The 55592-nt window shown below is 73.8% G+C and carries 54 protein-coding genes and 5 tRNA genes (2 of these 59 running past the window's edge); 24 read left to right on the top strand and 35 right to left on the bottom strand.

The genetic code is table 11. The annotated features are described in order from the left end of the window. A protein-coding gene (gene htpG, locus M2302_RS04985) for a molecular chaperone HtpG (RefSeq protein ID WP_280836788.1) crosses the window boundary here: on the bottom strand, positions 1-1840 show its 5' portion. 47 nt of this gene lie to the left of the window's left edge; 1840 of the gene's 1887 nt are visible here — the first part of the coding sequence; its start codon is at positions 1838-1840; the stop codon falls past the left edge of the window. 79 nt (positions 1841-1919) lie between these two features. Continuing rightward, complete coding sequence (locus M2302_RS04980; RefSeq protein ID WP_280836787.1) at positions 1920-2591, bottom strand: class I SAM-dependent methyltransferase; 672 nt, start codon at positions 2589-2591, stop codon at positions 1920-1922. Positions 2592-2728: 137 nt separating this feature from the next. Between M2302_RS04980 and smpB the strand changes: the two genes are divergently transcribed. From smpB to M2302_RS04955, 5 genes are all read left to right on the top strand, one after another. Continuing rightward, positions 2729-3211 carry an SsrA-binding protein SmpB gene (smpB, locus tag M2302_RS04975; protein WP_210775228.1) on the top strand — a complete coding sequence of 161 codons (483 nt, stop codon included), beginning with the start codon at positions 2729-2731 and terminating at the stop codon, positions 3209-3211. 77 nt (positions 3212-3288) lie between these two features. After that, the gene (locus tag M2302_RS04970) at positions 3289-3864 is read left to right on the top strand and encodes a helix-turn-helix domain-containing protein (protein WP_280836786.1); all 576 of its coding nucleotides are present in this window, start codon (positions 3289-3291) and stop codon (positions 3862-3864) included. Then, entirely contained in the window at positions 3861-5132 is a 1272-nt protein-coding gene (locus M2302_RS04965; protein ID WP_280836785.1) for an MFS transporter, read from the top strand. The genes M2302_RS04970 and M2302_RS04965 overlap by 4 nt, the downstream gene beginning before the upstream one ends. 175 nt (positions 5133-5307) lie before the next feature. Beyond that, entirely contained in the window at positions 5308-6135 is an 828-nt protein-coding gene (locus tag M2302_RS04960) for an MEDS domain-containing protein (RefSeq protein WP_280836784.1), read from the top strand. Then, positions 6132-7088: a sensor histidine kinase gene (locus M2302_RS04955; protein ID WP_280836783.1), complete on the top strand. Its 957-nt coding sequence runs from the start codon at positions 6132-6134 to the stop codon at positions 7086-7088. The genes M2302_RS04960 and M2302_RS04955 overlap by 4 nt, the downstream gene beginning before the upstream one ends. A gap of 48 nt (positions 7089-7136) precedes the next feature. Here M2302_RS04955 and M2302_RS04950 read toward each other — a convergent pair whose 3' ends face one another. Continuing rightward, positions 7137-7553 (bottom strand): type II toxin-antitoxin system Phd/YefM family antitoxin, encoded by a 417-nt coding sequence (locus M2302_RS04950; protein WP_280836782.1) that lies wholly within the window; start codon positions 7551-7553, stop codon positions 7137-7139. A gap of 114 nt (positions 7554-7667) precedes the next feature. Beyond that, positions 7668-9413 carry a M28 family peptidase gene (locus tag M2302_RS04945; protein ID WP_280836781.1) on the bottom strand — a complete coding sequence of 582 codons (1746 nt, stop codon included), beginning with the start codon at positions 9411-9413 and terminating at the stop codon, positions 7668-7670. A gap of 298 nt (positions 9414-9711) precedes the next feature. Here M2302_RS04945 and M2302_RS04940 point away from each other — a divergent pair, with 298 nt between their 5' ends. The 4 genes from M2302_RS04940 to M2302_RS04925 are packed head-to-tail and all read left to right on the top strand — an operon-like array spanning position 9712 to position 14142. Further along, positions 9712-10236, top strand: coding sequence for a PadR family transcriptional regulator (locus M2302_RS04940; RefSeq protein WP_280836780.1), 525 nt, complete (start codon positions 9712-9714; stop codon positions 10234-10236). Further along, on the top strand, positions 10233-10916 hold the full coding sequence (locus tag M2302_RS04935) for an ABC transporter ATP-binding protein (RefSeq protein ID WP_154936592.1): 684 nt from the start codon (positions 10233-10235) through the stop codon (positions 10914-10916). The genes M2302_RS04940 and M2302_RS04935 overlap by 4 nt, the downstream gene beginning before the upstream one ends. After that, on the top strand, positions 10913-13201 hold the full coding sequence (locus tag M2302_RS04930) for an ABC transporter permease (RefSeq protein ID WP_280836779.1): 2289 nt from the start codon (positions 10913-10915) through the stop codon (positions 13199-13201). Before M2302_RS04935 ends, M2302_RS04930 begins: the two co-directional genes overlap by 4 nt. Before the next feature lie 56 nt (positions 13202-13257). Next, entirely contained in the window at positions 13258-14142 is an 885-nt protein-coding gene (locus M2302_RS04925; protein ID WP_280836778.1) for an ABC transporter substrate-binding protein, read from the top strand. 26 nt (positions 14143-14168) lie between these two features. Here the strand turns inward: M2302_RS04925 and M2302_RS04920 are convergent, their stop codons facing one another. After that, entirely contained in the window at positions 14169-15143 is a 975-nt protein-coding gene (locus M2302_RS04920) for a helix-turn-helix domain-containing protein (RefSeq protein WP_280836777.1), read from the bottom strand. A gap of 88 nt (positions 15144-15231) precedes the next feature. On the opposite strand from M2302_RS04920, the gene M2302_RS04915 reads away from it, so the two are divergent. From M2302_RS04915 to M2302_RS04895, 5 genes are all read left to right on the top strand, one after another. Next, positions 15232-16536 (top strand): MFS transporter, encoded by a 1305-nt coding sequence (locus M2302_RS04915; RefSeq protein ID WP_280836776.1) that lies wholly within the window; start codon positions 15232-15234, stop codon positions 16534-16536. A gap of 113 nt (positions 16537-16649) precedes the next feature. Next, positions 16650-17258 (top strand): hypothetical protein, encoded by a 609-nt coding sequence (locus tag M2302_RS04910; protein WP_280836775.1) that lies wholly within the window; start codon positions 16650-16652, stop codon positions 17256-17258. A 99-nt stretch (positions 17259-17357) separates the two neighbouring features. Next, positions 17358-18038 (top strand): response regulator transcription factor, encoded by a 681-nt coding sequence (locus M2302_RS04905; protein WP_210775238.1) that lies wholly within the window; start codon positions 17358-17360, stop codon positions 18036-18038. Between the two features lie 15 nt (positions 18039-18053). After that, positions 18054-19457 (top strand): sensor histidine kinase, encoded by a 1404-nt coding sequence (locus tag M2302_RS04900; RefSeq protein WP_280836774.1) that lies wholly within the window; start codon positions 18054-18056, stop codon positions 19455-19457. Then, positions 19454-20365 carry a Gmad2 immunoglobulin-like domain-containing protein gene (locus M2302_RS04895; protein ID WP_280836773.1) on the top strand — a complete coding sequence of 304 codons (912 nt, stop codon included), beginning with the start codon at positions 19454-19456 and terminating at the stop codon, positions 20363-20365. The genes M2302_RS04900 and M2302_RS04895 overlap by 4 nt, the downstream gene beginning before the upstream one ends. 331 nt (positions 20366-20696) lie before the next feature. Here the strand turns inward: M2302_RS04895 and M2302_RS04890 are convergent, their stop codons facing one another. The 7 genes from M2302_RS04890 to M2302_RS04860 form a co-directional block, all read right to left on the bottom strand. Further along, entirely contained in the window at positions 20697-21491 is a 795-nt protein-coding gene (locus M2302_RS04890) for a group I intron-associated PD-(D/E)XK endonuclease (protein WP_280836772.1), read from the bottom strand. A gap of 59 nt (positions 21492-21550) precedes the next feature. Further along, positions 21551-21622, bottom strand: a tRNA-Gln gene (locus tag M2302_RS04885). A gap of 34 nt (positions 21623-21656) precedes the next feature. Continuing rightward, positions 21657-21729 (bottom strand) — tRNA-Arg (locus M2302_RS04880). Positions 21730-21766: 37 nt separating this feature from the next. After that, positions 21767-22966 carry an RtcB family protein gene (locus tag M2302_RS04875; protein WP_280836771.1) on the bottom strand — a complete coding sequence of 400 codons (1200 nt, stop codon included), beginning with the start codon at positions 22964-22966 and terminating at the stop codon, positions 21767-21769. A 142-nt stretch (positions 22967-23108) separates the two neighbouring features. After that, positions 23109-23180 (bottom strand) — tRNA-Gly (locus M2302_RS04870). 14 nt (positions 23181-23194) lie between these two features. Then, positions 23195-23267, bottom strand: a tRNA-Glu gene (locus M2302_RS04865). A 130-nt stretch (positions 23268-23397) separates the two neighbouring features. Beyond that, positions 23398-23470 (bottom strand) — tRNA-Trp (locus M2302_RS04860). 356 nt (positions 23471-23826) lie between these two features. Between M2302_RS04860 and M2302_RS04855 the strand changes: the two genes are divergently transcribed. After that, complete coding sequence (locus tag M2302_RS04855) at positions 23827-24456, top strand: DUF6058 family natural product biosynthesis protein (protein WP_280836770.1); 630 nt, start codon at positions 23827-23829, stop codon at positions 24454-24456. Here the strand turns inward: M2302_RS04855 and M2302_RS04850 are convergent. Further along, complete coding sequence (locus M2302_RS04850; protein ID WP_280836769.1) at positions 24445-25140, bottom strand: NAD(P)H-binding protein; 696 nt, start codon at positions 25138-25140, stop codon at positions 24445-24447. The two genes, M2302_RS04855 and M2302_RS04850, sit on opposite strands and share 12 nt — an antisense overlap. 87 nt (positions 25141-25227) lie before the next feature. Between M2302_RS04850 and M2302_RS04845 the strand changes: the two genes are divergently transcribed. Further along, positions 25228-25875, top strand: coding sequence for a TetR/AcrR family transcriptional regulator (locus M2302_RS04845; RefSeq protein ID WP_280836768.1), 648 nt, complete (start codon positions 25228-25230; stop codon positions 25873-25875). Here M2302_RS04845 and M2302_RS04840 read toward each other — a convergent pair. Together M2302_RS04840 and M2302_RS04835 are read right to left on the bottom strand one after the other, a co-directional pair. Beyond that, the gene (locus tag M2302_RS04840) at positions 25841-26017 is read right to left on the bottom strand and encodes a hypothetical protein (protein ID WP_280836767.1); all 177 of its coding nucleotides are present in this window, start codon (positions 26015-26017) and stop codon (positions 25841-25843) included. The two genes, M2302_RS04845 and M2302_RS04840, sit on opposite strands and share 35 nt — an antisense overlap. Before the next feature lie 6 nt (positions 26018-26023). Continuing rightward, entirely contained in the window at positions 26024-26437 is a 414-nt protein-coding gene (locus M2302_RS04835) for a VOC family protein (RefSeq protein ID WP_154936580.1), read from the bottom strand. A gap of 91 nt (positions 26438-26528) precedes the next feature. Between M2302_RS04835 and M2302_RS04830 the strand changes: the two genes are divergently transcribed. The 3 genes from M2302_RS04830 to M2302_RS04820 all read left to right on the top strand — a co-directional run bounded on the left by M2302_RS04830 (position 26529) and on the right by M2302_RS04820 (position 29740). After that, on the top strand, positions 26529-27644 hold the full coding sequence (locus tag M2302_RS04830) for a WYL domain-containing protein (RefSeq protein WP_280836766.1): 1116 nt from the start codon (positions 26529-26531) through the stop codon (positions 27642-27644). A 9-nt stretch (positions 27645-27653) separates the two neighbouring features. Further along, a complete protein-coding gene (locus M2302_RS04825; protein ID WP_280836765.1) occupies positions 27654-28838 on the top strand; it encodes a spore photoproduct lyase family protein in 1185 nt (394 codons plus the stop codon). 80 nt (positions 28839-28918) lie between these two features. Then, positions 28919-29740 (top strand): alpha/beta hydrolase family protein, encoded by an 822-nt coding sequence (locus tag M2302_RS04820; RefSeq protein ID WP_280836764.1) that lies wholly within the window; start codon positions 28919-28921, stop codon positions 29738-29740. Between the two features lie 40 nt (positions 29741-29780). On the opposite strand, the gene M2302_RS04815 is transcribed toward M2302_RS04820, so the two are convergent. From M2302_RS04815 to M2302_RS04790, 6 genes are all read right to left on the bottom strand, one after another. Beyond that, a complete protein-coding gene (locus tag M2302_RS04815) occupies positions 29781-30281 on the bottom strand; it encodes a DinB family protein (protein WP_247659226.1) in 501 nt (166 codons plus the stop codon). Between the two features lie 136 nt (positions 30282-30417). After that, entirely contained in the window at positions 30418-31209 is a 792-nt protein-coding gene (locus tag M2302_RS04810; protein WP_280836826.1) for a M15 family metallopeptidase, read from the bottom strand. A 107-nt stretch (positions 31210-31316) separates the two neighbouring features. Next, entirely contained in the window at positions 31317-32576 is a 1260-nt protein-coding gene (locus M2302_RS04805; RefSeq protein ID WP_280836763.1) for a serine hydrolase, read from the bottom strand. 105 nt (positions 32577-32681) lie between these two features. Beyond that, the gene (locus M2302_RS04800; RefSeq protein WP_280836762.1) at positions 32682-33470 is read right to left on the bottom strand and encodes a peptidylprolyl isomerase; all 789 of its coding nucleotides are present in this window, start codon (positions 33468-33470) and stop codon (positions 32682-32684) included. A gap of 74 nt (positions 33471-33544) precedes the next feature. Continuing rightward, positions 33545-34780, bottom strand: a complete 1236-nt coding sequence (locus M2302_RS04795; protein WP_280836761.1) for a serine hydrolase — start codon at positions 34778-34780, stop codon at positions 33545-33547. 43 nt (positions 34781-34823) lie between these two features. Next, positions 34824-35558: a MerR family transcriptional regulator gene (locus tag M2302_RS04790; protein WP_280836760.1), complete on the bottom strand. Its 735-nt coding sequence runs from the start codon at positions 35556-35558 to the stop codon at positions 34824-34826. Positions 35559-35674: 116 nt separating this feature from the next. Between M2302_RS04790 and M2302_RS04785 the strand changes: the two genes are divergently transcribed. Further along, on the top strand, positions 35675-37945 hold the full coding sequence (locus tag M2302_RS04785; RefSeq protein ID WP_280836825.1) for an excinuclease ABC subunit UvrA: 2271 nt from the start codon (positions 35675-35677) through the stop codon (positions 37943-37945). Between the two features lie 18 nt (positions 37946-37963). On the opposite strand, the gene M2302_RS04780 is transcribed toward M2302_RS04785, so the two are convergent. The 4 genes from M2302_RS04780 to M2302_RS04765 all read right to left on the bottom strand — a co-directional run bounded on the left by M2302_RS04780 (position 37964) and on the right by M2302_RS04765 (position 40668). Next, positions 37964-38197: a hypothetical protein gene (locus M2302_RS04780; protein WP_280836759.1), complete on the bottom strand. Its 234-nt coding sequence runs from the start codon at positions 38195-38197 to the stop codon at positions 37964-37966. Positions 38198-38384: 187 nt separating this feature from the next. Next, the gene (locus M2302_RS04775) at positions 38385-38792 is read right to left on the bottom strand and encodes a protein-tyrosine phosphatase family protein (RefSeq protein ID WP_179805169.1); all 408 of its coding nucleotides are present in this window, start codon (positions 38790-38792) and stop codon (positions 38385-38387) included. Between the two features lie 498 nt (positions 38793-39290). Continuing rightward, positions 39291-39881 (bottom strand): hypothetical protein, encoded by a 591-nt coding sequence (locus M2302_RS04770; RefSeq protein ID WP_280836758.1) that lies wholly within the window; start codon positions 39879-39881, stop codon positions 39291-39293. Between the two features lie 478 nt (positions 39882-40359). After that, entirely contained in the window at positions 40360-40668 is a 309-nt protein-coding gene (locus M2302_RS04765) for a MazG-like family protein (protein WP_088961804.1), read from the bottom strand. Between the two features lie 116 nt (positions 40669-40784). On the opposite strand from M2302_RS04765, the gene gdhA reads away from it, so the two are divergent. Next, the gene (gdhA, locus tag M2302_RS04760) at positions 40785-42122 is read left to right on the top strand and encodes an NADP-specific glutamate dehydrogenase (protein ID WP_280836756.1); all 1338 of its coding nucleotides are present in this window, start codon (positions 40785-40787) and stop codon (positions 42120-42122) included. A gap of 168 nt (positions 42123-42290) precedes the next feature. Next, positions 42291-43661: a hypothetical protein gene (locus M2302_RS04755; RefSeq protein ID WP_280836755.1), complete on the top strand. Its 1371-nt coding sequence runs from the start codon at positions 42291-42293 to the stop codon at positions 43659-43661. Between the two features lie 68 nt (positions 43662-43729). On the opposite strand, the gene M2302_RS04750 is transcribed toward M2302_RS04755, so the two are convergent. Both M2302_RS04750 and M2302_RS04745 read right to left on the bottom strand, forming a co-directional pair. Continuing rightward, complete coding sequence (locus tag M2302_RS04750; protein ID WP_280836754.1) at positions 43730-44323, bottom strand: hypothetical protein; 594 nt, start codon at positions 44321-44323, stop codon at positions 43730-43732. 462 nt (positions 44324-44785) lie between these two features. After that, a complete protein-coding gene (locus M2302_RS04745; protein WP_348529403.1) occupies positions 44786-45772 on the bottom strand; it encodes a DUF817 domain-containing protein in 987 nt (328 codons plus the stop codon). A gap of 136 nt (positions 45773-45908) precedes the next feature. On the opposite strand from M2302_RS04745, the gene M2302_RS04740 reads away from it, so the two are divergent. Beyond that, positions 45909-46703, top strand: coding sequence for a GNAT family N-acetyltransferase (locus M2302_RS04740; RefSeq protein ID WP_280836753.1), 795 nt, complete (start codon positions 45909-45911; stop codon positions 46701-46703). A 110-nt stretch (positions 46704-46813) separates the two neighbouring features. Here the strand turns inward: M2302_RS04740 and M2302_RS04735 are convergent, their stop codons facing one another. From M2302_RS04735 to M2302_RS04720, 4 genes are all read right to left on the bottom strand, one after another. Next, positions 46814-47524 (bottom strand): hypothetical protein, encoded by a 711-nt coding sequence (locus tag M2302_RS04735; protein ID WP_280836752.1) that lies wholly within the window; start codon positions 47522-47524, stop codon positions 46814-46816. Between the two features lie 12 nt (positions 47525-47536). After that, on the bottom strand, positions 47537-49234 hold the full coding sequence (locus M2302_RS04730; RefSeq protein ID WP_280836751.1) for a DUF4012 domain-containing protein: 1698 nt from the start codon (positions 49232-49234) through the stop codon (positions 47537-47539). Positions 49235-49451: 217 nt separating this feature from the next. After that, entirely contained in the window at positions 49452-50678 is a 1227-nt protein-coding gene (locus tag M2302_RS04725; protein ID WP_280836824.1) for a glycosyltransferase family 4 protein, read from the bottom strand. A 190-nt stretch (positions 50679-50868) separates the two neighbouring features. Then, positions 50869-52329, bottom strand: a complete 1461-nt coding sequence (locus M2302_RS04720; RefSeq protein ID WP_280836750.1) for a polysaccharide biosynthesis tyrosine autokinase — start codon at positions 52327-52329, stop codon at positions 50869-50871. 377 nt (positions 52330-52706) lie between these two features. Between M2302_RS04720 and M2302_RS04715 the strand changes: the two genes are divergently transcribed. Continuing rightward, entirely contained in the window at positions 52707-54371 is a 1665-nt protein-coding gene (locus M2302_RS04715) for a polysaccharide biosynthesis protein (protein ID WP_280836749.1), read from the top strand. Positions 54372-54438: 67 nt separating this feature from the next. Here M2302_RS04715 and M2302_RS04710 read toward each other — a convergent pair whose 3' ends face one another. The 4 genes in view from M2302_RS04710 to M2302_RS04695 are tightly spaced (at most 38 nt apart) and all read right to left on the bottom strand, a layout consistent with a single transcriptional unit that may run on beyond the window. Beyond that, on the bottom strand, positions 54439-54639 hold the full coding sequence (locus tag M2302_RS04710; RefSeq protein WP_154936558.1) for a hypothetical protein: 201 nt from the start codon (positions 54637-54639) through the stop codon (positions 54439-54441). A 15-nt stretch (positions 54640-54654) separates the two neighbouring features. Then, on the bottom strand, positions 54655-54969 hold the full coding sequence (locus M2302_RS04705; protein ID WP_280836748.1) for a hypothetical protein: 315 nt from the start codon (positions 54967-54969) through the stop codon (positions 54655-54657). Then, positions 54966-55340, bottom strand: a complete 375-nt coding sequence (locus tag M2302_RS04700; RefSeq protein WP_280836747.1) for a DUF1622 domain-containing protein — start codon at positions 55338-55340, stop codon at positions 54966-54968. The genes M2302_RS04705 and M2302_RS04700 overlap by 4 nt, the downstream gene beginning before the upstream one ends. 38 nt (positions 55341-55378) lie before the next feature. Next, positions 55379-55592 carry the 3' portion of a TMEM165/GDT1 family protein gene (locus tag M2302_RS04695; protein WP_154936556.1) on the bottom strand. The gene runs 371 nt beyond the window's last position, so the window shows 214 of its 585 coding nt (coding positions 372-585); its start codon lies off the right edge, out of view; its stop codon occupies positions 55379-55381.

Raw genomic sequence — 55592 nt, 5'->3', positions numbered from 1 at the left:
CCGGGTCGGCCAGGTCGCCGCCCTCGGCGAGCAGCGCCATGCCGTACAGCAGCTCGGCGGTCTCGGTGAGAGCGGCGGAGTCGCCGCCGCGCTCGTGCGCCACGCGCAGGCCGGTGACCAGCGGGTGGGTCGGGTTGAGTTCGAGGATGCGCTTCACCTTCGGCACCTCCTGCCCCATCGCGCGGTACATCTTCTCCAAGGTGGGCGTGATGTCGTGGGCGTCGCCGACGATGCAGGCCGGCGAGGTGGTCAGGCGGGATGAGAGCCGCACCTCCTTGACGCTGTCGGCCAGCGCCCCGCCGAGGAAGGCGAGCAGGGCGGCGTACTCCTTGGTCTGCCGCTCCCGTTCCGTTTCGGCCTCCTCGCGCTCCCGCTCGGTGTCCAGGTCCACCTGGCCCTTGGCGATCGAGCGCAGCGGCCGGCCGTCGAACTGCGCTACCCGCTCCACCCACACCTCGTCGACCGGGTCGGTGAGCAGCAGCACCTCGTAGCCCTTGGCGCGGAAGGCCTCCATGTGCGGCGAGTTCTCCAGCATGGCCCGGTTCTCGCCGGTGGCGTAGTAGATCTCCTCCTGGCCGTCCTTCATCCGCTCGACGTACCCGCGCAGCGTGGTGGGCTCGGTGGCGTCGTGGGTGGAGGCGACCGAGACGATGTCGAGGATCGCCTGCTGGTTGTTCGGGTCCTCCAGCAGCCCCTCCTTGACCACCCGGCCGAACTCCGACCAGAAGGTCCGGTACCGGTCGGCGTGCTCGGTGCGCATCTCCTTGACGGTGGCGAGCACCTTGCGGACCAGCCGGCGGCGCACGATCTGGATCTGCCGGTCCTGCTGGAGGATCTCCCGGGAGATGTTCAGCGACAGGTCGTGCGCGTCCACCACGCCCTTGACGAAGCGCAGGTAGTTGGGCATGAGCGCGGTGCAGTCGTCCATCACGAACACCCGCTTGACGTACAGCTGCACCCCGCGCCGGCCGTCGGCCATGAACAGGTCGAACGGGGCGTGCGTGGGGATGAAGAGCAGCGCCTCGTACTCGAAGACGCCCTCGCCCCGCATGTGGATGGTTTCCAGCGGGTCGGCCCAGTCGTGGCTGACGTGCCGGTAGAAGTCGCGGTACTCCTCCTCGGCGACCTCGTCGCGCGGCCGGGCCCAGAGCGCCTTCATCGAGTTGAGGGTGACCGGCTCGGCGTCCGGGGTGACGAGCCGGATCGGCCAGGCGATGAAGTCGGAGTACCGCTTGACGATCTCGCGGATCTTGCCGTGGTCGGTGTAGTCGGCGAGGTTGTCCTCGCTGTCGGCCGGCTTCAGGTGCACGGTGACCGAGGTTCCCTGCGGGGCGTCGTCGACGGTCTCTACGACGAAGGTGCCCTCGCCGGTGGACTCCCAGCGGGTGCCCTCGGTCTGGCCGGCCCGGCGGGTCAGCAGGGTGACCGTGTCGGCCACCATGAACGTCGAGTAGAAACCGACGCCGAACTGGCCGATCAGGTCCTGGGCGGCCGCCTCCCGGGACTCCTTCAGCTTGCGCAGCAGCTCGGCCGTCCCGGAGCGGGCGATGGTGCCGATCAGCGAGACGACGTCCTCGCGGGACATGCCGATGCCGTTGTCGCGCACGGTGAGGGTACGGGCCGCCGGGTCGGTCTCGATCTCGATGTGCAGGTCGGCGGTGTCGGCCGCCAGGTCCTTGTCGACCAGGGAGTCCAGCCGCAGCTTGTCCAGCGCGTCGGAGGCGTTGGAGACCAGCTCCCGCAGGAACACGTCCTTGTGCGAGTAGATCGAGTGCACCATCAACTGCAGCAGTTGACGCGTCTCGGCCTGGAACTCCAACGTCTCGGTCCGGCTGCTCACACCAACCTCCTCATCGGGCTGTTTCGGTCCATGGGGCAGGATCCGCGGGAGAAGGATACGAGCCGTCGTGGTCGCCCGGTCACCGCCGGTCGTCATCGCGACGGTGGGCCACCAGGTAGGCCTGTGGAGTGGGTTCCCGCCACCCGCCCAGCTCCTGCGGCTCCCGTCGCATGCGGGCGTGCACGATCAGCCCGGCGGCCTCCAGCAGGGCCGCCACCCGCTCGGGCCGACGCCGGTGGAAGGTGAGCGAGACCGGTCGCCCCCACGCGTCCGTGCGGTGCACCGGCTCGTCGCCGACCTGGAAGGCCAGCAGCAGGTGGCCGCCGGGGGCGAGGACCCGGTGGAACTCGGCGAAGGCGGCCGGCAGCAGGTCGTCGGGCAGGTGGATGACCGAGTACCAGGCGACCAGGCCGGCGAGCGCGCCGTCGGCCAGGTCGAGTTCCAGCATGGACCCCTCGGTGAAGCGCAGGTCGGGGTACGCCCGACGGGCGTGCGCGATCATGCCCGGCGACAGGTCGAGGCCGGCGGCGTCGAGCCCGAGGTCGTGCAGGTGCCGGGTGATCCGCCCCGGGCCGCAGCCGACCTCCAGCACCGGCCCGCCCCCGTCGGCGAGCACCAGCTCGGCGAAGGCCGCGAGCATGGCCCGCTCGAGCGGCCGGGCGGCCAGCTCGTCGCGGACGAACTCGACGTAGTCGGCGACCATCGTGTCGTACGAGGTGCGGGTGGCGGTGAGGAAGTCCGGTTCGGTCACGACCGCCGACCCTACCGTCGGGCGGCCGGCGACAGGGTCCGGCGGGACCTGCCGCCCGTACGCGTCGCGCCCCGCTGTTCCGGGCGGCGCGACGGGTATCCTGCATCCGGTCCGCAGCCCACCCGCAGGAGGTCGTCGTGTCCAGGGACACGGAGCGCAAGCTCATCGCCTCCAACAAGAAGGCCCGGCACGACTACACCGTCCTGAAGACGTACGAGGCGGGGATCGTACTGGCCGGCACCGAGGTGAAGTCGCTGCGGGAGGGGCGGGTGTCGCTGGTCGACGCCTTCGCCCAGGAACGCGACGGCGAGCTCATGCTCTACGGCCTGCACATCGCCGAGTATGGCTACGGCACCTGGACCAACCACCAGCCCCGCCGGACCCGGAAGCTGCTGCTGCACCGGGTGGAGATCGCCCGGATCCTGGAGAAGCTGCGCGACGGGGGCGTGACGCTGGTGCCGCTGTCGATGTACTTCAGCAACGGCTGGGCCAAGGTCGAGCTGGGCTTGGCCCGGGGCCGCAAGTCGTACGACAAGCGGCAGGCGCTCGCCGAACGCGACGCCAACCGGGAGATCGCCCGCGAGCTGGGCCGCCGCCTCAAGGGCCGCCGCCCCGCCTGAGCCACCCGCAGGATCCGCCCCGGCAACGTTTGACAAGACTCCTTGTACATCACATCTTGTACGTCTAGCCTGTCCCCATGTCCGAGGACGAGTCGACCCTGCACCTGACCGACCCCCGCGCCATGCGCGCGCTGGCCCACCCCACCCGCCTGCGACTCCTCGGCGAGCTGCGGGTACGCGGCCCGCAGAGCGTCGGCATGCTCAGCGAGCTCGTGGACGAGGCCGTTGGGTCGGTCAGCTACCACCTCGGCAAGCTCGCCGAGCACGGCTTCATCCGGGAGGCCCCCGAGCACGCCCGCAACCGCCGGGAACGGTGGTGGCGGGCGGCGCACAGCCGCACCAGCTGGGAACTGGTCGAGGTGCTGCACGACCCGGAGCGCAAGCTCGCCTCGGACCTGCTGCGCCGGGCCGTCTTCCAGCGCTACGTGGAGCGGTTCCAGGCCTACCTCGACAGCGAGGCCACCCTCGACCCGGACTGGGTGCGGGGCACCACCAGCAGTGACCAGACCATGCACCTGACCCCCGACGAGCTGCTCGAGTTGCACGGCGAGCTGGCGGAGCTGGGTGCCCGCTGGCAGGCCCGCAGCGACCCCGACCGGCCCGCCGCCCGCACCGTCACGCTGATCTGGCAGGCCTACCGGGGGCCGCAGTGACCGCCGCGCCCCGCCGCTGGGGCCCGCTGCTCGGCCTGCTGATCGGCCACACGGTCTCGCTCACCGGCAACATGCTCACCTACATCGCCCTGCCGCTGTACGTGCTGGCCGACACCGGCTCACCGGCGGCGACCGGCCTGACCGGGGCGTTCGCCGCCGCGCCGGTGGTGCTCGGCGGCGCCCTCGGCGGCGTGGTGGTCGACCGGATCGGCTACCGCCGGGCCAGCGTCGTGGCCGACCTGGTGTCCTGCGCGACGGTCGCCGCCGTCCCGCTGCTCGACGCGACCGTCGGCCTGCCGTTCTGGGCGCTGCTCGCGCTGGTCTTCGCCAGCGGCCTGCTCGACACGCCCGGGCAGACCGCCCGGACCGCGCTGCTGCCCGAGGCGGCGACCGCCGCCCGGGTGCCGATCGAACGGGCGATCGGCTGGTTCGAGGCCACCGAACGCGGCTCGCGACTGCTCGGCGCGCCCGTGGCCGGGCTGCTGGTCGCGGCCATCGGCGCGCTGCCGGTGCTGGCCGTGGACGCCGCCACCTTCGCCGTCTCCGCGCTGGTGGTGACGCTGCTGGTGCCCCGCGGCATGCGCCCGGCCGAGCCGGCGTCGGAGGAGTCCGGCGGGTACTGGCGGAACTTCGCCGCCGGGGTACGGTTCCTGGTCCGGGAGCCGCTGCTGCGCGCGGTGGTGCTGCTGGTGCTGATCACCAACTGCTTCGACGCGACGAAGAGCAGCGTCCTGCTGCCGGTGGTCGCGGAACGCGAGCTCGGCGGGGCTACCGCGTTCGGCCTGCTGGTCGGCGCGATGGGCGGCGGCGCGCTGGTCGGCTCGCTGCTGTTCAGCGCCGTCGGCCACCGGCTGCCCCGCCGCGCCACCCTCGTCACCACCTTCGCGGTCGCCGGCGGGCCACCCTTCTGGGCGCTGGCCGCCGCGCCGCCGCTGCCGGTGCTGGTCGCGATCTTCGCAGTCTCCGGTCTCGCCGCGGGTGCGATCAACCCGCTGATCGGCGCGGTCGAGCTGGAGCGGGTGCCCGCGCACATGCGGGCCCGGGTCTACGGGGTGGTGGGGGCCGGCTGCTGGGCCGCCATGCCGCTCGGCGCTCTCGGCGCCGGACTGGCCACCGACCGGTTCGGCCCCACCGCCATCCTGGTCACGATCGGCACCGCCTACGTCCTGGTCGTGCTCACCCCGCTGCTGGGCGGCCCGTGGCGCCGGATGGGCCGGCCGGCGACGGTGGACGAGCGGCCGGCCGACCTGGCCAGCACACCCGGCTGAGCCACGGCCTGCCACTGGTTGCCGGGGCGGCGCCGGCCCGCGCCGCCCCGGCAACGAACGCGGACACTCGCCCTTGCGCACGGCAGCCGCGGCGTCGTCGGCGTATCCATGGGCGGCGGCCGGGCTGCGCGCACCCCGCCGCCGCGGCTTAGACTCCGGGCATGAGGCGTGGAGCTTGACCAGCGAATCAGTGGGTTCCGTGCCGCCCGGACACGTCTGCTGGACCTTCGACGACACCGCGGTCTTCGACGCCCGGGCACAGCGGTTCCTCCTCGCCGGCCTCGACGCCGGCGAACGGGTCCGCTACGTGACTGCGGAGCCGGGGGACGTCGCCGTGGCCCGGTGGCAGTGCGTCCCGCGCCTGCGCGAGGCGCTGCGCGGTGGGGCGGCGGAGGTGGTGTCAGTGCGCGACACCTACGGCGAGCGGCACGTCGTCGACCCGGCCGCCCAGGTCGCCGCCTACGCCGCGTTGACCGACGCGGCCCTGGCCGACGGTCACGCCGGCCTGCGGGTGGCCGCCGACGCGACGACGCTCGTGGTCACCGCGGAGCAGCGCGCCGCCTTCACCCGCTACGAACACCTGGTCGACCGCTACATGCGGGTCCGGCCGATGTCGGCCGCCTGCGGGTATGACCGGCGGGTGCTGGACGGGCGGGCGATCGAGGAGCTGGCCTGCCTGCACCCGGCGGCCGACCCGGGGACCACCCTGTTCCACCTGTACGCCGGGCGCGACGAGCTGGTCCTCGCCGGGGAGCTGGACACCTCCAACCAGGACGTCTTCGACACCGCGCTCACCCGCGCGAACGTCGACGACCCCACCGGCGAGCTGGTGGTCCGCGCCGACGAGCTGCGCTTCATCGACCACCGGAACCTGATCCACCTGCACCGGCACGCCGCCCGCCGCGGCGGCACCGTGGTCCTGCACACCCCGCTGACCTCCGCCGCCCGGCTGGTCGAGCTGCTGGGGCTGTCCCGCGTCCGGGTCGCGGTGGTGCCGCGATGAGGACCGGCGCGGCCGCCGGGCATCGCGGCTACTTCCACGAGGCCGTCTGCTACGGCTCCGACGAGGATCTGCTCGCCGTCGTGGTGCCCTTCCTCACCGGCGGGGTCGCCGCCGGGGAGCCGACACTGGTCGCCCTCGGCGAGCGCAACACCGCGCTGGTGCGCGCGGCGCTCGGCCCGGACTCCGGGGTGTCGTACCTCGATGGCGGCGACGTGTACGCCCGGCCGAGCGCGGCGATCAGGTCGTACCGCCAGCTGCTGGCCGACCACGTCGCGGCGGGAGCGGGGCAGATCCGCATCATCGGCGAGCTGCCCGCGTTCGGCCCCACCTGGGACTGGTGGGCCCGCTACGAGTCGGCGATCAACCACGCGTACGACGACTTCCCGCTGTGGGGCATGTGCGTGTACGACATCCGCACCACCCCGACCGCGATGCTGGCGGACGTGCTCCGCACCCACCCGCGCACGGCGATGCCGGACGGGCGACACGTGCCGAACGAGGGCTACACCCCGCCGGAGCTGTACCTGCGGGAGAACCGGCCGATCGTGCCCGACCCGTTGCAGGCGGGCGCTCCGGCCGTCGAGCTGCACGACCCGACACCGGCCCGGGCCCGCGAGGCGGTGCACGAGGCCGGTCGCGGCCGGCTGAAGGTCGACGACGTCGACGACCTGGCCGTGGCGGTGAGCGAGGTGGTGACCAACGCGCTGCGACACGGACGGCCACCGGTGCGGTTCCGGCTCTGGGTCGGCGAGGACCGGATCGTGGTGAGCGTCGACGACCGCGGTGCCGGGCCGAGCGACCCGTACGCCGGTCTGCTGCCCGCGGGGGGCGCGGCGCCGGGCGGGCTCGGGCTCTGGATCACCCATCAGTCGTGCAACCACGTCGTGATGCACCGCGGCGCGGACGCCTTCACGCTGCGCCTGACCGCCGGCAACCCGCACGGCACGCCCTGACGGCGGCGGCCGGCCCGGCGGGGCCGGTCAGTCGCGGAGCAGGGCCGGTCAGTCGCCGCGGAGCAGGTCGGCGTGGACGGCGCGCAGCCGGTCGAGGGCGCGGTCGGTGCCCGGTGGGACGCGCTGGTCCAGCTCGGCCCAGACCTCGGCGAGGGCGGCCGTGACCGCGCGCAGCTCGGCGGCGTGCCGGCGGGCGCCCTGCCGGTGCGCCTCCTCCAGGCGGCGGGCCCAGCCGGCGGTGACGGCGGCGAGGCGCTCACCGTCGGCGCGGGCCTGGGCGGCGGTGCGGGCCGCGGCGGCGGGCACGATCGCGGCGACCGGGCGGGAGTCGCCGTCGCGGGTGACCAGGGTGACGGTGTCGGTCAGCTCCGCCATGGCGATCAGCTGGGTCAGCCGGGTGCGCAGCTCGCGCAGCGGCAGGGAACGGGGTCGACCACTGTGGTCGGTCAGCGCGGGGGCAGCCATGACGTCATGCTCAGCCGGGGGTACGACATTTATCGTCGTGACGCTCCGGCGGGCCGTTCGAACGCGTGCCGTGGGGGGCGGGGCGGGCGGCGGGCCCGCCCCGCCCCCGGTCGGTCAGCTCGCCTGCAGGGTCACGTCGTCGATGACGAAGCTGGTCTGCAGCGACGAGTCCTCGGTCCCGGTGAACTTGAGGGTGACGGTCTGGCCGGCGTACGCGCCCACGTTGAACGAGCGCAGCACGTAGCCGCTGGCGGCGTTGAGGTTGGAGTACGTCGCCAGGGTGGCGGTGCCCACCTGCACGGTCAGCCTGTCGTACGCGGTGCCGGTGGTGGTCTCGGCGGTGTCGATGTGCAGGTAGAAGGCGAGGGTGTACGTCGAGCACCCGGCCGGCACGGTCACCGACTGCGACAGCGTGTCGGTGTGGGTGCTGCCGTAGCCGTCGAGCCACGCCTTGTACGACCCGGTGCGGGCGGGCTGGCTGGCCGAGTTGGTGATCACGCCCGAGGTGGCGGTCCACGGGGTGGTGCCGGACTCGAAGCCGCCGTTGCCGATCACCTGGCCGCCGGCGCACCCGCCGGTGCCGGTCACGGTGAGGCTGTAGGTGGCGGTGCGGGTGACCGACCCGGTGCCGGTGACCGTGATGGTGAAGGTGCCGGTGGTGGCGGTCGACGAGGCGGTGACGCTCATCGTGGCGGAGCCGCCGGAGGTGACCGACGAGGGGCTGAACGACACGGTCACGCCGCTGGGCGCGCCGGTGGCGGACAGCGCCACCGTCTGCGGGCTGCCGCTGGTGGTGGCGGTGCTGACGGTGGCGGTGGTGGACGCGCCCCGGGCCACGCTGCCGGCGGTCGGGCTCACCGACACCGAGAAGTTGTTGGTCGGGGTGCCGGTGCCGACCGCGAGCTGCCAGATGGCGTACGCGATGCCGTCGGCGTTGCGGTTGAGCATGGTCGCGCTGATGTTGCTGCTGGTGTCGCAGGAGCGGTGGTAGCAGGGGTCGTACGCGGCGTTGGCGGTGCCACCCCACTTGGTCGCCTGGGCGCTGGTCTTGCGGGCGCTGGCGCCGGCGGCGTACCCGGAGGTGGGGATGCCGCCCTGCTGGAACGAGTAGTCGTCGGAGCGGCCCTGTCCCTCGACGTTCTCCTCGGGCTGCAGGCCCAGCGAGTCCCAGTACGCCTTGAGCGGCGCGGCGGTGGTGGAGGTGATCCGGTTGATGAAGTAGCCGCCGTTGGTCGAGCCGACCATGTCGAAGTTGTAGTAGCCCTTGATGTAGCCGCGCTGGGTGGCGTTGAGCGAGTTGACGTAGAACTCGGAGCCGTTGAGGCCCTGCTCCTCGTCGGTCCACCAGGCGAAGCGGACCCGCTTGGTCATCGACGGGTTCTGACTCGCCAGCACCAGCGCGTTCTCCAGCAGGGCGGCCGAGCCGGAGGCGTTGTCGTTGATGCCCGGCCCGGCGGAGACGCCGTCCAGGTGCGCGCCGAACATGACGACCTGGTCGGCGGGGCCCTGCGGCCACTCGGCGATCAGGTTGTTCGACGGGTATGTGCAGGAGGAGCAGTACTGCTCGCTGACCGTGTAGCCGGCGGCCTGGAGCCTGGTCTTGACGTAGTTGACCGACGCGGTATAGCCGGCCGACCCGGCCCGCCGGGTGCCGCCGCTGTTGGTGGCGATGGTCTGGAACTGGGTCAGGTGGGCCTGGACGTTGGTGATCGAGATGTCCGGCGCCGCGAGGGCGGCGAGCGGGGTGGCGGCCGGTGCGGCGGCCGGCGGGGTCGCCGTGGCCGGCGGGGCGGCCAGCGTCATCGTCACGGCGGCGAACACGGCGAGGGCGAGGCCCTTCGTCGGCGTGCTACGTCTCATGCGGAACTCCTCGTGGGGGTCGGCGGGCGTGGCCGGATCCCTGGCGGGGGTCAGGTCGGGGTGGACGGGATCTCGCGGCCCGGGGGTGAGGTCGCGGCGGTCACGCCGGGGATTGAAACACTGACATGTATCAATCTCCCGGTCAACCGGCCGAACGGTGTCACAATCCCGGCCCGTCGACGGGCGCGCCCATCCCCCGCGCCAGGAAAGCCCCGACGACCTGCGGGGACGCGGCTGCCGGCGGAGTAGCCACCCCGCGTACACACCGCGCGTATACTCGGTGTGTATAGTCGCCGACATGTCCATCGGTCAGACCTTCCTCGGCCTGCTGGAGGAGACTCCCCGGCACGGCTACGACATCAAACGCCTCTACGACGAGCGCTTCGGCCACGCCCGGCCGCTGGCCTACGGCCAGGTCTACGCGACCCTGTCCCGGCTGCTGCGCAGCGGCCTGGTCCAGGTGGAGGCGGTCGAGCCCGGCGAGGGCCCCGATCGCAAGCGGTACGCGATCACCGAGGCGGGCGTGACCGACGTCCAGCGGTGGCTGGCCACGCCGGAGAAGCCCGAGCCCTACCTGCAGAGCACCCTCTACACCAAGGTGGTGCTGGCGCTGCTGACCGACCGCGGCGCGGCCGACCTGCTCGACGTGCAGCGCGCCGAGCACCTGCGGCTGATGCGGGAGCTCACCCGCCGCAAGCGCGACGGCGACCTCGCCGAGCAGCTGATCTGCGACCACGCCCTGTTCCACCTGGAGGCGGACCTGCGCTGGCTCGAGCTGACCGCCGCCCGCCTCGACGAGCTGGCCGCGGAGGTGCGCAAGTGAACCCCACCCCGCTGCTGGCCGCCGAGGACCTGCACCGTCGCTTCGGCGCCACCGTGGCGCTGGCCGGCGCGTCGCTGCGCGTCGACCCCGGCGAGGTGGTGGCCGTGATGGGGTCCTCCGGCTCCGGCAAGTCGACCCTGCTGCACTGCCTCGCCGGCATCGTCCGCCCGGACGGCGGTCGGGTCCGCTACGACGGGCGGGACCTGGCCGAGCTGTCCGACGCCGAGCGCAGCGCCCTGCGCCGGGAGAGCTTCGGGTTCGTGTTCCAGTTCGGCCAGCTGGTGCCCGAGCTGACCTGCCTGGAGAACGTGGCGCTGCCGCTGCGGCTGGCCCGGGTCGGCCGCCGGGAGGCCGAGCGCCGGGCGCTGGACTGGCTCACCCGGGTCGAGGTGGCCGAGGTGGCGGGCAAGCGGCCCGCCGAGGTCTCCGGCGGCCAGGGGCAGCGGGTCGCGGTGGCCCGGGCACTGGTCGGCCGCCCCCGGGTGGTCTTCGCCGACGAGCCGACCGGCGCGCTGGACTCGCTCAACGGCGAACGGGTGATGCGGCTGCTCACCGGGGCCGCCCGGGAGACCGGCGCGGCCGTGGTGCTGGTGACCCACGAGGCGCGGGTGGCCGCGTACTCCGATCGGGAGGTCGTGGTGCGCGACGGCCGCACCCGCGATCTCGAGGCGGTCGCGTGAGCGCCGGCGGACGCTTCCGGGGCGCGGCGGCCGACCTGGCGATGGGCGCCCGGATGGCGGTCGGCGGTGGCCGCGACGGGTGGACCCGGGCGGTGCTCACCGCGCTCGGCGTCGGCATCGGCGTGGCGCTGCTGCTGCTCGCCGCGTCGGTGCCCGGCGCGCTGGACGCCCGCCAGGCGCGCGGCGACGCCCGCGACGACCTGCGGATGGGCCAGGAGCTGGCGCCGGCGGCGAACACGCTGCTGGTGTCCATGGTGGAGACCGAGTTCCGGGGCCGCCCGGTACGCGGCCGGCTGGTGCGTCCGGAGGGACCCGACGCGCCCGTCCCGCCAGGGTTGACCCGGCTGCCCGCGCCCGGCGAGGCGGTGGTCTCCCCCGCCCTGCGGGACCTGCTCGACTCCCCCGACGGCGCGCTCTTCGCGCCCCGCCTGGGCGGGGCCCGGGTCACCGGCACCATCGCCGACGACGGTCTGGCCGGCCCCGGCGAGTTCGCCTTCTTCGCCGGCGACGACCGGCTGAGCACCGAGCGGGGCGCCACCCGGCTGGACCGCTTCGGCGGCGGGCTGCCCGGGGAGGGCTTCGGGCCGGTGCTGCTGCTGCTCGTCGCGGTCATCTTCGTGGTGCTGCTGCTGCCCATCGCCGTCTTCCTCGGCGCCGCGGTGCGCTTCGGCGGCGAGCGGCGCGACCGGCGCCTGGCCGCGCTGCGCCTGGTCGGCGCCGACGCGGTGATGATCCGACGGATCGCCGCCGGCGAGGCCGCCGCCGGCGCGCTGCTCGGGGTCGCCGTCGGGGGCGCGCTGTTCGCCCTCGGCCGCCAGCTCGTGCCGCTGGTCACCCTCTTCGACCTCAGCGTGTACGCCTCGGACGTCCGCCCGCCCCTGCCGCTGGCGGCGATCGTCGCCGTCGCCGTGCCGGCGCTGGCCGTGCTGGTGTCCATGGTGGCGCTGCGCGCGGTCGTGGTGGAGCCGCTCGGGGTGACCCGGCGCGGCGTGCCGGCACGCCGCCGGCTGTGGTGGCGGCTGCTGCTGCCGGTCGTCGGCCTCGCCCTGCTGTACCCGCTCACCGGCATCCGGAACGACGGCTCCGCCACCACCCGCTACCAGGTGGCGGCCGGCGCCGTGCTGCTGCTCGTCGGCACGGTCACCCTGCTGCCCTGGGCGACGGAGCTGCTGGTCCGCCGGCTGCGGGGCGGGCCGGTCGGCTGGCAGCTCGCGGTGCGGCGGATGCAGCTGGACAGCGCCACCTCCGCCCGGCTGGTCAACGGCATCGCCGTGGCGGTGGCAGGCACCATCGGGCTGCAGATGCTCTTCGCCGGGGTGGCCCGGGAGTTCACCACCACGACCGGGCAGGACACCTCCCGGGCGCAGGTCCAGGTCCAGCTGCCGGCCGGCCCGGACACCGCCGGGGCAGTCCACCGGCTGGCCACCGCCGCCGGGGTCACCGGAGCGAACAACACCCTCATCACCACCGCGGCCGCGGACGGCGTGGAGAACGCCCTGGTGGAGGTGCGGGTCGGCGACTGCGCCGCGCTGGCCGAGTTCGCCCGGCTCGACCGCTGCGCCGACGGCGACACCTTCCTGGCGCGCGCGCCGGACGGGCCCACCGTCGCACCCCGCGCGACGCTGATCGTCGACGGGACGTCGCGGTGGCAGGTGCCGGCCGACGCTCGCAGCGTCCCGTCCCGGCCCACCCCGGCCGGCTGGGAGCAGAGCGCGGTGCTCATCACCCCGGCCGCGCTGGGCGGGGCGACGCTGGGCGAGCTGCGCGGCGAGGTGTTCCTGCGGCTCGACCCGGACGCGCCGGACGCGGTGGAGCACGTCCGCAACGCCGCCGCGACGATCGACCCGACCATGGCGGTCACCACGCTGACCGCGGTGCGGGAGAGCGACCGGTTCGCCGACGTCCGGCGTGGCCTCTACATCGGCGTGGTGGTCACGCTGCTGCTGATCGCCGCGAGCATGCTCGTGGGCACCCTGGAACAGCTGCGGGAACGCCGCCGGCTGCTGGCCATGCTGGTCGCCGTCGGCACCCGCCGTACCACCCTCGGCTGGTCGGTGCTCTGGCAGACCACGGTGCCCGTGCTGGTCGGGCTGGCGCTCGCGGTGGTCTTCGGGCTCGGCCTCGGCGCCGTGCTGCTGCGCATGGTGCAGGCCCCGGTGACGGTGGCGTGGCCCGTCGTCGGGCTCTCCGTCGCGCTCGGCGCGCTGACCGTGCTGCTGGTCACCGGGCTGAGCCTGCCCATGCTGCTCCGGCTGACCCGGCCGGACGGGCTGCGTACCGAGTGACCGCCTCCCCCGGGGCCGCACCGCGCCGCGCAGGCGGCCCCGGGCAGGATCGGGCCATGCGCCTGGTCTCCCTGCTGCCCTCCGCGACCGAGATCGTCTACGCCCTCGGCCTCGGCGCGGACCTGGTCGGGGTGACCTTCGAATGCGAGGTGCCGGCCGCCGACCGGGCCGGCAAGACCGTGGTCGTCGGCGGCACGGACACCCGGGGCATGACCCCGGGCCAGATCGACGCGCACGTCCGGGCCCGACTCGCCGCCGGCGCCGACCTCTACACCCTGCACGCCGACGCGCTCGCCGGGCTGGACCCCGAGCTGATCCTCACCCAGGACCTGTGCCGGGTCTGCGCCCTGCCCTCCGGACACGTCGCCGACGCCCTCGACCACCTGGGCTGCCGCGCCGACGTGCTCTCGCTCGACCCGTACACCCTGGACGAGGTGCTGGCGAGCATCCTCGCGGTGGGCGACGCCGCCGGCGTACCGGAGCGGGCGCGGGCGCTGGTGGACGGTCTGCGCGACCGGCTCGCGGCGGTCGCGGCGGCGGTCGGCGACCGGCCACGGCCCCGGGTGGCGGTGGTGGAGTGGACCGACCCGCCGTTCACCGCCGGACACTGGATCCCCGACCTGGTGAGCGCCGCCGGCGGCGAGCCGGTGGCCACCCGTCCCGGCGCCCGCTCGGTGCAGGTGCCCTGGTCCGAGCTGCGTGCCGCGTCGCCGCAGGTCGTGCTGGTCACCCCCTGCGGTTTCCGCCTCGACGGCGCGGTCGGCCAGGCCGAGGCGGTGGCGGAGCATTTCCCGGGCACACCGGTCTGGGCGGTCGACGCCGACGGACTGGTCGTCCGCCCCGGCCCGCGGCTGGTCGACGGCGTCGAGGCGATCGCCGCCGTCCTGCACCCGGACGCGGTGCCCGCCCCGCCCGCCGGCACGGTGGCCCGGGTGGCCTGACGGCCCGGCCCGGCGCGACCCCCGGGTCAGCCCGCCCCGGCGAGCAGCGCCTCCGCCGAGGTGGTCCGCGCGTAGAGCAGGAACCGGCCGACCCGGTGCGTGCCCACCAGACCCGCGTCCCGCAGCGCGGTGAGGTGCTGCGAGACCGTGCCGGGGGCCAGCCCGCAGCGGCGCGCCAGCTCGGTCGTCGAGGACGGCACGGCCAGCTCGTGCAGCAGCGTGGCCCGGGTACGGCCCAGCACCCGGCTCAGCGCCTCGCCCGGCGGCAGCGCGGCGCGTTCCCAGAGCGTCGCCACCGCCCCCGCCGGGTAGCGCAGGGTCGGCTGCCCGGACGCCTCCACCAGGTTCGAGAACGGCCGCGGCCAGGTGAAGACCGACGGCACCAGCAGCACCCCGCGACCGTCCAGCCGCACCGATCCGGCGGTCGTCAGGTGCTCGACCAGGAGCGTGCCGTCGTCCCAGGACACGTAGCGGTCGAGGTGGTTGAGCAGGCCCCGCACCCCGTCGACGGCCATCCGGCGGGCGCCGAGCAGCACCTCCCGCTCCAGCAGGGTCCGCATCCGCGGCCAGTACGGGGCGAGCGCGACGTCGGCGTAGCCGCGGATCTGCGCGGCGAGGTCGGCCAGCCCGGCCTCCGGGTCCGCGCGCAGGGCGGCCGTCCGGGGTGTGGGCGGCACCGGATCCCGGTCGAGGCAGGCACGGACCACCTCCGGCGGGGTCGCGGCCAGCGCGGCCAACTCCAGGTCGAGGGTGGGCCCGGTGGTGGTCGGCGGTGGACAGACGAACGACGGGATCACCACGGTGGGGACCGGCACCAGGTCGGCCAGCAGCCCCCACCGCACCGCCGCCAGCCGGGGCACCACCTGGCGCGCCCAGGGCAGGTGCGCGGGAAAGCCGGCCGGGTTCTTGACGATCCGTACGCTGGCCACCACCTCCCACAGCGGCGACACGGCGAACCTGGTGTTGGCCAGGTCCGCCACCGACAGCGCGGCGCGCAGCACCCCTCGTCCCCCGTCCTCTCGTCGCCCACGGATTTGCCCTGGGCCGAATTCATCGACCCCGGACCGGGCGTCCGGGCACCGTACCGGCATGATCACCCACCCGCGCCCGACCGCCCGCTGGTCCCGCGCCTTCCGTCAGTTGTACGCCGTCAGCGTCGTCGGTGGCATCGGCCAGCAGGTGGCCCTGCTGGCCGTCCCGGTGCTCGCCGTCGACGTCCTGCGCGCCACCCCCGGACAGGTGGGCCTGCTGGGCGTGCTCGGCACCGCGGCCTTCCTGCTGATCGGCCTACCCGCCGGGGTCTGGGTGGACCGGGCCGACCGCCGCACCGTCATGATCTTCGCGGATCTCGTCCGGTCCGCGCTGTTCGCCTCGGTCCCGGTGGCCTGGTGGGCCGGTTGGCTGACCATCGGGCAGCTCTACCTCGTGGTCCTGCTCGCCGGGGCCGGCACGGTCTTCTTCGACGTCGCCGAGCAGAGCTACCTGCCGGCGGTGGTCGGCCGGCAGCGGCTGGTGGCGGCGAACTCGCTGCTGGTGAGCACCGGCGCGACCATCCAGATCGGTGGGCGGGCCCTCGGCGGATTCCTGGTGCAGCTGCTCAGCGCGCCGGTGGCCCTGGTGCTCAACGCCCTCGCGTACCTGGTCTCCGCGCTGGTCCTGACCCGGCTGCGACCGGACGCCGCGCCGGCCCGGCGGGCCGCCCGGCGCGACGGCTTCGGCCGCCAGCTCGCCGAGGGGGTACGGCACGTGCTGGGCAACCCGCTGCTGCGGCCGCTGGTGCTCTCGCTGGCGAGCATCAACCTCACGGTCAACGTGATGACCACCATGCTGCCGGTGGTCTTCCTCCGCGAGCTGGGACTCGGCGCCGGGGCGCTCGGGCTGTTCCTCGGCGCCGGCGGGGTCGGGGCGCTGCTCGGGGCGGTGACCGCCCGGCCGCTGGCGGACCGGATCGGCCACGGTCGGGCGCTCTGGCTGCCCGGGCTGATCGTGGCACCGCTGGGCGCGCTGGTGCCGCTGCTGGACACCGGTCCGGTGCTCTGGCTGGCCGGGTTCGGCTGGCTGGCCACCGCCTGGCGCACCGGGATCGGCAACGTCATCGGGGTGAGCCTGCGCCAGCGCTGCACCCCGGACGCGCTGCTCGGGCGGATGAACGCGGTGTTCCGCTTCCTGCTGTTCGGCGCGATCGCGGTCGGCGCCGCCCTCTCCGGCCTGCTCGGCCAGTACGCCGGTGTCCGCACGGCGCTCTGGCTCGGCGCCGCGGGTGCCGCGCTGACCTGGCTGCCGATCTTCTGCTCCCCGCTGCGCGCCCTCGTCGAGCCGCCGACGGTGGCGTCACCGCCGGGGCCGGCCACCGTCGCCGACGCCTCCGCGCCGCCGGCCCGGACCGGCCGTTGAGGACTGTTACCCCGCTGTTACGCCCCGGTGGGACGGCTGTGGCGGATCGGCCCGACCGTCGAAGTCGAACCGGTCCACCGAACGGACCGGACGGAACAGGCAGGGAGGACACCATGCGATCCACGAAGACACTGGGGGCGGTGGCGGCGATCATGCTCGCCGTCCTGCTCACCGCCGCCACGGCGGCCACCGCGGGAGCGCGGCCCACGACCACCGGCACGCAGGTCGCGCCCCGGGCGGTCACCGGCGCGCCGTACTGCGGGATCACCTGGGGCAGCCTGGAGAAGACGACCGGCCCGCTCAGCAGCGCCCCGCTGACCCAGGTGCGTACCGGTCGGCACGACTGCTACGACCGGGTGGTGTTCGAGTTCGCCGGCCCGGTGAGCGGCTACTCGGTCGCCTACGGCGAGACCTGGACCGAGGGCGAGGGGCTGGCACTGTCGCCGTACACCGCCGGGGACGCGCTGCTGCGGGTGTCGCTGCGGGCGCCGGCGTACGACGACCGGCATGTCGCCACCGTCCCGTACCGGGTCGGCGAGCACGCCGCGAACGTCCTGCGCTACTCGACGCTGCGGGACGTCGTCTTCGCCGGCAGCTTCGAGGGCTACACCACCTTCGCGGTCGGGGTGCGGGCCCGGCTGCCGTTCCGGGTGTTCGTGCTCGCCGGCCCCGGCACGCACAGCCGGATCGTGCTGGACGTCGCGCACCAGTGGCAGGAATGACCAGCCGTCGGGGCGGGGGTCCGGCGTCGACCGGCCCCCCGCCACCGGCCGTTGCGGCAGGACCGTCCGATGACCTCCCGGGGCTACCCTGAGGACGTCATGGACGGCCGCGTGCTGCTGGTCGAGGACGATGCCTCCATCAGGGAGGTCACCGCCCTCGGTCTGCGGCGGGCCGGCTTCCGGGTCAGCACCGCGGTCGACGGCCGCGCCGCGCTGGCCGCCTGGCGGGCCCAGCCGGTCGACCTGGTGGTCCTCGACGTGATGCTGCCCGGCCTCGACGGGCTGGAGGTGTGCCGGGAGATCCGGCGCACCAGCGCGGTGCCGATCCTGATGCTCACCGCCCGCACCGACACCATCGACGTGGTCGTCGGGCTGGAATGCGGCGCGGACGACTACCTGCGCAAGCCGTTCGACCTGCCGGAACTCGTCGCGCGGGTACGCGCCGGGTTGCGCCGGGCCAGCGCCGTCGTCGAGGAGACCATCCTGACCGTCGGCGGGCTGGAGATCGACCCAAACCGGTTCGTCGTCCGCAAGGCAGGCCGGGAGCTGACCCTGACCGCCACCGAGTTCCGACTGCTGCTGGAGCTGGCCCGCCGGCCCGGCCAGGTGTTCACCCGCGAGCTGCTGCTGGACCGGGTGTGGAACCACTCCCACCTCGGCGACTCCCGACTGGTCGACGTGGCGGTGCAGCGGCTGCGCGCCAAGGTGGAGGACGATCCCGCCGAGCCCCGGCTGGTCCGCACGGTGCGCGGTGTCGGCTACAAGCTCGCCACGGCATGACGAGAGGATGGCGCGATGGCCACGGGCGCCGTACCGCCGGGTCGGCTCCGCCGCCGGTTGACGGTGGCGTTCGTCCTCGTCGCCGGGGTCTCCGCCGGGGTGCTCGCCGGCGGGTCGTACCTGATGCTGCGGCAGGCCCGGCTGGACGGCTCGGTGCAGCGGGCAGCGGCCGACGCCCGCTACCAGCTCGTCCTGGCCGGGCAGTTCGTGCCGCTGACCGACACCCGCCGCGCCGAGCTGCTGACCAGCTTCGAGGGCAGCGGCCGGCACGTGCTGCTGATCTCCGGTGACACCCGCGCGTCCCACCCCTCGTACGCCCCCACCCCCGGCCCGCAGCTGCGGGCCGCCGTCGCCGACGGGCAGCTCGGCTACGAGCGGCTGGACGGCGCCGGCGGACGGCACCTGCTGGTGGTCGGCGGACGGATCCCCGGCTCGACCGCCGAGCTGTACGCCGTCACCGACGAGAGCGACCTGGTCGGCGGGCTGGACCAGCTGCGCACCGCGCTGGCGGTCGGCTGGCTGGCGGTGGTGGCGCTCGCCGCGGGCGTCGGGCACTCCCTGGCCCGGCGCACCCTCGAACCGGTGGGCCGGGCCAGCCGGGCCGCCCGGGCGGTGGCGGAGGGGCTGCTGGCGACCCGGCTGCCGGTGCGCGGCCGGGACGAGTTCAGCGACTGGGCGGCCGCGTTCAACGACATGGCGCAGGCGCTCCAGACGAAGATCGACGACCTGTCCCGGGCCGAGGCGCGGGAGCGGCGGTTCACCGCCGACGTCGCGCACGAGCTGCGTACCCCGGTCACCGCCCTGGTGGCGGCGGCCTCGCTGCTGGCCGACCGGCTCGACACGCTGCCCGACGACTCCCGCCGCGCCGCCGAGCTGCTGGTCGCCGACGTGGTACGGCTGCGCACGCTGGTCGAGGAGCTGATGGAGATCTCCCGGCTGGACGCCGGCCGGGAGGCGGTCAGCCTGGCGTCGGTGACCGCCCTCGCCCCGCTGCGCGACCTGGTCGCGGCGCACGGCTGGGCCGGCCGGGTCGTCGTCGCCGGCGACGAGGCCGTCCTGCGCACCGACCCGCGCCGGCTGGAACGGGTGCTGGCCAACCTGGTCGGCAACGCCGTCACGCACGGCCAGGGCGAGGTCCGCGCGAGCGTGACCCGGGCCGGCCCGCTGCTCGTGTACGAGGTGAGCGACCAGGGGCCGGGGATCGCCGCCGAGCACCTGCCGCACGTGTTCGACCGCTTCTACAAGGCCGACCCGGCGCGCTCCGGTCGGGGCAGCGGGCTCGGCCTGGCCATCGCCCGGGAGAACGCCCGGCTGCTCGGCGGCCGGCTCACGGTCCGCAGCACCCCCGGCGTCGGCACCACCTTCCAGCTGGCGCTGCCGGTGACCCCGCCCGACGCCGACGCGGGAGGAGAACCGTGAACCGGCTGCCCGCCCTGCTCGCCGCGCTCGCGCTGCTGCTCGCCGGCTGCGCCGACGCCCGATCGGGCACCCTCGGACCGGCCCCGCGCGCCGCCGCGCCCGGCACCGCCACCGCCCCGGTGACCGCCCCCACCGCCCCGTCGGGCACCCCGACCGGCGTCCCCGGGCCCACCGCCACCCGGTCGACCGGGCCGGTGACGCCGCCCCGGACTCCGACGCCGTCGCCGGCCGGCACCGGCAGCGTGACCGTGCAGCTCTGGTTCGCCCGGGCCGGGGTGGTGGTGCCGACCCGGCGTACCCGACCCGCCACCGTCGCCACCTCCCGGCTGGCGCTGGCGGAACTGGCCGCCGGACCGACCTCCGCCGAGGCCGCCGCCGGCCTGGCCACCCTGGTCCCCGCCGGCGTCGAGATGGTCCGGATAGCCGAGGGCACCGCCACCGTCGCCCCGCCGGAGTCCTTCGCCGACACCGACGCCCGGACGCTGCGGCTGCGGCGGGCGCAGGTGGTCTGGACGCTCACCCAGTTCCCCACCGTGCGCCGGGTGGCCTTCGCCGGTAGTGGCGTCGTGCTGGCCCGCACCGACCTCGCCGACCTGCTGGCCCCGATCGTGGTCACCGAGCCGGCGATCGGCCAGCGGGTCGCCGGGCCGGTCACCGTCGCCGGCACCGCCGACGTGTACGAGGCGACCGTCTCGATCCGGATCCTCGACGGCAGCGGCCGGGTGGTCGGCACCGGCTTCACCACCGCCACCTGCGGCAGCGGCTGCCGGGGCGACTACCGCGGCGGGGTCGCCTATCGGTTGGCGACCGCCGGCCCCGGCACCGTCGAGGTGTACGAGGTGTCGCCCCGCGACGGCTCCCGGACCCACGTGGTGGCCGTGCCGGTGCTCCTGGCCGCCACCGGCTGACCGACCGGCACTGCGGATGAGTCGCCGGACCCGGGGTCGAACCGGGCGGGCCACCGTTATGAGCAGCGGCTGGGCCCACGCCCTCCGGCGAGGACCACAGTGGATGGCATCCGTGGAGACCAAGGCGGGAATCAAACCCACGTGTAGTTTTTGCGGATCGCCCCATGGCCACTCGGACACCCGGTCTGCCGCAGCACCGACCGAGCGCGCAACATCGCCGTCTGGCCTTCCGGACGGCGGGTGTCCTTGCCCTGCTCGCAGCACTGGCAGGTGCCGGCCACAAGGGCGGTGCTCTGGCCGCTGAGCTACGCCGGCAAGACGCAACTACTGGCTACACCCGAAACTCCTCGTACCTCTCGCCCATGTTGGCCGTGCTGCGCCGTCCAATCACTTCGTACGGCAGCACATACATCGAGCCGTCGCCAAGGACGACGAAGAAGTAGTCGATCTCGTCGGGTTCGTATGGTGCCGACCGGAAGTAACCGGTGGATGTCCGTCCCGGCTGCTGGTTGTCGTAGACAGTCCGGGTGAACTTCACGGTACGGCTCGTTGTCGTCGACGACTTCACCTGGATCCGATCGAGGCCGTTCGGCGAGTCGACGATGAGGTCGTAGATCGCAGGCTCTACCGGCAGCGAAACGACGTAGGCCCGCTCCGAGAACCAAGCGATTGCCTTACCTGTCGCTGCGACCCGCAACCGCTCGGGAGTTGGGTCGGCCGTAAACGTGGGCTCGTTGGTGAACGGTGTCAAGCCGTTGAACCCGCGTCCTCGGAAGTGCTCGACCGATAGACCTAGCGCGTCGATGCGGGCCGCCAGTCGCGACCTCCACCCGCCTTGGCGGGAGTTCGCGTACCCGATCTCTAGCGCGAGGTGGTTCCACGACCGGCACTGCGGCACCAACTCCCGTAGTCGGTCATCACTCACGGCCTCAATCACCGGCCGCCGCTGCCCGTTTCCGTAGAGGTGGCTGTAGTCCAGCCCAAGGGCTTCGGCACGGTCGCGCAGGCTCTTGAAGGTCTTGCCTCCGATGGGAACGGACAGCGTTTCGCATACGTCCTTCCAGGATCGCGCGCCAGGAAGGGCATTGCGAAGCCCTTCGTCTGTCCATGTGCGCGGTCTTGGCATAGCCCAATGATGTCCCAAACCGCCTAAACAAGAGGCGGAATGGGCTACGAGGGCTCGTGCTGCGAGCGGAGGACTCGAACCTCCATCGACCGATCCAGAGTCGGCTGTGCTGCCGGTTGCACCAGCTCGCAAGGGTTCCGTTCCGCCGGTGGCGGATACGGACCGTGCCCCGACCAGGACTCGAACCTGGGATCTCCCGCTTCGTAGACGGGCGCTCTCTCCGCTGAGCCACCGGGGCGTACGACCGGCGCCTCCCCCCGGGGGCGCCGGCCGGCCTAACCCTTCACGCAGACCACCTGCTTGAGGTGCGCCACCACCTCGACCAGGTCGTCCTGCTGCGCCATCACCTTGGTGATGTCCTTGTACGCGCCGGGAATCTCGTCGACCACCCCGGCGTCCTTGCGGCACTCCACCCCGGCGGTCTGCCGGACCAGGTCGGCGGTGCTGTACGTCCGCTTCGCCTGCCCCCGCGACATCCGCCGCCCGGCGCCGTGCGACGCCGAGCAGTACGCGTCCGGGTTCCCCTTGCCGCGCACGATGTACGAGCCGGTGCCCATCGACCCCGGGATGATGCCCAGGTCCCCCCGACCGGCCCGGATCGCGCCCTTGCGGGTCACCAGCACGTCCACCCCGTCGTAGCTCTCCTCCGCCACGTAGTTGTGGTGGCAGCTGATCGGCTCCCCGTAGGCGACCTGCGGGAACTGCTCCCGGACCACGCCGCAGAGCAGTGCCAGCATGACCGCGCGGTTGCGCCGCGCGTACTCCTGCGCCCACCAGAGGTCCCGGCGGTAGGCGTCCATCTCCGGGGTGCCGGCGAGGAACACCGCCAGGTCGCGGTCGGGCAGGTCGGTGTTGTGCGGCAGCTTCCGCGCCACCCCGATGTGCCGCTCGGCGAGTTCCTTGCCGATGTTGCGGGAGCCGGAGTGCAGCATCAGCCAGACCTGGCCGGCGTCCGGCCCGCCCTGCTCGACGCAGACCTCGATGAAGTGGTTGCCGCCACCGAGGGTGCCCATCTGGTGCTGGGCCCGGCTCTCCAGCTGCGCCACCTTGCGGTCCAGCTCGCCGAACCGCTTCCAGAAGGCGTCCCAGCCGGCCTGCTCCAGGCCCCGGATCCGGCGCGGGTCGATCGGGTCGGTCCGCTTGGCGAAGCCGACCGGGACGGCTGCCTCGATCGCCGCGCGCAGCGGCGCCAGGTCGTCCGGCAGGTCGGCCGTGGTGAGCGAGGTACGCACCGCGGACATCCCGCAGCCGATGTCCACGCCGACCGCCGCGGGCGAGACGGCCTGCCGCATCGCGATGACGGAGCCGACCGTGGCGCCCTTGCCGAAGTGCACGTCGGGCATGACCGCGACGCCCTGCACCCAGGGCAGCGCGCCGATGTTGCGCAGCTGCTGCGCGGCCTGCGGCTCGATGCCGTACGGGTCGGTCCAGACCCGTACCGGCGCCCGGGTGCCCGGCAGCGGGGTGAATGCCATCGTCTTCTCCTGGTGTCGTGGCGTCCCGCCCCGGGTGGGGCGGCGGAAGGCTCGTGGACCGCCCGGGAATCGAACCCGGCCGGAGTGGCTTGCAAGGCCTCTCTGCGCCCCAGCGCGCAGCCCGTGGGATGGGAGTGTTTTGAGCGGCTGGCCGGATCCGAACCGGCGATCTTCGCCATGGCGAGGCGACGCGCTTCCACTGCGCCACAACCGCGTGTCGTCACTACGTAGGCCGTACGGGGCTCGAACCCGTAACCTCCCGGCTGAGAACCGGGTGAGCTGCCAGTTGCTCCAACGGCCCGTGCGGAGTGCTGGTCGCACCCCGTGTCGTACCCGGCCGACGCGCTCGCGGCGCCGGCCGGGTTCGTACTCATGCCATCCACTGTGGAGTTGAGAAGAAGCGACGTCGCCGGCGGTGCCGGGACATGAGGCAGGGGTGACAGGAGTCGAACCTGCAACCGTCGGGTTTGGAATCCGGTGCTCTTCCGGTTGAGCTACACCCCTCGGACGGGTGCCGGGTGACGAAAAAGCCGCCCGTTCCCCGGTGGGGTGGGCGGCTGCGCTGTCGCGCTGGCGCTATCCGCGCCGCCACCCTCGTCGCCAGCCACACCGGCCCTGGAGCAGGCCCCGGGCTCGTTCGCCCGCGGGCAGCATGGCACCGCCGCGCGGCATGGACCGCGTGGTCTCGGTGCTGGTCTGCTGCTGCACGGCGGGCTCCCCGGAGTGATCGGTGTGACGTTGCGGCATTGACGGTAGGCGAGGCCTCCCGATGCCCGCAACGGATATTCCGAGAATCCTTCGGCGGCTGCCGAACGATTCCGCCGCTACCGTCGCAGCCCGATGCGAGGAAGGGGACGTCGATGGGGTTGGCGGAGCAGGTGGCCGAACGCTTCCGGGAGGTCAACGGGGACCATCCAATGACGGCGGCCGACGACGCGTACGTCGACGCGCAGTTCGTCGTCCTCGAGGAGCTCTGCGCGGCGCACGGACGCGACGTCGACGCCGTACGCCGGCTGATGCTGGACCGGCGGTTGCCGCTGCCGGGCTACCTGCGCTCGGACGGCGCGCAGATGGTGCCGGCGGACTTGTTCTCGCTGGCCGACCGGGCGGGCGGGCCGGCGGCGCTGCGGGCCTGGTTCACCGCGCACTGGGCGGAGCCGGGGCAGGGCGCGGAGGAGTGGGACGCCTACCTCAGCGGCCGGTACGTGTGCCTGCGGTCGGTGACGCCGGAGACGATCCGGCGCAAGGACGAGCTGACCGCGGCCATCCACGCAGCGGTGGACCGGCCGGAGCCCGGCGCGGGGTGGGCGCGACGGTTGCACGCGCTGGTGGACGAGTTGGACCGACTGGAGCCGGCCTTCACCGGCTACGACCGGCTGCGCTTCGGCGGCCCGACCTCCCGGGACAGCTGCGTCGACGCGGTGCGGGCTCGCTTTCCCCGCCGGCCGACCGGAGGGCGCGCACCCGGCCCGGCCGGCTCAGCGGGGTGATCGCAGGATCTCGTCGCGGACGAGCTGGACGAGGCCGGGCTGCACGGCGGTGGTGGCGACGCCCATCGCCCGGCGGGGGAAGCGCCGCTCGTCCAACTCGCGCAGCATGGCGGCGGCAAGGTCGGCCCGGGCGGTGAACACGCCGTCCGCGCTGCCGTCGGCGACGAGATGGTCGGTGACCGTGGGATGTTCGAAGAGGCCGGACGGGCGCACGATCGTCCAGTCCAGGTCGCTGGCCCGGACCACCTCCTCCATCCGCCGCATGTCCTGGTGCACCTGCCGGACCAGCACCCGGTTGACGTAGGGGTCGAGGACGTGGTTGAAGAAGAACGCGTTGCTGGGTCGCCAGCCGGGGTCCAGCACGCTGGAGCTGACCACCATCAGCCGCCGTACGCTGTGGCGTCGCATCGCGGTGACGACGGCGGTGGCCGCCGCCGAGTAGGTGGTGACCGGTTTCCGGCTGGGCGTGACGCCGAGCGCGGAGAGCACGACGTCGGCGCCGGCGACCGCCGGTTCGATCGCGGCGGGGTCGGTGGCGTCGGCGGCCACCACGGTGAGGTGGTCGTGCCGGGGCAGTCCCCGGGGGCGACGGCTCACCGCCGTGACGTGCTGGCCGGCGGCGAGGGCCTGGCCGGTGAGCTGCCGGCCGGTGGGTCCGCTGGCGCCGATGACGACGATGCGCATGTGTCCACTCCTCCTCCGGGACGCGGGCGGTCCGGGTCCCTCGGTCCGCGTTGACACTGCGGGTCCCGGGCGGCATGTTCAACGGTGATGAATAAATCCCGAGGACGTCCACGTGGCAATCCGCCGACCCGCGCGCGCATCGCGGAGGCGGCGCGGACGCTGTTCCTGGAACGGGGCTACCACGGCACCACGCTGCGGGCGGTGGCCGCCGCGGCCGGCGTCGACCAGGCCCTCGTCAGTTACCACTTCGGTTCCAAGCAGGGCCTGTTCGGCGAGGTGATGCGGGTGCACTGCGCGCAGTCCCGGGCGCTGGCCGAGGCGCTGCCGGGTGACCCGGCCGGGCTGGCCGACCGGCTGCTGCAGGCGGTGGTGACCCTGTGGGACGACGCCTCCGCCACGGGCGAGCCGGCGCCGGACGACCAACTCCTCGGCCTGGTGCGCGAGTACCTGGACCGGGAGGTGCTGGTCCGGCTCGCTGAATTCCTCGGCGGCCCCGACGCGACCGAGCGCGCCACCGCGGCGGTCACCGTGATCGGCGGGCTGATCTACACGCGGTACCTCAATCCGCTCCCGGCCGCGTCCGGCCTGTCCGCCGCCGACGTCCGGCGGATCCTCGGTCCGGCACTGCGCGCGGCGCTGGCGCCCCGGCACCGGCCCGGCCGTCTCCGGCCGCCCGTGCGCGGCGCAACGGGACACCCGCTCAGCCGGGAATCGCGGTCCCTGTCGGTGGGGTGAGCAGGCGGCGCATCACCGACGGGGGCAGTGCCGGGTTGGCCGCCACGGCCTCCACCACCGCCGGGTGGTGGAGGAGCAGGTCCCGCAGGTCGACGGGGAGGGCCGGGTTACGGGCCAGCCCGGCCAGCGCCTCGTCCGTCACCCCCGGTCATGATCGCTTCGCGAGCATCTCAAGGTAGTGCGGGTTGGTCATCACGCCCAGCACGTTTCCGAACGGGTCCACCACGGACGCCGTGACGAACCCGGCACCGCGCTCCCGGATCGGGTCGTGCTCGCGGGCGCCGGCCGCCAGCAACCGGGCCACGGTGGCCGGCAGGTCGTCGACGTGCCAGTAGACGACCGCTCCGCCCGGGCCGGTCGTCGCGCCGGGCGGGGCGTACCGGCTGTCGATCAGGCCGAGTTCGTGCTGGTGGTCGCCGAGGCGGAACTCGTAGTACCCGGGCCGCCCGTCGGCGCCGGCCCGCTCGAAGTACGGCTCGACGCCGAGCAGGTCGGCGTACCAGGTCTTCGCGGCCGGCAGGTCGTCGGCCCAGAAGCTGACGGTGGCGATGCCTCGCAGCATGGTGGTTCCTCTCCTCGATTGGTTCCTCGCCACGAACGCTACGAGGGATTGCGGAAGGTGCGGTTCCGCAATTGCGGGCAGACTGTCCGGCATGGTGGAGACGTCGGTGCGGTTGCTGCGGCTGCTGTCGCTGCTCCAGTCCGGGCGGGACTGGCCCGGTGGTGAACTGGCCGCCCGGCTGGGCGTGACGACGCGGACGGTGCGCGCCGACATGGAGCGGCTGCGCGCCCTCGGCTACCGGGTGGACTCCCGCCCGGGGGCGGCGGGCGGCTACCGGCTCGGGCGGGGCAGCGCCCTGCCGCCGCTGCTGCTCGACGACGAGGAGGCGGTGGCGGTCGCCGTCGGCCTGCGGGCCGCCGCGGCGGGCTCGGTCACCGGCATCGAGGAGACCTCGCTGCGGGCGTTGGCCAAGCTGGAGCAGTCGCTGCCGTCCCGGCTGCGGCACCGGGTGGACGCGCTGCGGACGGCCACGGTCTCGGCGGCCGGGGGCGGTCCGACGGTGCCGGCGGCGACGCTGACCGAGGTCGCCGCGGCGATCCACCGGCGGGAGCGGCTGCGCTTCGACTACGTCCGGCGCGACGGCGCCGACAGCCGGCGGGCGGTGGAGCCGCACCGGCTGGTCTACACCGGACACCGCTGGTACCTGTTGGCCTGGGATCCGCAGCGGGCGGACTGGCGGACGTTCCGCGCGGACCGGATCCGCCCGCGATCGCCGAACGGTCCGCGCTTCGCGCCTCGGGAGGTGCCCGAGGCCGAGGTCGACTGGCGGGTGCGGCGGGGCGTCGGCTCCGTCGCGTGGCGGCACCGCGCGCGGGTACGGCTGCACGCGCCGGCGGCCGTGGTCGCCGCGCTGCTCACCCCCGCGGCCGGCCTGCTGGAGCCGCTCGACGAGGGCACCTGTCTGCTGGAGACGGGCGGGCACTCGCTGCCCGACCTGGCCGGCTTCCTGGGCAGCCTGGACGTCGCGTTCGAGGTGCTCGACCCGCCGGATCTGCGGGAACTGCTCGCCACCCTGGCCGCCCGCTACGCGGCAGCGGCCGCCGGCGCCGGACCACTCCCCCGCACCGGCGACGCCGCCCCGCCCGGACAGAGCACCGGCGACGCCGCCCCAGCCGACGCCGCCGACGCGGGTACGCGCGGGCCGAGGCCCCGGCCCGCGCCGGACCGGTCGGCCGACCCGCCGTTGGTTCCGCCCGGGAACGGGTAACCGGCCCGGATGCAGCCGGACAGCGTGGACGTCGACGAGCCGCTGGCCGTGGGCGTACCCCCGGCTCCGCACGACGCGAGCGGCGAGCGGGTGCCGACCCGCGATCTGGCCGGGCTGGCCCCGCCGCCCCGACCGGCGCGGCGCTGGACGCCCCGGCGGGTGGTGGCCACCCCCGCGGCGCTGGACCATCCGCACGGGCGGCGCATCGTCGGGCGGGTCGAGGCGCTGGGCATCGAGGTCGAACGGTTGCGGGCGAACCGGCTGACCGGCGTGCGCGGGGAGACCGAGCGGGAGACGTACGCCCGGGCGAAGTCGACCCTGGCGATCGTGGTGAGTCCGCCGTCGCGCCGCCGGCTGCAACCGATCGCGCCCAGCGCGGACTGGCGGATCGACCTGGCGGAGGGTTGCCCGGCGCACTGTCAGTACTGCTATCTGGCCGGGTCGCTCTCCGGCCCACCGGTGACCCGGGTGTACGCGGACCTCGACGAGATCCTCGACGGCCTCGCCGAGTACGCCGGGCGGGGCACGGTGACCAGCCGGAACGCCCGGCGCGCCGAGGAGGGCACCACCTTCGAGGCGTCCTGCTACACCGATCCGCTGGCCCTGGAGCACCTGACCGAGAGCTGGCGGCGGGCGGTGGAGCACTTCGCCGGCTGGGACGCCCCGGTGCAGCTGCGCTGGACCACCAAGTACGACGACGTGGGTACCTTCGTCGGGCTGGCGCACGCGGGGCGTACGCGGGTGCGGTTCAGCGTGAACTGCCTGCCGGTGAGCACCCGCTTCGAGGGCGGTACGAGCCCGGTGCCGGCCCGGCTGGCCGCGCTGCGCCGGCTCGCGCTCGACGGCTACCCGGTGGGGCTGACCATCGCGCCGATCATCGCGCTGCCGGACTGGCGGACCCACTACGGCGACCTGCTCGGCATGGTCGCCGCCGCGGTGGCCGGGGTGCCGGGGCTGGACCTGACCGCGGAACTGATCACGCACCGGTTCACCCCGGGCAGCCGCGAGGTGCTGCTCGGCTGGTACCCGCGCACCCGGTTGGAGATGGACGAGGCGCGGCGCAGCCGCAAGCACGGCAAGTTCGGGGCGGTGAAGTTCGTCTACCCGCGCGAGACGATGACCGAGCTGCGCTCCTGGTTCACCGCCGAGCTGGCCGCCCGGGTGCCGGCCTGCCGGATCCTCTACTGGACCTGACGGCCCGGCACCGGCGACGGCCCCGGCACGCCGGGCGGCGGCGGTGGAATGGCCGGCGGCGGCGCGTAGCATCCACGCCCATGGCGCGGATCCGCTGTGACTTCTTCTCCGAGGCGCTGGGCATGGGGACGTCGATGACGGTGCTCCTGCCGGAGCGCACCTCGACGCAGATCGGCATGGCCGGCGCCGCCCCGGCCGGCGATCCGCCGGTGCTCTACCTGCTGCACGGCCTGACCGACGACGACACCATCTGGACCCGGCGCACCGCGATCGAGCGGTACGTCGCGCCGCTGGGCCTGGCCGTGGTGATGCCCCAGGCGGGGCGGAGCTTCTACGCCGACGAGGAACACGGCAACCGCTACTGGACGTTCCTCACCGAGGAACTGCCGCAGGTGTGCCGGTCGTTCTTCCGGCTCTCCGAGCGCCGGGAGGACACCTTCGTCGCCGGCCTGTCGATGGGCGGGTACGGCGCGGTGAAGTGGGCGCTGCGCCGGCCGGACCGGTTCGCCGCCGCCGCCAGCCTTTCCGGGGCGCTGGACGTGGCCCGCCGGCGGGACCACCCGACCCGGCCGGTCGACCCGGCCGTGTGGCACACCGTCTGGGGTGACCGGGACGTGCCGGGCGGCGACGACGACACGGTGGCGCTGCTCGGCCGGGCCGGCGCCGACCTGCCGGCGCTCTACGTCGCCTGTGGCACCGAGGACTTCCTCCACGAGGACAACGTGCGCTTCGTCGAGGCGGCACGGGCCCGGGACGTCCCGGTCACCGTGGACTTCTCCCCCGGCGACCACGACTGGGCGTACTGGGACGAAAAGATCCGCGACGTGCTGGCCTGGCTGCCGCTGCCCGGTGCGGGACGCACCGGTGCCGAGGCCCCGCCGGCGGGCAGCGCCCGGCACTGAGCCGGGACGCCGCACCGGCGACGGCGGGGCGGCAGGACGGTCACGCCCCGACGGAGCCGTCGATGCCCTCGCGGAGGAAGTCGGCGTGGCCGTTGTGCCGGGCGTACTCGTGGATCATGTGCAGCATCACCAGCCGCAGCGAGACGTCCTCACCCCACCGCGCCTGGTGCCCGGTGACGTCGAGGGACTCGGCCTCCCGCTCGATCCGGCGGGCGTGCTCCACCTCCCGCTGCCACACCTCGAACGCGTCCGGGCCGGTCGAGCCGGTCGGGTCGTACGCCTCCTGGAAGTCGCCGGTCGCCGACCAGATCAGCGGCACGTCCTCGGCGTCGATCACCCGCCGGAACCAGGTCCGCTCCACTTCGGCCATGTGCCGCAGCAGGCCGAGCAGGGTCAGCGTCGAGGGCGGCATGGACCGACGCCGCAGTTCCTCGTCGGACAGCCCCTGGCACTTCATCACCAGGGTCGCCCGGTGGAAGTCGAGGAACGCGCGCAGCGTCTCCCGCTCCCCGGCGCGCAGCGGCGGGCCGATCCGTTCCATCTCCACAACGGCTCCTCGGACGCGTTCGACGGGCCGGCGGTGACCGGCCCGTCGAGGGTTGGCAGGGGTCGGCGGGAAGCCTAGTCCCGGCGGGTCGCCCCCCTCGAAGGGATCATGGGACGCCTCCGGCCCGGGCTCAGCGCGGGCGCAGCGACGACACCGCCACCGGGAAGTCGAAGTACGTGTCCGGGTACGGCTCGTCGGCGAACCGGTAGTGCCACCACTCCCGGTCGTAGTTGACGAAGCCGGCCTGCTTCATCAGCCGGCGCAGCAGCTGCCGGTTCTCGCGGGGCGTGCCGGTGACCCGCGGGTCGTCGGTGTGGGCCCGGGGGTCGAAGCAGTCGAAGCCGGTGCCCATGTCGACGCCGCCGTCGGCGAAGCGTTGACCGGCCGGCGCGGTGCAGGCCACCAGCGGCTGCCCCGGCCGGTACGTGGCCCCGGGCGACGCCGGCACCGGGTCCAGGGTCAGGTCGAGGGTGCTGCCGCTGCTGTGCGAGGTGGGCGCGCCGATGTAGCCGTCGTCGAAGAGCTTCGACTTGGCGACGTGGGGGTAGAACTCGGCCTTCGTCTTCTCATCGGCGGGATCCTTCGCCCAGCGGACGAAGTCGTCGGCCGCCCGCTGGGGTCGGTAGCAGTCGTACACCCGCAGGCTGCGGCCCTGGGCACGGGCGGCGGCCTGCACCCGGCGCAGCGCCTCGGCCGCGGTGCGGGTGAGCAGGCAGAGCGGTTCGGGGTAGCCGTCGACCGGCCGGCCCACGAAGTTGTGCGCGGTGGCGTACCGGATGTCCACCGTGATGCTCGGGTCGACCTCGGAGAGCAGCACGAAGTCGGCCGGGGCGGGTGAGCCGCTCGGCGACGGCGTGACCGCGCTGGGCCGCGGTGCCGGGCCGGGAGGCCGCTGGCAGCCGGCGACCGCCGCCACCGCCAGCAGCAGGGCCAGCGCCCGGGCGACCCGCCGCGCACCGGACGGCGGCACCGCGCCGGGCCGCTCCCGGGACGCGGGTGTCACCGCGCGGGTGCGGGCCCGGGCGGACGTCACGCCCGGCGCCCCGCGGCCGCCCGCCGGCGACGCCGCCCGGCCAGCGCGCCGACGACCGTCGCCCCGAGCAGCAGCAGCGCCGCCCCGGCGAGCGGCCCGGGCCGCGCCCACCGGTATTCGAGCGGGTCCACCCGCGTCGGTCCGCCCGCCGCGGCCAGCGGCGGCGGGGTGCCGGTGGCCGTGGGCAGCGGCGAGGCCAGCTCACCGGGGCGTACCAGCCGGCCGACGGCGGCGGCGCGGGGCAGCGCGAAGCCCCAGTCCAGCAGCGCGGCGCCCTGCTCCCAGCCGCGCCGGTCGGTCGCCTCCGCGCCGAGCAGGGTCACCACCAGCCGCCGCCCGTTGCGCTCCGCGGCGCCGACATAGGTGTGCCGGGCCAGGTCGGTGAAGCCGGTCTTGCCGCCGAGCGCGCCCGGATAGCGGTAGAGCAGCTGGTTGTCGTTCTGGATCTGGAACGCCTTCTCCCGCAGCGCCGGCTGCGCGGGCACGACCGCCTCCCGGGTGGCGTCGTAGCGGCGGAAGTTGGCGTCGGCGAAGCAGGCCCGGGCGATCAGGGCCAGGTCGTAGGCGCTGGTGAACTGGCCGGGACCGTCCAGCCCGGAGGGGGTCACCGCGTGGGTCTGCAACGCGCCCAGGCGGTGGGCCTCCGCGTTCATCGCCCGGATGCCGCCGGCCTGTCCGTCGGGGCCGCCGCCGAGCCGGGCGAGCGCGTTGGCCGCCTCGTTGCCGGACTTCAGCAGCAGCCCCAGCCAGATCGTCTCGATCCGGTAGCGACCGCCCTCAACCAGCCCCACCGCGGAGCTGCCCGGTTCGATGTCGAGGTCCCCGGCGGTGACGGTGACGACCTGCCGCGGGTCGAGTCGGGGCAGCATGGTGGCGGCGAGCAGCAGCTTCTGCACGCTCGCCGGGGTGGCGTACTCGTGGGGCCGGCAGCCGCCGAGCACGGCGCCGCTGTCCAGGTCCGCGACCAGCCACGAGGTCGCCGGCACGGCCGGCGGCGCGGGCGACCCGGCGGGCGTCACCAGGCCCGGGGTGGCCAGGGCGGCCCCGCCGACGGCCCGTTGCGCCGGGTCCGCCCGGGGTGGCGCCGGCCGGGGCGGCCGGGACACCGAGGGTACGGGCGGGCACGGGCCGGTCGTGACGGCCCCGGTCCCGGTGGTGGCGGCAGCGGTGCGGGCGGGGGCGGCGACGGCCGGGGTGCCCGCCGGCGACAGCAGGACGGCGGCGACTGCGGCGACGATCCGACTGGTGACTCTCACTCTGTCGCACGGTAGTGAGGCGCGGCGGTCCGTTCCCCCCTTCCGCGGAATCACCGCCGGCGGGCGGGGCCGGGCCGCTAGGATCCCGGCCCCGCCGCGTCCGGGTCAGTGCCGCCGGGCGACCTCGCAGATCTCCACCGGCTGGGCGGGCGCGCCGTCGACCGGCGCCGGGTCCTCCGGGGTGGGCGCGATCCCGGCGGCGGCGATCCGGTCGAGCGTGGCGAGACCGGCCGCGTCGACCGAGCCGAAGACCGTGTAGTTGGGGCGCAGCGCCGAGTCGGCCTGCACCAGGAAGAACTGGCTGCCGTTGGTGTCCGGCCCGGCGTTGGCCATGGCCAGGGTGCCGCGCGCGTAGAGCCGGCGGACGCCGGTCGGGTCGGTCGGCGCCGGCGGCAGGTCGGTGGGCAGTTCGTCGGCGTACCGGTAGCCGGGGCCGCCCTCGCCGGTGCCGGACGGGTCACCGCACTGGAGCACCTTGAGCGTCGGGTACGCGGTCAGCCGGTGGCAGGGCGTGCGGTCGTAGAACTTGTGCCGGGCCAGGTGCAGGAAGCTCTGCACGGTGCAGGGGGCCTGCTCCCGGTCCAGGGTCAGCCCGATCGGGCCCTGGTTGGTGCGCAGGGTGACCCGCACGGTGCCCCGGTCCGGCGTACGCCGGGGGTCCGGGGGCAACGGCACCGGCCGGGCCGCGGGCTCGTCGGGCGTCTCGGTGTACGCGCACGGCCCGTTGGTCGTCCGCGGCGGCGCGGACGCATCGGTGCCCGGCGCGGCGACCGCGGCGGTGCCGCCGGCGACGACCAGCGCGGCCGAGGCCAGCGTCACGCCGGCGAGTCGGCGCAGCGCCGGGGCCACGGACAGCCGCGGCGGGGTGGCGGGCGGTCGGGGTTCGCTCGACACGTGGGGTCCTCCCTGGACTCGTGGTACCAGAAAGACCGGAGTCTATGGAGGCGTCGGCCGGTTGTCGACGCCGGTCAATCCCACTGGACCGCGCGCCGCCGGGGCCGGCGACGACGTCGCCCGATCGCCAGCAGGGCGGCGAGCAGCCCGACCAGCCCGGCCGAGCCGCCGACCACCGCCCCGCCGAGCCACTCCGGGGCGCCACCGGACGACCGGCCGGCGGCCACGGCCGCCCCCGCGTCCGGGGTCGCAGCGGCGCCGTCCTCGCTGACCTCCCCCGGCTCCACCAGCCGGCCCACCGAGGAGTCCGGCGGCAGCGAGAAGCCCCAGTCGAGCAGCCGGGCGCCCTGCTCCCAGGCCCGTACCGGCCGTCGTTCGGCGCCCAGCAGGGTGACCACCAGCCGCCGGCCGTTCCGCTCGGCCGCGCCGACGTAGGTGTGCCGGGCCAGGTCGGTGAAGCCGGTCTTGCCACCGAGCGCACCCGGGTAGTCGTAGATCAGCGGGTTCTCGTTCTGGATCTGGAAGCCGCGCTTGCGCAGGGCGGGCTGGGCGGGGATCTGGGCGCGTTCGGTCAGCGCGTACCGCCGGAAGGTGGGGTTGGCGAAGCAGACCCGGGCGATCAGCGCCAGGTCGTAGGCGCTGGTGAACTGGCCCGGGCCGTCCAGGCCGGACGGGGTCACCGCGTGGGTCTGCAACGCGCCCAGCCGGCGCGCCTCGGCGTTCATCTCCCGCACCCCGGCCTCCGCGCTGCCGGCGCCGAGCCGGGCCAGCAGGTTCGCCGCCTCGTTGCCGGACTGGAGCAGCAGCCCGAGCCAGACCGTCTCCACCGGGTACCGGCCGCCGACCAGCAGGCCCACCGCGGAGCTGCCGGGCTCGATGTCCAGGTCCTCGCGGGTCACCGTGGCCACCTGCTTCGGGTCCAGCTTCGGCAGCATGGTGGCGGCCAGCAGCAGCTTCTGCACGCTGGCCGGGGTGGCGTACTCGTGCGGGCCGCAGCCGCCGAGCACCGCGCCGCTGTCCAGGTCCGCGACCAGCCAGGAGGTCGCGGTGACCGGCGGCGGCGCGGGCGTGCCGGGCGGCACGACCAGGCCGGGGGTGGCCAGCGCCTCCCCGCCCACCGCGCGCTGCCCGGGCACCGGTTCCGGTGGGGTCGGGCGGGGCGGGCGGGTCACCGCCGGCGTCGGCAGCTTCGGGCAGGGCGCGGTCACGCCGGGAGCCACGGCCGTCGGCGGCGCGGCGTCCGCCGGGACGGCGGTCCCGGTGCTGAGGAGTACGGCGACGGTGGCGGCGGCCAGGGCCCGGGCTCTCATGGTGAGGCACCATACCGAGGCCGACCGGCGGGCCCGGCACGCCTCACCCGGGCAGCCCGGAGCCGGCGAGCCCGATCTCGGCGAGGTAGTCGTACAGGGCGGCCGAGGCGCGCAGCCGCCGCAGGCTGCGCCGGTGCAGGTCCTGCTCGCGCCGGGCCAGCTCGGCGTGCACCCGTTGGGGCCGGCCGCTGGTGCGCATCTCGTCGAGGACCGCCGTCACGATCTCGAAGGGGTAGCCGCCCCGGCGCAGCAGCGCGACGACCTGCGCGGCGCGCAGCTCCGCCGCGTCGTACAGCCGGTAGCTCGTGCCCGGTTCGCGCGCCGGCCGCAGCAGCCCCCGCTCCTCCCACAGCCGGAGCTGCGAGGTACGGACGCCGACCAGGTCCGCGACCTCGCCGATCCGGGCGCCGCGCCGGGGTGCGGGCACCACGACCGGCGGGCTGACCACCACCGTCTCGAAGGCGCCCAGGACGCGGCGGATCTCGGTTCGCTCGCGGTCCAGTTCGGCGTGGCCGGCGTCCAGCGCCGTCAGCGCCGCCGCCAGGTCGCCCCGGTGGACCGCGAGCATCACCTCCCGGGTACGCGCCCAGCCGTGCCCCTCGGCCATCCAGCGCAGCACGGCGAGCGCGCGCACGTGCGCGACGGTGAACACCCGGTAGCCGCTCGGGGTGCGCTCGACCGGTGGCAGGACCCCCTCGTCGAGATAGTTGCGCACCTGCTGGGTGGAGATCCCGGCGGTGGCCGCGACGTCGACCACCCGCAACCGCCCGTCCTTCACCGGGTCACCCTATCGCTTGCCACGTCGTTTGAGACTTTCCCTCCCACATCTCGCGGCGCTGCTCGGCGGTTTGGCCCCAGAGTTTACATAGGAACATCAATGAGATGATCGAACCCATGGAGCAGCCAGCGCGGAACGCCGCCGACAGCCACGACGTCATCGAGGTACGAGGTGCCCGGGAGAACAACCTCACCGGGGTCTCGGTCGACATCCCCAAGCGCCGACTCACCGTCTTCACCGGGGTCTCCGGATCCGGGAAGTCGTCCCTGGTCTTCGGCACCATCGCCGCCGAGTCGCAACGCCTGATCAACGAGACGTACAGCGCCTTCCTGCAGACCTTCATGCCGAGCCTGAGCCGGCCGGACGTGGACGCGCTGCGCAACCTGAGCGCGGCGATCGTCGTCGACCAGGAGCGGATGGGCGCCAACTCCCGCTCGACGGTCGGCACGGCGACCGACGCGTACGCGATGCTGCGGATCGTGTTCAGCCGGCTCGGGCAGCCGCACGTCGGGCCGGCCGGCGCGTTCAGCTTCAACCTCCCCGAGGGGATGTGCCCGACCTGCGAGGGGCTGGGCCGGGTCGCCGACCTCGACGTGCACGCGATGGTCGACGTGGAGCGGTCGCTCAACGACGGGGCGATCCTGGTGCCGAACTTCGCCGTCGACTCCTGGTACTGGCAGACCATCGTCGGCTCCGGCCTGTTCGACCCCGACGCCAAGCTGCAGGACTACAACCCGCAGCAGTGGCAGGACTTCCTGCACAAGCCGGCCACGAAGATCAAGGTGGGCAGCAACAACTGGACGTACGAGGGGCTGGCGGTGAAGGTGCGCCGGATCTACCTGACCAAGGACCGCGAGTCGATGCAGCCGCACATCCGGGCGTTCGTGGACTGGGCGGTCACCTTCACCACCTGCGCCGACTGCGGCGGCGCCCGGCTCAACCCGGCGGCGCTCTCCGCGCGGATCGCCGGACGCAACATCGCCGAATGCTCCGCCATGCAGATCAGCGACCTGGCGGAGTTCATCCGCGCCGTGGACGACCCGTCGGTGGCTCCGCTGGTGGCCACCCTGCGCGAGACGCTGGACTCGCTGGTGGAGATCGGCCTCGGCTACCTCAGCCTCGACCGGGAGTCGGCGACCCTCTCCGGGGGCGAGGCGCAGCGGGTGAAGATGGTCCGGCACCTGGGCTCCAGCCTCTCCGACGTGACGTACGTCTTCGACGAGCCGACCGTCGGGCTGCACCCGCACGACATCGCCCGGATGAACGACCTGCTGCTGCGCCTGCGCGACAAGGGCAACACGGTGCTGGTCGTGGAGCACAAGCCGGAGACCATCGCGATCGCCGACCACGTCGTCGACCTCGGGCCCGGCGCCGGGGCGGCCGGGGGCCGCATCTGCTACACCGGCGACGTCGCCGGCCTGCGCCGCTCCGACACCCTCACCGGGCGCCACCTCGACCACCGGGTCACCCTGCGCGACCCGGTACGCCGTCCGACCGGGCAGCTGCCGATCCGCGGCGCCGACCTGCACAACCTGCGCGACGTCGACGTCGACATCCCGCTCGGGGTGCTCACCGTGGTCACCGGGGTCGCCGGCTCGGGCAAGACCTCCCTGATCCACGGCTCGCTGCCGCGCCGCAGCGGGGTGGTCGTGGTGGACCAGTCCCCCCTCCGGGGTTCCCGACGCAGCAACCCGGCCACCTACACCGGTCTGCTCGACCCGGTCCGCACCGCCTTCGCCAAGGCCAACGGGGTCAAGGCGGCCCTGTTCAGCGCCAACTCCGAGGGCGCCTGCCCGACCTGCAAGGGCATCGGGCTGGTCTACACCGACCTGGCGATGATGGCCGGCGTCGCCTCGGTGTGCGAGAGCTGCGAGGGGCGCCGCTACACCGACGAGGTGCTGACGTACACGCTGCGCGGGAAGAACATCAGCGACGTCCTCGCCATGTCGGTCACCGAGGCCCGGGAGTTCTTCCCCGGCGGCCAGGCCCGCGCCGTGCTGGACCGGCTGGCCGACGTGGGCCTGGGCTACCTCAGCCTGGGTCAACCGCTGACCACCCTCTCCGGGGGCGAGCGGCAGCGGTTGAAGCTGGCCATCCGCATGGCGGAGAAGTCGAGCACGTACGTGCTGGACGAGCCCACCACCGGCCTGCACCTGGCCGACGTCGACCAGTTGCTGGCCCTGCTGGACCGGCTCGTCGACGACGGCAACACGGTGATCGTCATCGAGCACCACCAGGCGGTCATGGCGCACGCCGACTGGATCATCGACCTCGGCCCCGGGGCCGGGCACGACGGCGGCCGGATCGTGTTCACCGGCACCCCCGCCGAGCTGGTCGCGCAGGGCGACACCCTCACCGCTCGCCACCTGCGCGAGTACGTCGGGTAGCGCCGCGGCCGGACCGGCTCAGCCCGTGGTCACCGGTTCCTCGGCGCCGGTCCGGTCCCGCCACCACTGCACGACCAGCACCACCGGGCCGACCATCAGCATGGACAGCGCGGCGGTCACCAGGAAGACGTCCAGGAAGAGCGTCGCCAACACGCTGAGCACCGCCAGCGAGAGGGTGACCCGTCCGAGGTGGCCGGGGGTGGGCAGCGGGCGGCGGTGCGTACCCCGGTAGTGGGGGCCGGCTGCGGCCATGGTGGTACCTGCCTTGCGTGGAGAGCGACCAGGGACGGCGACCGTGGCCCGCCGCCGGCCCTGGTGCCGCGCCGACCGGTGGCGCGGCTGATCATCGTGGCCCGGTTGTACCCGCCCTGAGCTGCGGGAACCGCCGAGGTAACCAGTACCACAGCCGGTGCACCGCCCGCCGGGTCACGCGCTGACGTCATCCCAGCCGGCGCAGCCAGCGCCGCTGCCAGGGGGTCTCCACCGCCCGCGGGTGGTACCGCTCGCGCACCCAGCCCACCGCCCGGTCCGGCGGGAGGCCGTCCAGGATCGCCAGGGCGGCCAGCGCCGTCCCGGTCCGGCCGACACCGCCCCGGCACGCCACCTCGACCCGCGCGCCGTCGTGCGCCCGGCGCAGGGCCTCGGCAAGCGCGTCGAGGGCGTCGGCGCGGTCGAGCGGCAACCAGAAGTCGGGCCACCGGATCCGGCGGTGCGGCCAGGCCGGTGCCGGGCCCGGGGCCAGGAGCAGGGCGAAGTCGGCGGGCGAGGCGGGATCGCCGACGCGGCGACCGCGCACGGTCGCGCCGCTGGGCAGTACGACCACCCCGGTCGTCTCGGACCAGTCCACCCGGGTGATTCTGCCGCCCGAAACAGCGCCGCCCCCGGCCCTGGTGGGTCGGGGGCGGCGCTGGGGTGTCGGTGTGCAGGTCGCCTCTCGGCGAGTGGCACGACGCGGCTCCAGCCGAACGGTATTCCGCGAAGGCAATTTAGGTGAGGCCCGGGGACACTGGACACACCGACACCTGACTCAACAGGCTACCCGCTCCGGGTCTTCCACCTGGCTTCGTGACGCCCACCACTGCTATGGCTTCTGGCTCGTCGGTGGTGTGGCCCGCCGCTTGCGGCTTGTCGGTGCCGCGCGGCCCTCTCACCCCCCACACACCCATGACCGTCGCACCGTTGCCCACCGCGCCGCGCCTGGGCGATCGTGGACATTTGTTGTCGCCAGAGCGACAACAAATGTCCACGAACCGCTTCGGGCGGCCTGCGCGGGAGACGCCGCTGGCCGGCACCTCGGGTTCGGGGTGCCGGCCAGCGTTCGCGTGCGAGCTGTCGTTCAGGTGGCTCAGTTGTTCCAGTGCTTGGCGACCAGGTCGGCGGCCTGCTGCTCCCACTGGGCGTAGTGGTCCGGGTAGGCCGAGACCTGCACGGTCTGCGCGGCCTCGGTCAGCGGCATGTCCTGCCAACCGTCGACCTGCTTCAGACCCTTCAGGAACGCCATCGTGCTGTACTCCGGGTCGGTGATCTGCTCAACCGTGCCCCAACCGCTGGACGGACGCTGCTGGAACAGGCCCTGCGAGTCGTGGTCGTTACGGTCACCCAGGTGACCCAGGTTCTCCAGCTTCGACTCCTGCAGCGCGGTCGCGATCGAGACCACGGCGGCCCGCTCGTCCATGCCCGACTTCTTCGTCGCGGCGATGATCGCCTTCACATTCTTCGTCTGCTCGCTGTCCAGCGTGATGTGCGACTGCTTGCCCTGCACGCCGTGCGGGATCAGCTTGCTCTTGTCCACACCGGGCTTGTCGGCCTGCACCACGGCAACGGCCTTGGCGTCCACCGCGGGGTGGGCTTCGGTGACGGGGCCGGCGAAGACGCCACCGGCGAAAGCCAGACCAGCGATACCCAGAACGCTCTTGCGCAGAATGGTGGTGTTCATCAGAGTGGCTCCATTCGGGGGTTGGCGACGTGTCCAAGGGGGGTCGGACACGCGCAAGCACCACGACGGCGCTCAAAGATCAGGGGAAAGTCTTCGCCCGGCAGGCTTCGCGAGCGGGGGGCTCACGGCGCCGGGTCCATGTGTAACGACCGCCGGCCCACCATCATTCCGGGGCCCATCCCCGGGCCGGCCACGCGTTCGGGCCAGGCCAGCGGGGTGCTGCTGCGATCGTCCAGGTGATGTAACGACCCCGGCCCGGCCACCATTCCACCGCCAGAGTGCCGCCGGTCACGGGACGACCCGCCACTGGCTGGCCCAGACCCGGACATCCGGGCACGCCCAGCGGACCCGGTAACCGGATATCCGGCACGCCAAAGCCGATCCGGAGCGCCTTATCCGCCCACGCTGATCCCGGCCGAAACCGGACATCTCGACACGGCGAGCGGCCGGGCGGCGCGGGCCGTGCGGGGCGGGCGGGTCAGGAGGTGCGGGCGCGGACCTTGGCCGCGCACTCGGCGACCACCGACCGGGCGTCGAGCCCGAGGCTCTCGATGGCGACCAGCGCGGTGAAGACCACGTCGGCGAGTTCGGCGGCGACGTCCTCGCGGGTGTGGGTGACCCCCTTGCGCGGGTTCTGCCCGAGCACGCCGATCCAGGCGCCGGCCGCCTCGCCGGCCTCCTCGGTGAGCTTGAGGATGCGGCAGGTCAACTCCGCCTGCCCGGTGCCGTTGGCGGCGTCCAGCCAGCCCCGCGAGGCCCGTACGGCGTTCCAGATCGACTCGTCCATCGGATCAGTGAACCGGACAGGGGTGACGATCCGTATCCGGGGACGGTCGGCGGGATGACGCCGGCCCGGTGGTGGCGACGAGGCCGCCAGCTGGACCGGAAGGGACGTGCGGTGTGATGCCGGAGGCCGTCGAGTCGGTGTTCGCCAGTGTGGTCAGCCGGAACCCGGGCGAACCGGAGTTCCACCAGGCGGTACGGGAGGTGCTGGAGAGCATCGGCCCTGCCCTGGCCCGTCACCCCGAGTACGCGCGGGCGCGGATCATCGAGCGGATCTGCGAGCCGGAGCGGCAGGTCATCTTCCGGGTGCCGTGGGAGGACGACCACGGCCGGGTCCGGGTCAACCGGGGATTCCGGGTGGAGTTCAACAGCGCGCTCGGCCCGTTCAAGGGTGGCCTGCGCTTCCACCCGTCGGTCTACCTGGGAATCGTCAAGTTCCTCGGCTTCGAGCAGATCTTCAAGAACGCGCTGACCGGCCTGCCGATCGGCGGCGGCAAGGGTGGGGCGGACTTCGACCCGAAGGGCCGCTCGGACCGCGAGGTGATGCGCTTCTGTCAGAGCTTCATGACGGAGCTGTACCGGCACATCGGTGAGCAGACCGACGTGCCCGCCGGGGACATCGGGGTGGGCAGCCGGGAGATCGGCTACCTGTTCGGGCAGTACAAGCGGATCACCAACCGGTACGAGTCGGGGGTGCTCACCGGCAAGGGCCTGTCGTACGGGGGTGCGCAGGTACGCACCGAGGCGACCGGGTACGGCGCGGTGTTCTTCGCCGAGGAGATGCTCGCGCAGACCGGGGACAGCCTGGACGGCAAGCGGGTGGTCGTCTCCGGATCGGGCAACGTGGCGACGTACGCGATCGAGAAGGTGCACCAGCTCGGCGGGACGGTGGTGGCCTGCTCCGACTCGGACGGTTACGTGCTGGACGAGAAGGGCATCGACCTGGAGTTGCTGCGGGAGCTGAAGGAGCAGCGCCGGGTCCGGCTGGACGACTACGTGCGGCACCTGCCGCACGCGGTGGCGGTCTCCGGCCGTACCGTCTGGGAGGTGCCCTGCGACCTGGCCCTGCCCTGCGCGACGCAGAACGAGATCGGCGGCGCGGAGGCCGCGGCGCTGGTCGCCGGCGGCTGCGTGGCGGTGGTCGAGGGGGCGAACATGCCGACCACCCCGGAGGCGGTGCGCATCCTCGGCCGGGCCGGGGTGCGGTTCGCCCCGGGCAAGGCGGCCAACGCCGGCGGCGTGGCGGTGAGCGCGCTGGAGATGCAGCAGAACGCCAGCCGGGACTCGTGGACGTTCGCCCAGTCGGAGCAGCGGTTGCGGGAGACCATGCGGGACATCCACGCCCGCTGCTGGGCCACCGCCGAGGAGTACGGCCTGCCGGGCGACTACGTGGCCGGCGCCAACATGAACGGCTTCCGCCGGGTCGCCGAGGCGATGCTCGCGCACGGCCTGGTCTGAGCCGATCCCCCTGACCGGGCGGTCAGTCGGTATCGGCTGACCGTTCGGTCAGGAGGGCATTGACAGCGTTCGACGGCGGGGCCTAGCTTCAGGACGCTACCGGCCGGTAGGCACCGTCCCGCCTGGCCGCCCGCACACTGGGGCGGCACCGTCCCCGGGGGAGCATCGATGCTGTCCTCATCCACCCGACTCGTCCGCCGCCTGCTCGCCGCCGGCGCCACCCTCGCCCTGACCGTCGGGCTCGCCGGCGCGGCGCCCGCCGCCGCCGCCGACCGTGACGGCGACGACTCCCAGCCACTGCCCGGCTACACCATCAGCAACCCGCCGCTCGCGCCGCTCGACGTGCGGGGCACCCCGTCGACCGTCCGGCAGGGCGTGCACCGGCACGCCGGCTACATCATCGAGATCCCGCCGACGTGGAACGGCGAGCTGGTCATGTGGGCGCACGGCTACCGGGGCCAGACCACCGTGCTCTCCCCGGAGACCCCCAACTACGGCCTGCGGCAACGCCTGCTGGACCAGGGGTACGCCTGGGCGGCGTCGTCGTACTCCACCAACGGCTTCGACATCCGCTCCGGGGTGGTCAGCACCCGGGAGCTGGCCGACCTCTTCGCCGGCACCGTGCGGCGGCCACACCGGACGTACCTGACCGGGGTGTCGATGGGCGGCTACATCATCGGCCGCTCGCTGGAGCAGTACCCCGGCTACTACGACGGGGCGCTGCCGATGTGCGGCGTCCTGGGCGACCACCAGTTGCTCGACTTCTTCCTCGACTACAACCTGGTCGCGCAGGCCCTCGCCGGGGTGCCCGCCTACCCCACGCCGCCGGACTACCTGACCAACGCGGTGCCGCGGATCCAGGTGGCGCTCGGCCTCGCCGGGCTCACCCCGACCGGGCCGGACACCACCAACGAGCGCGGCAAGCAGTTCCGGGAGATCGTCATCAACCGTTCCGGCGGCCCGCGTCCGGGCGCGGACCGGGCCTTCGCGGTCTGGAAGGACTTCCTCTTCGGGATCAGCACCACCAACGGCGGCGACTCCCCCGCCCAGCGACCGGGGCAGCTCGCCACCAACCTGCTCACCCGCTACACCCCGAACACGCCGGTGAACGTCGACGCCGCGGTCCAGCGGGTCGCGCCGGAGAACGTCCGGCAGCGGCTCTCCCCCACGCTGACCGAGGTGCCGCGGATCGCCGGGCGGCCCACCGCCCCGGTACTCAGCCTGCACGACCTGGGCGACCTGTTCGTGCCGTTCTCGATGGAGCAGGCGTACGCCCGCGACGCGGCGTGGCACGGCCGCAGCCGGCTGGTCGTGCAGCGGGCCATCCGGGCCAGCCAGCACTGCGAGTTCACCCCGGCCGAGGCCGGCGCCGCCTGGGACGACCTGGTGTCCTGGGTACGCACCGGCGCCCGCCCCGGCGGTGACGCGGTCACCGACCCGAAGGCGGTCGCAGCGGCGGACTTCGGCTGCCGGTTCAGCGACCCGGCCGCGTACGCCACCGGCGTGGGCACCCGTCGGCTCTACTCCGCGTGCCCCTGACCGGACCCGGACACGCCGCTGGCCGGCACCCCGCTCGGGGGTGCCGGCCAGCGTGTCGTTCACGTGGTTCAGCTGTTCCAGTGCTCGGCGACCAGGTCAGCAGCCTGCCGCTCCCACTGCGCGTAGTGGAACGGGTAGGCCGAGACCTGCACGGTCTGCGCGGCCTTGGTCAGCGGCATGTCCTGCCAACCGTCGACCTGCTTCAGACCCTTCAGGAACGCCATCGTGCTGTACTCCGGGTCGGTGATCTGCTCAACCGTGCCCCAACCCGACGACGGACGCTGCTGGAACAGGCCCTGCGAGTCGTGGTCGTTGCGCTCACCCAGGTGACCCAGGTTCTCCAGCTTCGACTCCTGCAGCGACGTGGCGATCGCGACCACGGCGGCCCGCTCGTCCATGCCCGACTTCTTCGTCGCGGCGATGATCGCCTTGACGTTGTCGGTCTGCTCGTCGCCCAGGTCGATGCGGGACTGCTCGCCCTGCACGCCGTGCGGGATCAGCTTGCTCTTGTCCACGGCCGGCTTGTCCGCCCGCACCGCCACGGCGGCGGCCCGGGTGTCGACCGTGTCGGTGGTGCCGTGGTTCAGCGGACCGGCGGCGAGACCACCGGCGACAGCCAGACCAGCGATACCGAGAACGCTCTTACGCATCATCGTGTTCATGGAGTAGCTCCTTCGGGGGTTGGCGCCACGACTCGACGGGGGGTCGAGCACGGGCACAAGCACCACGACAGGGCGCTCAAAAGATCACAAGGGGGAAAGTCTCTGCCCGGCAGGTCATCGCGAGCGGGGGGCTCGTGGCGCCGGGACCATGTGTAACGACCGGCGGCCCGCCATCATTCCGGGCCCCCGCATCCCGCGTCGGCCACATCATCGGGCCCGGCCAGCGGGGGTTGCTGCTGCGGTCGTACGGAGGATGTAACGACGCCGGCCCCGCCACCATTCCGTCGCCGGGGTGCCGCCGGTCACGGGACACCGCGCACGGTCACCCCTGATACCGGACATCGCCCGCGAGCGGATCCGGACAGGCCGCACCTGACCGGACATCAGGGCCCGCGACGACCGCGGTCGCAGGCGACGCCCACCCGTCCCGAACGCGCCCGGTGAGGGACAGGCGGCAGTGGTTTACCGCTCGTGCCGCCCGTGACCGCCCAGGCCCGTGGCTAGGTTCTGCGAACCGCCCGTCGTCGGGGATACCGGGGGAAGCTCGCCCACGTCGGCGCCCACCGCTGCGGCCGGCGCTCGGTCGTCGGGCGGCTGCGGCGGCGAGATCCAGGTGACCAGCACCACCGAGATGATCATGAGGAGGAACCACGACGCGAGCTTCGTCGCCGAGACCGGGTGCCAACCGCCCAACTGGCTGGGATACAGCCAGGCATGCGACCAGGTGGCGATGTTCTCCGCGAGCCAGATGAAGACGGCGACGAGGAGGAAGGCCAGCAGGAGCGGCATGCGCCACCGGAACCGGAAGATGCGGAACTGCATGACACAGCGCCCGAACACCAGCGCGACGACGGCGATGAGCAGCCATCGCACGTCCCGGACGTAGTGGTTGGTGAAGAAGTTGGCATAGATCGCGGCGGCCACGACAGCCGTCACCCAGCGCCTCGGGTAGCGCACGAAACGCAGGTCGAACAGCCGGTTGACCCGGACCATGTAGGAGCCGACCGCGGCATACATGAAGCCGCTGAACAGCGGCACCGAGCCGAGCCGCAGGACGCCGTCGGGCGCGTAGGACCACGAGCCGACGTGCGTCTTGAACAGCTCCATCGCCGTGCCCACGAGGTGGAACAGCACCACCACCCGCAGTTCGCGCAGGGTTTCCAGGCGTCCAGCCACCATCGCGATCTGGATGACGACCGCGGCGAGGGTCAGGACGTCGTTGCGGGCGAACGGCGCGTCCTGCGGGTACCACAAATGCGCCGCGAAGATGACCGCCAGCATCGCCCCACCGAACACGCACGCCCAGGCCTGCTTGAGCCCGAAGACCGCGAACTCGGTCAGCCAGCCGGCCGGTCCGCGCCGGGGCAGCCGGTCCAATATCGCGCGGAAGCGGGCATCGATCGCGCGCTCGGCCGTGGTCAGGGTGGCCGGTCCGGAAGGGGTACGCATCGCCGCGACGCTATCGTGCCGGCGCAGCTCAGCCGGCACCGGCGGGGTGCGGCGGAGGAATCACATCGGGCATGGTCGGCCAGAGTCACGGGGAACCCGGTGGAGCAGGCGCCCGTCCCGCCACTACGGTGCGGGGATGCCGCTGCACCCCGCACCCGAAGCATCCACCGGACACCTGCTGAGCACCGACGACGGCACGCCGCTGGCCCGGCTGCGGCTGCGCGACGAGGACGGTGAAAGCGTGGCCGGGGAGGTGACACCGCTGCCGGGGGCGGACGTGCGGGTGCTCGCCGCCCAGGCGCGCCGGGACCTCGCCGGCGCGCGGCTGGAGACGCCGGACGACGCCCTGGCCGGCGTGCTGGTCGCCGGGGGTCTGAAGCTGCGCCGGGCCGCCACGGACATGCGGCACGAGCTGACCGACGTACCGGAGCCGCTGCCGCTGCCCGCCGGTTGGTCCTGGGCACCCGCGGGGTGGGACGACGACCTGGCCGAGGGTCTGGCGGCGGCGTACGGGCCGGACCACCCGGACGGGCGGTGGCAACCGAGCGACACCGCCGAGGTGCGCGGGATGTTCGAGCGGGCCGATCCCGTCCCACCGCTGCTGCCGGCCTCGGCCCGGGTGGTCGGTCCGGACGGGCGCAGCGCCGGTCACGTCCTCGCCGCCGGACCGGTGCCGTGGACCGAGGACGTCTGCGCCTGGATCCTCAACCTGGGGGTGGCGCCGGCGGCGCAGCGGCGGGGGCTGGGGCGGGCGCTGCTCGGCCACGCGTTGCGCGGGGCGCGTGCGGCCGGGCTGCCCCGGGTGGGGCTGTCGGTGGCCGACGGCAATCCGGCCCGCCGGATGTACGACGAGGCCGGCTTCCGCCCGGTGGCCCGGGTGCTCACGGTGCCACTGCCGGGCGACGACGGGGCGCCGGACGCCCGGCCCTGACCGGGCGCACCGGCCTGCGCCCGTGCGCGCCGGAACACGTGCGGGCGCCCGCCGGATTCCTCCGACGGGCGCCCGTCCTCACTGTTCCGGGCCCTGCCCGGCGTGCGGGATCAGCGTGGCGACCCCATGCCGAAGCGGTTGCGCCGGCGCCACACCAGGCTGCCCAGCATCAGGACCGCCCCCGCGCCGACGAGACCGCCGCCGACCTTCAGCGGGGTGCCCATGCTGTCACCGGTGACGGGGAGCTGCTTCCCGTCGTGCTTCCCGTCGTCCTTCCCGTCGTGCTTCCCGTCGTGCTTCCCGTCGTCCTTCCCGTCGTGCTTCCCGTCGTCCTTCCCGTCGTGCTTCCCGTCGTGCTTCTTCTTCGGCAGCACGGTGACGGTCGCGCTGGCCGTCCGGCCGGACTCCCGGCCGGTCGCGGTGAAGGTGTAGCGACCGGGTTCGGTCGGCCGGTAGGTCACCGTGCACCGGCCCGCCGCGTTGGTCTCCGCGGTGAAGTGCCACGGAGCCGGCTGCGGGAACGCCACCGCGGCCATCGCGACGGTGCTGCCGTCGCTGCGCCGGGCCGGCGCCTGACCGGGCACCGCGGCGGCGAGGGGCGCCACGCTGACGTCGAAATCGACCGTCTCGTTGGGTCCGAAGCCGGTGCAGGTGAGCACAATGGGCTGGCCGACCTTGACCGTGGTCCGGTTCGCCGTCAGGGCCGGCGGCTGAGGCGGGTAGTCTGGGGCCGGCTGCGGCGCCGCCGCCCCCGCCGCCGTCGGCGCCAACACGACGGCCGCGCCGGCCGTGAGCGCCATGATGATGCGGGATAGCCGCATGGTGGTCTCCTCCTACTGGTTGCAGCTTGGTGCGGATACAACTTGGGTGGTCCATGGGGTGGCTGTGGGGGTGAGCCAGAGCTCAGGCGTACCGGCGGTGTTCCTGCCGGTCAGCAGGTCGACGTCGAGCGTCCGGGTGGCCCCGGGCGCGACCTCGACGTTGGCGACGCCCACCTGCCGGCGCCGCTCGGTGCCGCTGCCGAGGGCGCTGTCCGCCCCGTCGAGCCGCGCGCCGATCACTGCGCCGCCGGCGGGGCTGAAGACGTACACCAACGTGCGGATGGTGTACGGGTCGCCGGCCTTCCCGCCGCCGAGCACCGACTTGTTCAGGCCGGACGTCGGCGCCGAGGAACGCAGGCTGAACCGCAGGCGCAGCTGACGGCGTCCCTCGCCCTGGCACTCACCGACGGTCAGTTGCGCCGTCGGCTTCAGGTAGTAGCCGAGCTTCGCGCCGCTGCCGTCGTTGAGGAACACCCCGACGCTGGGCACCGTCTCGTGCTCGGGCAGGATGCCGCTCACCTTGCTTTCGCCGAGGATGCGCTGCTCTCCTGACCGGGCACTCCAGAACAATATCCTTCGTTCCGCTATAGAACGGTCGAAAGCGGACAAAACACCCTTTGGGTTGACTTTCGCGGCGAGGAACGCGTTGAAGACGGCCGCGGCGGCGGCCGCGTAGTAGGCGTCCTGCTCCTTCAGGCCCAAGGTCCGGTAGGTGTCCGAGAGCAGCGTGCGGACGACGGTGTCGGCGGCGAGCTTCGGCCCGCCCGGCACCGCGACCGGGCCGGTCGCGGCCAGCAGGTACGACAGCGCCACCGGATCGACCGCCAACACACCGTCCACGGTGGTGCCGGTACGGAGCCGGACCATTTCCCGGTAGAGCTTCGCCGCGGTCGGGAAGTGCGGGGTCAGGTTGACGTCCGCCGGATAGATCGCGGGCAGGTCGGTGTAGAGCCGGCGCATCTCGGCCGGGAGCGTGGTGACCGGCGGATCGAACCGCCGCAGGTCCACCGCACTGCCCTGGGTCACGATCTCCACCCGGCCGTTGTCGGCGCGGATCACCGCGTACGCCCCGAGCATCCCGCCGGTGGCGCGCAGCTCCGCCGGGTTCTGCGAGACCAGCAGGTAGGTGCGGGGCCCGTCGGCCCCGAGCAGCGCCGGGAGCACCTTCGCCCCCTGGTCGGCCGCTCCGGTCAGACCGGCCAGCCGGTCGATCTCCGCCCGCAGGTCGGTCAGCGCCGTGCGTACCTGTCCGACCAGGTCGGTGGTCGGCACCGCGTCGAGGCGGGTACGGGTCTGGCGCACCGCGGCGTTCACGTCGGCCAACTCGGTCGAGACGGCCCGCAGCCGCGCCACGTCCAGCCGCCCCTCCTTCGGCACCAGGGTGGCGAGGTCGGTACGCACCAGCGTGGGGAACGCGCGCCGGGCGAGGTCGTCGATGGCGACCGCGATCTGGCGTATCGCTCCCAGGTCGTCACCCGCGTACGGCGAGCGCTGCCCCAGCCACCAGCCCGGGTCGCCGGTGGCGTCCCGGGCCGCCCCGGCCTGCTCCTGGAGCGCGGCCAGGGTGCGCTGGGCCCGCGCGGCGTCCCCGCCGACGATCTGGGCGCTCAACTCCCGGGCGAGACCGGCGGCGTTGAGCAGGTGGGCCCGCGCCTGCCAGCCCCGGAAGGCGACCCATCCGGAGCCGGCAAGGAGCAGGGACCCGACCACGAGTCCGACGAGCAGCGCCCGCCGGATGCGTGCCCTGGTCCGTCGCCGCAGGCGCCTGCGGCCGCGACGAGACACACCGCTCTCGGTCACACCGGTCTCCACTCTGAAACGGACACTAATGACGATTCATCCGTTTCTAGCATGAATAACGATGCCTGCCTGCGGCTTTCGCCGCTTTACCGCCCTAGAAAGCGTTCTGCGAGGATCGTCCGACCGCTCAGCGGCTGCGGCGGGCCAGCGCCACCTGGTTGAGCAGGTCCTCGACCCGGTCCACACCCGCCCGCAGCGACATCTCCCGCAGGTACACCTCGCGCCCCCGCCGCCCCATTTCCGAGCGCGCGGCGGCCGGGATGGTCGAGGCGAGCCAGAACCGGTCGGCCAGCGTGGCCCAGTCCTCGGGCGGGCAGGACAACCCGGCCCGGGCCCGCTCCACCAGCTCCGCGGTGTCCCCGCCGGCCGAGGCGATCACCGGCGCGGCGCAGGCCAACGCGGCCTGCAACTTGCCGGGCACCGTGCCGCGCAGCTCGGGCAGGTCGCGGAGCATGACCAGCTGGTAGTCGGCGGCCGCGTACAGCTCGGGCATGTCCACCGGCGACCGGCGCTCCACGAAGCGGACGTTCTCCGCCCGCAGCTCGGCGGCGAGCCCCCGCACCCGCCGCTCCTCCGCGCCCGAACCCACCAGCACCAGGTCTGTCCGGCCGTCCAGCGCCGCCGCCGCGCGCACCGCCGTCTCCAGCCCCTGCCGTACCCCGATCGTGCCGGCGTGCATCACCACGCACCGGCCGTCGCGTCGGACGAATCCCTGCGCGGCGCGGCTGGGTCGGACCGGCTGGAAGATCCGCTCGTCGGTCCAGTTGAGCACCACCCGCACCCGGTCAGGTTCGACGCCGTCGGCGAGCACCAGGTCCCGCATGGACGGCGCGGTGACCGCCAGGGCGTCCGCCTCGCGCAGCACCCGGCGCATCGTGGTGGCGAGCCGTCCCGGCCCGCGTTGCCGCTGCGCGCCGTCGCCGGTCACCTCCTCCTCCGGCCAGAGGTCCTGCACGTGCAGCACGGTCGGCACCCGGCCGAGCATCCGCAGCAGCGCGGCGGTGGCGAACGTCGTCGCGGGCAGCTGGAAGACGTAGAGCACGTCCACGTCGGCCAGGTAGCGGCGCCCGACCATCGCCACGCTGCCGGCGAAAGAGAGGTGACTGGCCATCCGGGCGCCGGTGGAGCCGTCCCCGCCGGCGTAGCGGGGCACCCGTCGTACGGTCAGCCGCTCGCTGCGGGTCAGGTGCCGCCAGCGCTGCCGCCAGCCCGGATAGACGTGCCCGCCGGGATAGTCCGGGAAGCCGGTCAGCACCCGCACCTCGTGCCCCCGGGCGGCCAGTTCCTCGGCGAGGCTGCCCGGGATGAAGGCCGGTTCGGGCGGGAAGTGGTACGACAGGATGCCGACCCTCATCAGCGGGTCCCCCTCGACGGTGAACTCGGCGCGGCGGCCGACCCGCTGCCGGAGCGGGTCGACACGCTGCGGCGCGCCGTGCTGTCGGCCGCCGCCCGCGCCCGGGGACGGCGGCAACCAGCCGCCCCCGGCGCGGACGATCCCGGTGCTCCCAGCGACGGCCGGCCGGCCGTACGACCAGCGGTGGCGCTCATCGGCGCAGCCGGGTGAGTTCCTGCGTGCGATCGGTGACCCCGTCGACCCCGTTCGACTCGCCGTGGCGGGCCACCGGTGCCCGGTCCGCGGGAACCTTGGTCTTGCCGGTGCTGGCGATCCGGTACGCCTCGTACTGGTAGGCGTCGGCCTTGGCCACCTTGGTCATGTTCAGCACGCAACCGAGCAGGCGCACCGAGACCGAGTGCAGCGACCGGGCCGCCGCGGCCACCTGAGTCCGTGAGGTACGCCCCTGCTGGGTGACCAGCAGCGCACCATCGGCCTGCACCGCCACGACCACGCCGTCGGTGACGGCCAGCAGCGGCGCGGTGTCGATGACCACGATGTCCGCCGACTCGCGCAGCGCGAGCAGCAGATCCGCCATCGCCTTGGAGCCGAGCAGCTCGCTCGGGTTCGGCGGGGCGGATCCGCTCGGGAGCACCAGCAGCGACTTCTCGCCCCAGCGCTGCACCACGTCACCGACCTGCACGTCGCCGACCAGCACGTCGGTCAGCCCGACACCGCCGTCGAGGCCCAGGTAGTCGGCGACCTTCGGCCGGCGCAGGTCGGCGTCGACCAGCAGCACCCGCCAGCCCGCCTCGGCCAGCGCAATGGCCAGGTTGCAGGAGAGGGTCGTCTTGCCCTCGCCCTGCAGCGCGCTGGTGACCGCGATGACCCGGGCGGGCTCGTGCACGTCCACGAACCGCAGGTTGGTCCGCAGCTTGCGGACCGCCTCGGCCCGGGCGGAGGTCGCCGCGTCGCCGACGATCAACGGTGCCGCCTTCGCGCCGGCCTCGAACGGGATCTCGCCCAGCAGCGGGCTGCCGGTGACCCGTTGCAGCGCGGCGGCGTCGCGCATCCGGACGTCGAGCAGCCCGCGCAGCACGGCCAGCGCGGCGCCGAGCAGCAGACCGACCAGGCCGCCGACGATCAGGTTGCGGGTGGGTTGCGGCGAGACCGGGCTCGAACTCACCCGGGGACCACTGACCACCTCGATCTTGATGGGAGCGGCCTGCCCCTCGGCCGGCGTCTCGACCTTCTGCACCAGCTCCACGAACTTCGCCGCGAGCGTCTCGGTCACCCTCATCGCCCGGGTCTGATCCGTGTCGGTGACGGTGGCGCGCAGCAGCACGGTGCCGGTCTCGGTGGAGGCGCGGAGGCGGCGCTGCACGTCGTCGGCGGTGAGGCCGACCTGCGTCTCGGCCACCACGCTCTGCGCCAGGCGGTCGCTGCGCAGCAGGTCCGCGTAGGACTTCACCCGTTGCTGGAGGAAGAGCCCGCCCTGGTAGGCGTCGGTGACGCCCTGGCTCGGCGTGGTCACGAAGAAGGTCACGGAGGCCACGTACCGGGGCGGCGTGCGAACGGTGATGAGGGCGGCCGAGCCGACCGCGACCATCAGCGTGACCAGGACGATCCACCAGTATCGGCGGATCAGGCGCAGGCAGGTGCGTACGTCCATCACGCTCTCCGTTCCGCCGGGACAACTAGCCGGTGAAACTGCACGAAATCCCCCAATACTTCCCAAACGGCATGACAGGATCTATTCGCCGCAAGCTTGCCGAGAACGACCAAACGAATGTAAGCCATCGAACATCCCCAGAGACCTGAATCCTCGCAATCAGGCAACAAACGCAGAGGACACCAATGGACGATGCAGCCTCTCCGGCCGGCACGAACATCCCGCGACGTGACTGGGTCACCCGACGTGCGAAGACCCTGTCTCTGCTAACGCTCGACACGGGCGCATGGTGCGGCGGATTTCTGGTCGCCGCCTGGGCCAGGTACGAATTCGGCCTCACGCCCGGGCAGTGCGCCCTCGCGCTGGGTGCCGCCGGCGTGTGTGCGGTCGTCCACGCCGCCATCGAGCAGGTGCGCTCCACCGCCCGCGGCCGCCACCCGATCGGCAGCATCGGCGAGGCCCGTGACCTGGCCCTGACCACCCTCCTCGCCGCCGCCGTGATGCTGGCCGCCCTGGCGACGCTCACCGAACGCCCGGTGCCGGCCAGCGTCCCGGTGACCGGCGGGGCGGTGGCCCTGCTGGTGATGGCCGGCGGGCGGGCCGGCTACCGGTGGCGGCGCGACCGCGACGACCGCCCGGTCCGGGGCGCGGAGCGGGCCCTGATCTACGGCGTCGACGCCGCGAGCGAACGCCTCGTACGGGTGCTGGTCGGCGACCCGGGCGGCAGCTACCTGCCGGTCGGCCTGCTCGACGACGACCGCGAGCGGCAGGGGCTGCGCCTGGAGGGACTCCGGGTGCTGGGCGGCCGCGAGCAGATCGAGCAGGCGGTACGCCGCACCGGGGCCACCACGGTCATCTTCTCCATCGACGGCTCGGACGCCGAACTGATGCGCGACGTACGCCGCCGGACCTTGCAGGCCGGCGCCGCCTTCAAGGTGCTCCCGCCGGTCCGGGAACTGCTCGACCGGCCGGTGCGGGCCACCGACGTCCGGGACCTGCAACTCACCGACCTGCTGGGGCGGGCGCAGCGGGTGGCCGAGCTGATGATCGAGCGCAACGGCCTGGCCGGCCGACGGGTGCTGGTCACCGGGGCGGGCGGTTCGATCGGCTCGGAACTGTGCCGGCAGATCGCCCGCTGCGAGCCGGGCGAACTGATGATGCTGGACCGGGACGAGTCGGCCCTGCACGCCCTGCAGATGTCGCTGCACGGCCGGGCGCTGCTGGACGGGCCGGAGCTCATCCTCGCCGACATCCGCGACGCCGACGGCATCGCCCGGATCGTCGCCGACCGGCAGCCGGACATCGTCTTCCACGCCGCCGCCCTCAAGCACCTGACGCTGCTGCAACGGCACCCGGGGGAGGCGGTCAAGACCAACGTCCACGGCACCCTGAACGTGCTGGAGGCGTGCCGGGACGTGAGCGAGTTCGTCAACATCTCCACCGACAAGGCGGCCAACCCGGTCAGCGTGCTCGGCTACTCGAAGCGGATCACCGAGCGGCTGACCGCCCACTACGCCGAGCAGGTCGGCGGTGCCTTCCTCAGCGTGCGCTTCGGCAACGTGCTCAGCAGCCGCGGTTCGGTGCTGACCGCGTTCCAGGCGCAGGTCGAGGCGGGGTTGCCGATCACGGTGACCCATCCCGAGGTGACCCGCTACTTCATGACCGTGCAGGAGGCGGTGCACCTGGTGCTCCAGGCGGCGACCATCGGGCGCGGCGGGGAGGCGCTGGTGCTCGACATGGGCGAGCCGGTGCGCATCGCCGACGTGGCGCGCCGGCTCGCCGCCGAGGCGGACCGCCCGACGGAGATCGTCTTCACCGGGCTGCGCCCCGGCGAGAAGCTGCACGAGGACCTGTTCGGCGTCGACGAGATCGACAGCCGACCGCTGCACCCGCTCATCTCGCACGTGCGGGTGCCCTCGCTGAGCCCGGAGGACGTCCACGGGCTCGACCCGTACGCCGACGCGGACGAGCTGATCAAGTGGATGGCGGCGTACTGCGAGGACCTGCCGGTGCGGTCCTCCGTGCTGCCCTCACCCCGCTGACGACGACGCCGCGGCGGCGGAGCCCGGTGGGGCTCGCCGCGGCGGCGTCCGGGACGGTACGGCGGGGTCAGCGCCGCTCGCGGGCCCGCTCCCCGTCTTCGCCCTCGGTCTCCTCCAGCGCGTCGGCGAACGGCTCGGTCAGGTCGTCGCCCGGCACGGCGACCGCCTCGGCGCGGTCCTGCTCGTCGATCCGGCCGCCCGGCGGCGGCTCGGGAGCGGTGGCGCCACCGGCGAAGCCGTACTCGTTGGGCTCGTCATGCCTGCTCATGGGGTTATCCTCCCGCTATGTTCGCTTTGCGTCCCTGCCGCTCACGGTAGGCCGTGATCGTCTTACCCGCAGGACGGCGGCGATAGTCGGTGCCGGAGCGGGCGGGCCGGCGGCGATCCCGGCCCAGAGGAGCTGGCGCAGCAGGATGATCGCCGCGGCGGTCGCCAGCGCGGTCCAGCCGCTACCCACGGCGAGCCGGAGCAGGCCGGCGGCGACGAGCAGGTCCAGCAGCACCCGCAGCGCGGTACGCCAGGAACGGACGGTGAGCAGGACGACCGCACCGCTGCCCAGCGCGAGGGCGGTCGCCACGTCGGCGAGGCCCTCCGTCACGTCGCTTTCCCCTGCTCCGTCCCGGCCTCGCCGACCTGCCGCTGTTCCTGGGCGATCTCGCGGCGCAGGAAGAAGTTCAGCGCGGTCCGGATGGTGGCGATGGCCGCCAGCTGCCCGATCTGGTCGAACGTCGGTGACACGGCGGTACGCAGGATGTCCCCGGCGAGCTGGAACTCGAGGCCGAGCGTGAGGAACCGGCCGAGGGAGAGCCGGATCGGGGTGAAGACGGCGGCGCTGCGGTGTCGCAGTCCCTCGACCACGAACCGCAGCGCCGCCCAGAGCGCGCCGACGAAGATCACGGCCGCCCCGGCGATCTCCACCAAGGTGACCGCGACGCGGTCGCCCTCGCGCAGGAACTCGTCCAGGTCCACCCGGGGGCGTTACCCGCCCCCGCCGGCGCTAGGCCGGGTCAGAGCTGGTCGACCGCCTCCAGGATCAGCCAGAGACCGCAGATGGCGAAGAGCACGGCGGCGCCGTACCGGATGGCCTTCTCCGGCAGGTGCCGGCCCAGCATCCGGCCCACCAGGATGGCCAGCGCGTCGGCAGCCACCATGCCCAGCGTCGAGCCGAGCCAGGTGCCGAACCAGCCGTACTTGGTGGCCAGCGTGATGGTGGCGAGCATC

It is taken from the genome of Micromonospora sp. A200 (assembly GCF_029893845.1).
In the GTDB taxonomy this organism is placed as follows: domain Bacteria; phylum Actinomycetota; class Actinomycetes; order Mycobacteriales; family Micromonosporaceae; genus Micromonospora; species Micromonospora purpureochromogenes.
The sequence above is the reverse complement of the archived record's forward strand: the minus strand, read 5'-3'. Positions and strand labels throughout refer to the sequence as shown.

Coding starts and splice junctions, on each gene's coding strand:
- M2302_RS04940 (WP_280836780.1), top strand. CDS start 9,712: ATGTCCATCGGTCAGACCTTCCTCGGCCTGCTGGAGGAGACTCCCCGG.
- M2302_RS04835 (WP_154936580.1), bottom strand. CDS start 26,437: ATGCTGCGAGGCATCGCCACCGTCAGCTTCTGGGCCGACGACCTGCCG.
- gdhA (WP_280836756.1), top strand. CDS start 40,785: ATGCCGGAGGCCGTCGAGTCGGTGTTCGCCAGTGTGGTCAGCCGGAAC.
- M2302_RS04875 (WP_280836771.1), bottom strand. CDS start 22,966: ATGGCATTCACCCCGCTGCCGGGCACCCGGGCGCCGGTACGGGTCTGG.
- M2302_RS04710 (WP_154936558.1), bottom strand. CDS start 54,639: ATGAGCAGGCATGACGAGCCCAACGAGTACGGCTTCGCCGGTGGCGCC.
- M2302_RS04915 (WP_280836776.1), top strand. CDS start 15,232: ATGATCACCCACCCGCGCCCGACCGCCCGCTGGTCCCGCGCCTTCCGT.
- M2302_RS04815 (WP_247659226.1), bottom strand. CDS start 30,281: ATGGAACGGATCGGCCCGCCGCTGCGCGCCGGGGAGCGGGAGACGCTG.
- M2302_RS04780 (WP_280836759.1), bottom strand. CDS start 38,197: ATGGCCGCAGCCGGCCCCCACTACCGGGGTACGCACCGCCGCCCGCTG.
- M2302_RS04735 (WP_280836752.1), bottom strand. CDS start 47,524: ATGCGGCTATCCCGCATCATCATGGCGCTCACGGCCGGCGCGGCCGTC.
- M2302_RS04905 (WP_210775238.1), top strand. CDS start 17,358: ATGGACGGCCGCGTGCTGCTGGTCGAGGACGATGCCTCCATCAGGGAG.
- M2302_RS04890 (WP_280836772.1), bottom strand. CDS start 21,491: ATGCCAAGACCGCGCACATGGACAGACGAAGGGCTTCGCAATGCCCTT.
- M2302_RS04750 (WP_280836754.1), bottom strand. CDS start 44,323: ATGAACACGATGATGCGTAAGAGCGTTCTCGGTATCGCTGGTCTGGCT.
- M2302_RS04910 (WP_280836775.1), top strand. CDS start 16,650: ATGCGATCCACGAAGACACTGGGGGCGGTGGCGGCGATCATGCTCGCC.
- M2302_RS04770 (WP_280836758.1), bottom strand. CDS start 39,881: ATGAACACCACCATTCTGCGCAAGAGCGTTCTGGGTATCGCTGGTCTG.
- M2302_RS04950 (WP_280836782.1), bottom strand. CDS start 7,553: ATGGCTGCCCCCGCGCTGACCGACCACAGTGGTCGACCCCGTTCCCTG.
- M2302_RS04970 (WP_280836786.1), top strand. CDS start 3,289: ATGTCCGAGGACGAGTCGACCCTGCACCTGACCGACCCCCGCGCCATG.
- M2302_RS04830 (WP_280836766.1), top strand. CDS start 26,529: ATGGTGGAGACGTCGGTGCGGTTGCTGCGGCTGCTGTCGCTGCTCCAG.
- M2302_RS04740 (WP_280836753.1), top strand. CDS start 45,909: ATGCCGCTGCACCCCGCACCCGAAGCATCCACCGGACACCTGCTGAGC.
- M2302_RS04795 (WP_280836761.1), bottom strand. CDS start 34,780: ATGAGAGCCCGGGCCCTGGCCGCCGCCACCGTCGCCGTACTCCTCAGC.
- M2302_RS04765 (WP_088961804.1), bottom strand. CDS start 40,668: ATGGACGAGTCGATCTGGAACGCCGTACGGGCCTCGCGGGGCTGGCTG.
- M2302_RS04845 (WP_280836768.1), top strand. CDS start 25,228: ATGAATAAATCCCGAGGACGTCCACGTGGCAATCCGCCGACCCGCGCG.
- M2302_RS04725 (WP_280836824.1), bottom strand. CDS start 50,678: ATGAGGGTCGGCATCCTGTCGTACCACTTCCCGCCCGAACCGGCCTTC.
- M2302_RS04755 (WP_280836755.1), top strand. CDS start 42,291: ATGCTGTCCTCATCCACCCGACTCGTCCGCCGCCTGCTCGCCGCCGGC.
- M2302_RS04925 (WP_280836778.1), top strand. CDS start 13,258: ATGCGCCTGGTCTCCCTGCTGCCCTCCGCGACCGAGATCGTCTACGCC.
- M2302_RS04900 (WP_280836774.1), top strand. CDS start 18,054: ATGGCCACGGGCGCCGTACCGCCGGGTCGGCTCCGCCGCCGGTTGACG.
- M2302_RS04745 (WP_348529403.1), bottom strand. CDS start 45,772: ATGCGTACCCCTTCCGGACCGGCCACCCTGACCACGGCCGAGCGCGCG.
- M2302_RS04945 (WP_280836781.1), bottom strand. CDS start 9,413: ATGAGACGTAGCACGCCGACGAAGGGCCTCGCCCTCGCCGTGTTCGCC.
- M2302_RS04955 (WP_280836783.1), top strand. CDS start 6,132: ATGAGGACCGGCGCGGCCGCCGGGCATCGCGGCTACTTCCACGAGGCC.
- M2302_RS04855 (WP_280836770.1), top strand. CDS start 23,827: ATGGGGTTGGCGGAGCAGGTGGCCGAACGCTTCCGGGAGGTCAACGGG.
- M2302_RS04825 (WP_280836765.1), top strand. CDS start 27,654: ATGCAGCCGGACAGCGTGGACGTCGACGAGCCGCTGGCCGTGGGCGTA.
- M2302_RS04850 (WP_280836769.1), bottom strand. CDS start 25,140: ATGCGCATCGTCGTCATCGGCGCCAGCGGACCCACCGGCCGGCAGCTC.
- M2302_RS04785 (WP_280836825.1), top strand. CDS start 35,675: ATGGAGCAGCCAGCGCGGAACGCCGCCGACAGCCACGACGTCATCGAG.
- M2302_RS04820 (WP_280836764.1), top strand. CDS start 28,919: ATGGCGCGGATCCGCTGTGACTTCTTCTCCGAGGCGCTGGGCATGGGG.
- M2302_RS04720 (WP_280836750.1), bottom strand. CDS start 52,329: ATGGACGTACGCACCTGCCTGCGCCTGATCCGCCGATACTGGTGGATC.